Genomic DNA, 56,499 nt, shown 5'->3' on the forward strand with positions numbered 1-56,499 from the left:
CCCACCACCCCACCCACGCGTTGAGCCAAGCGGCAGCGCAACCGCACGGTGAGGACACAGCCGCCGCCCGCCCGGCAGCGGCCCGTCCGACAAGGGTGATCCCCATGATCGAATCGCTGCTCCCGGCCGAGGTCGCCGCCGTCGACACGACCGTCGACCGCACCGACGTCACCCTCTTCCCGGGCGAGGAGGCCCAGATCGCCCGGGCCGTCGAGACGCGGCGCCGGGAGTACACCACGGCCCGCTGGTGCGCCCGGCGCGCCATGGCGGCCCTCGGCCAGGAGGCCGTCCCGGTGCTGCCGGGCCTGCGCGGCGCGCCGCAGTGGGCGCCCGGGCTCGTCGGCTCCATCACCCACTGCGCCGGCTACCGGGGCGCCGCCCTGGCCCGCGCCGACGAGATCGCCGCGCTGGGCATCGACGCCGAGCCCAACCAGCCGCTGCCGGAGGGGATCCTGGAGTCGATCGCGCTGCCGCAGGAGCGGTCCTGGGTGCACCGGCTGCTGCGCACGCTGCCCCAGGTCCGCTGGGACCGGCTGCTGTTCTCCATGAAGGAGAGCGTCTACAAGTCGTACTTCCCGCTCACCGGGCACACCCTGGAGTTCGAGGACGCGCTGCTCACCGTGGATGCGGAGCGCGGCACGTTCCGCGCGGCGCTGCTCAACGACCCCGCGGCGCGGCCTGGTTCGGCGCGGCGCGTTCTCACCGGACGCTTCTCGGCCACGCACGGGGTGATCCTGAGCGCGATCGCGGTGCCCGCCGTGCGGCACGCGGAGCTCGCCCACACGACGGCAGGCGCCCCCCTGTCGGTCTGAACAGGGAAGGCGCCTGCCGGAGAACGGGCTGCGCAAGCGGGGTGTCCTAGCCCCAGCGGTCGTCACCCTCCACGACGTAGGTGGCGGCGGTCGAAACCGTTCCCAGGTGCGCATCGGCCCGGTTGGTGCCGTCGTGCTGCCCGAAGAGCACGGCTCCGGTAAACAACACACCAAGAGCACTACCCAAAGCTGCACTACGAGCGACGATGTTGATCATGCTAGTCATGACGTGCACGTTTCCCCCTGCAGGCTCGATGTCTCTGCGCTCCGAACGGGAAGGATCGTCATGAGCTGGAGCCTCTCGCTCACCGATGGCCTCTCCCGCCGCCAGGAACACCTTCTCGAATCTCTTGAGCGAAACCCAAGCGATATGCGATGGCTCAAAGCTGCACGGCAACAACTGCACTCAAGCACCTCGTGGTTCGGGTGCGCGGAATGAGTTCTTCCCATTCCGAATTCGCCGAGCTGGACGACATCAGTGCCGCGGCATACGGACACGCCGTTGAATTGGGCCGCTTCATACGCGCGGATATTGCCCAGCGACTGGCCCTCTCCCCGGCCGAGGTCGAGCACGCGGAGAAGGTGCTGACCCTGATGCGCCTGCTGCAGCCGATGCCGGGCGACCCGAACGTGCTCGTCCCCGTGGGTCCCGACGTCGCCACCGCCGATCTGGTGAGCTCGGCCGAGAAGCAGATCAGCGTCCTCCAGCAGGCGGTCACCGACGTCCGCAGCCGTCTGATGTCGCTGACTCCCGTCTACTTCGAGGGCCGCCGCCTGCGCAACCGGCTGGAGGCCATAGACGTCATCACCGACCCCGACACCGTGCAGTCCATGCTCGACCACTTCAGCACGCACTGCCGCCACGAGATGGCGTCCGTCGCCCCGGGCGGCGCCCGCCCCGGCGCGCTGCTGCAGGCGGCCCGTGCGTCGGCCCTGGGCATGCGCGAGCGCGGCGTCGCGATCCGCACCGTCTACCAGCACACCGCGCGCAGCGACCTCGCCACGCGCGCGTACGTGCGTGACGTGACCGCGGCCGGCGTGGAGGTGCGTACCGCCGACCAGGTCATCGACCGGATCCTCATCTACGACCGGGAGACGGTGTTCCTGCCCACGCACGGCCACCACGACGACGTGCACTACGCGAGCGGCGGCGCCATCGTCGTCCGGGAACCCACCCTGGTCGCGTTCGTCTACACCGTCTTCGAGCACCTGTGGGACAGCGCGACCCCGTTCGTCCCGGACACCTCGCGCACGCCCTCCACCGCCGACGACCTCAAGCAGTCGATCCTGCGCCTGATGGCCAAGGGCTACAAGGACGAGATGGTGGCACGGCGGCTCGGCATGTCGGTGCGCACCTGCCGCCGTCACATCTCGGAGATCACCGAGGAGCTGGAGGCCACCAGCCGCTTCCAGGCGGGCTACAACGTGGCGATCTCCGGCATGCTGGACCAGCACGCCCGGCAGGAGCCCGAGTCCGGCTGAGCCTCACCTCTCGCCCAGTGCGTCCTCGACGGCCTCCACGCAGTCCTCGTCGAGCATCGTGGTGATGTCCGTGTCGGCCGGCGGGCCGAACCCGGCGTCGTAGACGGCCGCGCTGACGCAGTAGCCGCTGGCCAGCGGGAAGGTACGGAAGGCCCATTCGTCCCCGGTGCCCGCGGTGCCGTCGGGACGCTGCACCCGTACCGGCTTGCCGTCGGGGCCGAAGCCGAACTCGGTGAACCGGAACTGCATGCCCTGCCCGATCGCCTTGCTGTACGCCTCCTTCAGTGTCCATAGCCGCACCAGGGACGGGTTGCGCTGCTCCTCCGGCAGCGCGGCGAGCGTCACCATCTCGTACGGGGTGCACACGTGCCGCCCGAGGCCGCTGCCGTACATCTGCCGGTCGGCGCGCTCGGCGTCCACGCCGATCAGACCCCGGGTGGTCAGGCCGACGAACAGCAGGTCGTCGGTGTGGCTGAGGCTGATGTCGACCTGGTCGCAGCCGCGCAGATACGGCCGTCCGGTGGGCCCGTACGCCAGTTCCAGGGCGTCCGGGTCGCCGCGCAGCACCACGGCCGCCGCGGACTTGAGCAGCACCCGGGAGGCGGCGTACCGGTCGCGCACATCGGTGTGGGCGAGGCCGAGGTAGCGCGACCAGTCGCGGCCCAGCAGTCTGCGCAGCCCGTCGCCGGCGGGCAACTGGGGCTGCAGGACGGGGCGGTGGGCGTACAGCAGCGCGGTGCCGCACGCCTTCAGATCCGCCCTCACCCGGTCCCACGCGGCGTCGTCGACACCCACCTCGACGGGAGCGCCGAGCGGCGGCCCGAGCGTGGAATTGCCGGGGACGGTCATGCCTGTGCCTCCACCCTGTTCTGTGCCTGGTTCTGTTCCTGCGGTCGTTCCTGGCTCCGGCCGCCGACCTGCTCCAGCACGACCGTATGGATCTCGGTGAGCGTGCGGGCCTGCAGAACGGGGCTCAGCGACAGCCGCCGGCCGGTCTCCTCCTCCATCAGCGTGACCAGCCTGAGGAGGTGGAGGGAGTCCCAGCGGGGCAGGTTCACCAGGCTCTCGCCGGCCTCCCGCGCCGTGACGTCCAGGCCGAGTTCCTCCCGGAGCAGGGCGAGAAACCCGTCGAGGGTGTCGATCGCGCTCATGTGTGCCTCCTGCCGTCGGGTCCGGTGGTCAGCGGCCCGGTGATCCGCACGTGCTCCGGCGGGGCGGGCAGCCGGCGCAGGTCGTGCCGGAACAGCAGCGCCCCGTCGCGCTCCCCGGCCGCGGTGAAGCCGAGCGCGGGGTAGAAGTCGCGGACCCGGGCGTTCTTCGCGGTGGGCCGGTACGCGGCGAGCACCGTGCGGTGCCCGGTGTCGTGGGCGTGCGTCAACACGGCGGCGAGCAGGGCCTGTTCGATGCCCCGGGCCAGGACGCGGCAGCTGAGCCACGCGTTGTCGAGGCGCAGCGCGTCGCCCTCGCGGGTGGCGAGGAGGGCGCCGGTCAGGCCGTTCTCGCCGAACCGGTCGGCGGTGCGCGCCGCCAGCAGTGTCCGGTCCGGGTCCGTGGCGGCCCGGGCCACCTCGGGTGGGGTGAGGCGGAGCCCGGTGAGGTTGAACTGGTTGGTGCGCTGGGTCAGTTGGGCGAGCCGCTCGTGCTCGTGGGCGCGCGGCGCGGAGAGGTCGACGTGGACGCCGAGGCCGCGCAGGAACTCCTCGTGCGAGCCGGACTCGGCGCGCAGCGCGGCGCGGGCGCCCGCGGCGCGGTAGTGGCCGGCCCGGGCCCGGTCCTCCTCGGTGACCGCGAGTGTGTCGAACCAGCCGTCGGCGAGCAGCCGTTGTACGTGCAGGGCGGGCTCGTCGTCGAGGGGGACCACGGCGGCGCGCACGCCCGAGTGGCGCACTTCGGCGCGCTCGGCGGGCGAGTCGTCGGCGAACACCAGCGCGTCGTCCCCGATGCGCAGCGCGTCGGCGACGGCGGCCAGGTGTCCGCTCTTGGGCTCCCAGTCGGCGTGCACGGAGGCGAAGTCCCCTTCCCGCAGCACGAGGTCGGGGTGGGTGCGCAGCGCCTCCAGGACGGCTCCGCGCTCGTTCTTGCTGCTGACGGCGAGCAGCACACCCTGGGCGGCGAGCTGTCGTACGGCCCGCTGGAACGCGCCGAACGCCTCGCCGCGCAGCGTCCCCGCGGCGGCGAGCGCCTCGGCCCCGTCGTCGGCGAGCACGCCGTCCCACAGGGTGTGGTCGAGGTCCAGGACCAGGCACTTGCGGGTCCGGCCCGTCAACGCGCGGGCCAGATGGCCGACTTCGCGGGCGTAGGCGTCGAGCAGCCCGGCGCCGATGCGGGCGCCGGCGTACTGGGCCAGGCGCGCGTCGGCGACCGGACCGCAGCCGGCGATCAGCGGGTCGAGGTCGAGCACGACGACGCCGTCGGCCTCGGCCCCCAGCCGCAGCAGCCGTGCGTTGAACTCCCGCCACACGACTCCCAGCCGGGCCCGGGAGCGGTGGTCGACGAGCTGGTGGGTGCGCTCGCGGGGCAGCGGCAGGGTGTTGAGCACGAGGGTGCCACCACCGGCGCGGCGCCGTACCAGGCCCTCGATGCGCGCCGCGACCTCGTCCGCGGCCCGTGCGACGTCCTCGGGCCCCCACACCGCGGGCACCTCGGCGAAGACGGTGGTGTCGTCCAGCAGGCACAGCGCCAGGTCGACGGCGATGCCGTGGAAGACCCCGGACGGGTCGGTGAGGTCCCGCAGATAGGCGCCGTGGTCACCGACGACGGCGTTCACCAGCAGCCCGTGCCGGGCCAGTTCGCCGATCAGTGGCTCGACGACGTCCGCGGCCGTGGACTGCCCGGTGACCGCCACGGTCACCGGGGACAGGTCAGGGTGCCGGGCCAGGACCGCGTCCCGGTCGGCCCGGGCGAGCAGCCGCCCGGCCCGCCGAGCCCAGTCCGGCCGGGCCCCGGGGTCGTCGGCCAGCTCGGCGAGGAGCGGCGCGACCTCGTCGTACGCCGTCTCCAGCCGTCCCTGCGCGGCGAGCTCCCGGAGTCGTTCCAGGGGCTCGCCGCGCGTCGTCGTGCGCACCGGCACCGCCATCGCCTACACCTTCTCCAGGCCGAGCCCGGTCTTGATCCACTTGCTCGACTCCACGGCGATCGCGAGCGCCCGGCCGCCGGTGGGCAGGTCCGGGAGCAGCCGGGCCAGCTGGAGCAGGACCAGGGCGTTGCCGGTGTTGCCGGTCTCGGCGACGCAGGACACCTCCTTGGCGCCGGGCACGTCGAGGTGCTCGGTGATCCGCTCGGTCATCCGGCCCGACAGCTGCGGCGGCAGCAGGAAGTCCAGGTCGTCGGGGGTCCACTCCAGCTGGTCGAGGAGTTCCCAGAGGATCTCGCGGGCCATGGTGGGCACGGACTCCTCGATGGCCTTGTAGTCCTCGACGAGCATGGGGCGTTCGCTGTGGCGGTCGCTGATCCCGTACCAGTCGACGGTCTGCCCCGGCGGACGGCCGAGGCCGGTGAAACGGTTGAGGACGCCCCTGACCGCGACGCGTTCGGCCACCGGTTCGGCGGTCAGCACCGCCGCGCCGGCGCCGTCGCCGAACAGCACGTAGTTGACGAGCTCCTCGGTGGGCACCCGGGCCACGTCGCGGTGCGGGTCGAGGTGGCGGTGCGTGACGTCGCCGCCGATCACCAGCCCGGCGCGGGCGCCGCCGGCGATCAGGGTGCGGCCCAGGTCGAGGGCCTGGACGGCGCCCGCACAGCCGGACTGGATCTGGAAGGCGGGCAGGTACATCAGGCCGAGCCGGTCGGCGACCTCGCTGGCCGTGGTGGGCAGCAGCGTGTCCGGGGTCGCGGTGGCGAGCAGCACGAACTCGATGTCGACCGGGTCGAGTCCGGCGGCGTCGATGGCCGCGCCGCCGGCCTGTGCGCACAGGTCGGCGAGGGTGTGCCGGACCTGTCCCGTCTCCAGGTCCCAGCCGAAGTGCCGGGTGCGGGTGCCGACGAAGATGTCGACCCACTCCTCGCTGACCCCGAGGGCCCTGCCGAGCGTCGCGTTGTCCACGGGCGGGCCGGGCAGCGCGCTTCCGGTCGCCGCGAGATAGGCCGTCGCGCTCACGCGCAGACTCCTTCCGGTTGCAGGCCGTTGAGCACGGCCTCATCGACATCAGCGCCGCGCGGGCCCCCGGGTGTCACCGCCGCGCGGATCGGGGTGACGCTCACGCCCGCACCCCTTCGGTGAGGTGCCCGCCGAGGAACTGGGCGAGGGTGCCCACCGAGCGCAGGGCGGGCAGGAGTTGCTGTACGGAGACCTCGCCGAGGTGCGGCAGGCGGGCCTCGATGCGGTCCTTGAGCTGCATGATCATGACGGAGTCGAAGCCGAGGTCCTCGTAGAAGCGTGCGGAGTGCACGACCTGTTCCAGGGGGTACGAGCCGACCTCCGCGACCGCGTCGATCACCGCGGCGAGCACGGGGTCACGGTCCCGGGACACCGGGTCGGTCGTGGCCGGTTCGGCGGGCTCGGCCAGCGGGGACGTGGGGCGTGGTGGCGTCGCCGCGGGCCGGGCCGCGGGGACCTGCTCGGTGCGCGGGGCCGGCGGGGCCGTCCAGTAGCGGTGCGCGGTGGAGAAGGAGTAGCCGCGCAGCTTCTCGCCGGAGCCGGCCGTGACCTCGGGGTCGTACAGCCGCTCCCAGTCGGGGTCGAGCCCGGTCCGGTACAACTGCGCGACGAGTTCGGCGAGTTCGCTGCCGCCGGCCTCCGGTCCGGGCGCCGGGTGCAGGAACTCCACGCTCGTGGCGAGTCCGGCGCGTCCGGCGAGCGGCAGCAGCTGGGGGCGCGGCCCGATCTCCACGAGGTGGGTGGGCGCGCAGACCGTCTCCAGGTCGGCGAGGGCGTCCGCGAACAGCACCGGCGACTCGGCCTGGGCCGCCCAGTAGTCGGCGTCCATGCGCTCGGTGTCCGCGAGGAGTCTGCCGTACCGGGTGGAGAAGACCGGGATCTCGGGCGTCCGGGGTTCGGTGCTGCCCGCCGCCGACCTGAGCCGGTCGAGCACCGGCCGCACCAGCGGCGAGTGGAAGGCGGCGGGCGCCTGGAGGTCACGGGCGCGTACCTGCGCCTCCTCCAGGGTCTCGGCGATCCGGGCGAGCGCCTCGGCGGTGCCGGACAGCACGGTGTCGCGCGGCCCGTTGAGCGCGGCGATGTGGGCCTGCGGCTCCTCGGCGAGCAGTTGCCGCAGCGCGTCGGGGCCGGCCTGCACGGAGAGCATCGCGCCGCCCTCCGGCAGCCCGTGCATCAGCCGGCCGCGCGCGGCCACCAGGTGCGCGGCCTCGTCGAGGGTGAGCACCCCGGCCGTGACGGCGGCCGCGAACTCGCCGACGCTGTGCCCGAGCACGGCGGCGGGCCGGATGCCGAACGCGGTGAGGGTGGCGGCGAGGGCGTATGCGACGGCGAACAGGGCGGGCTGGGTGAGGTCCCCGGCCACGCCGCGCTCGTCGCCGGCCAGCAGCAGGTCGCGCACGGAGGTGTCGACGTACGGCAGCAGCGCCGCGTCCGCCGCGTCGAGGTGCTGCCGGTAGGCGGCCGACTCGCGGTACAGGCCCGCGGTCATGCCGGCGTACTGGGCGCCCTGGCCGGTGAACAGGAAGGCCACGGACGGCCGGCTCCACGGCCGGTGCGCGACCTGCTCGGGCAGTCCGCCCGCGGCGGCCTCGCGCAGCGCGCCGGCCAGTTCCTCGGTGTCCCGGGCGGTGACCGCGAAGCGGTACGGCAGGCCGGTCTTGACCCGGTTGCTCTGCCGGCACAGCGCGGCGGCGGCCGTGCGCGGGCGCCGGGCGACGGCGTCGGCCTGCTCGGTGAGGTTGCGGATCAGGGCGCCCGGTGTGTCGGCGGTGAGCGTGAAGACGCCGGCGCCGGGCCGGGCGCGCTTGGCGGTGGTGCGCGGGGCGGGGCGCGGCGCGGAGCCGAGGACGGCATGCGCGTTGGTGCCGCCCATGCCGAAGCTGGAGAGCCCGGCGACGACGGGTCCGGGCGGCAGCCGAAGCGGTGACTTCAGCAGTCTGAGGCCCCGCTGGGCGAGCCTGAGCTGGGGGTTCTCGCGGTCCGCGAACCGGCTGGCGGGCACGATCCGGTGGTGCAGCGCGAGGGCGACCTTGATCAGCCCGGCGATCCCGGCGGCGCCCTCGGTGTGCCCGAGGTTTCCCTTGACGGAGCCGATCGCGCAGGGCTCGGCGCGGCCCTCGCCGTGCAGGCTGCCCAGGGCGGCGCACTCGATGGTGTCGCCGAGCGCGGTGCCGGTGCCGTGCGCCTCGACGAAGGTGACCTCGCGCGGCTCGACCCCGGCGCGCTTGCAGGCGGTGGCCACGACCTGTTCCTGGGACCAGCGGTTGGGCGCGGTGATGCCGTTGCTGCGGCCGTCCTGGTTGACGGCGGTGCCGCGGATGACGGCGTAGATCCGCTGTCCGTCGGCGACGGCGTCGGACAGCCGGCGCAGCACGACGAGGCCGACGCCCTCGCTGCGGCCGATCCCGTCGGCGAGCGCGCTGAACGGCTTGCAGCGCCCGTCGGCGGCGGCGAGCCCCAGCTGGTGGTAGACGAGCCCGAGCGCGGGCGACATGACGAGGTTGACGCCGCCGGCGAGTACGGTGTCGCACTCCCCCGACAGCAGCGCCCCGACCCCGAGGTGCACGGCGACGAGCGAGGACGAGCAGGCCGTGTCGACGGCCATGCTGGGCCCGGTGAAGCCGAGTTGGTAGGAGATCCGGTTCGCGGTCATGCCCGCGCTGCTGCCCGCGCCGAGCTGCGGCGTCACCCGGTCGTAGTCGCCCAGGTGCAGCCGCCCCCACTCGCCGCCCATCACGCCGACGTAGACGCCGGTGCCGCTGCCGGCCAGCGAGCCGGGCGCCACGCCCGAGTCCTCCACCGCCCGCCACGCGCTGTGCAGCAGCAGCCGCTGCTGCGGGTCCATGGCGGCGGCCTCGCGCGGCGGCACGGAGAAGAAGTCGTTGTCGAACACGTCGGCGCCGTCGAGGAACCCGCCGCGCGCCAGCCCGGCGCGGGCGGCCCCGTCGGCGGCCGGGAAGGCGGCCGGGTCCCATCGCTCGGTCGGTACGTCCCCGATCGCGTCGCCGCCGCGCAGCAGCAGCTCCCAGTACGCGTCGGTGTCCCGCGCGAGCGGAAAGGCGCAGTCGATCCCGACGATCGCGACGCCGTCGCCGTACGCCATCACCGCTCCTCGCGCGCGTCGGCCACCGCCAGCTCCGTCGCCAGGAAGCCCAGCAGGCTCTGCACGGTGGGGTGGTCCCACAGCAGGGTCGGCTCCACCACCAGGCCGAACTCGTCCTCCAGGTCACCGCACAGGCTCAGCGCGCACACCGAGTCCATGCCGTACTCGGCCAGCGGCACGGTGGGGTCGATGGTCTCCGCGTCCCGGCCCAGGTAGAGCGCGACCCGGTCGAGCAGCCAGCCGCGCGGCAGGACATGGTCGGGTACGGGGGACGGGGTCTGCCTGGTCGGTACGTTCATGGCCGAACGCCTTTCGGTGGGATTCGCCGGGCCGGGACGCGGGGCTTGGGCCGCGTTCATCCCGGCAGCGGGGTGTCGTAGAGGTCGTAGCTGCGGCGGTCGCTGAAGCGCAGTTGCACCTCGTGGCGGACCCGCAGTTCGCACTCGGCCGGCAGGTCGGGCGCGGGGGCGCCGAGGCGGCGGGCGATGCGGTGCAGCGCGGCCGCGGCCCAGGCCGGGTCGGCGAGGAACGGGTCGGAGCCGTCCTGGTTGTGCCGCCACACGCCGAGCACCGCGGAGGCGGCGAGCAGATGGGCGTAGCGGTCCATCAGCGGGAACGGCGCGGCACCCGGTTCCGGGCCGAGGGCGAGCACCCGGGCGCGCAGGTCGCGGAACTCGTCGACGAGGCCGAGCGCGAGGTCGCGCAGCGCGTGCTCGACGGCGCCGCGCCCCGGCGTCTCGGCGGCCACCGCGAGCAGGGTGGCGCTGAGGCTGTCCTGCCCGCAGGCCAGGCTGAGCCGCGCCAGGTCGTACGGGGGCAGCGGGTCGCGCGGCCGGAACAGGCCGGCCGGCGCCTCGTCCTCGACGAACCACGACCGCCGTGCCAGCCGCGGCAGTTGCGGGATCACGGTGCTCTGGCAGGCGACGGACCCGGCGTGCCCCAGGGTGACGACGGGCAGGTCCCGGACGTGCTTCTGGAAGATGCCGAGGGTGCCCTCGCGGGTGTAGAAGCCGGCGCCGAGGACGATCGACAGGTCGTACATCGTCTCGGTGAGGACGCGCGGCAGCAGGTACTTCACGGCCGCCGAGTAGACGCTGGTCTCCTCCGGCAGGATGTGGATGGCCCGGGTGGCGACGGTGGCGAGGGCGTCGTACAGCAGCAGGTTGACGAAGGCTCCGGTGATGGTGGCCGCGGTGCGCTGCGAGTCGGAGCCGCCGGTGGACCAGCCGCCGCCGCGGTGCTCGTGGTCGAAGGCGACGGCGGTGCGCAGGCTGGTGTCGACGGCGGCGAGCACCATCGACGAGATGACGGTGCGGGTGATCTGGAAGGAGCGCAGCGCGATCGGCACCCCGTCGCCGACGGGGCCGAGCAGGGCGCTCTCCGGGACCGGGCAGTCGTCGAAGTCGACCCCGCCGAACACACAGCCGCGCAGCCCGAGCGAGGTGTGCCGGCGCAGCAGTTCGGCCCGCCCCTCGGGGAACCGGGCCGGGTCGAGCAGCAGCGCGGTGTGGCTGCGGCGGCCGGGGGACGGGTCGGTCCGGGCGAACAGCACCAGCGCGTCGGCCCGGTCGAGGTTGTTGATGACGGGCTTGCGTCCGCTGAGCAGGAGTCCGCCGTCCGCGCCGCGCCGGGCGGAGACCTGGCTGCGGACGTAGTCGTTGCTGTGGGCGGTCTCCAGCTGCGCGATGGCGGCGCGCGAGCCCTGGAGCATCTGGCCCGCCAGCGCGCTCTGCTGATCCGGGGTCCCGGCCATCCACACGTCGGCGGCGGCCATGAAGGACATGGCGCCGTATCCCATGCCGAGGCCCACGTCCCGCCGGAAGACCGGGCGCATGACGCGGACCAGGGTGTCCATCGACTCCAGGCGCCCGCCCAGTTCCACGGGCACGTATTCGTGGTGCATGCCGAACCGGTCCAGCGCGTCCTCGCCGGCCTCGCTGCGCGCGGCGTCCCGGTCGGCCTCCAGCAGGGCCGCGTAGCCGCGCGGGTTGGCGCTGTCGCCGGGGTCGCCGAGCAGTTCCTCCACGGCGGCCACCCGGCGCTGCGCCTCGGCCTCGCGTACCGGCGCGGCGGTGACGGTCACCATGCGCCACCGCCGCCGGCCGACTGGAGCAACCCCTGCCCGAGCAGGACGTCCCCGGCCCGCACGAGCGCGCGGACGGCCGGGTCGAACACCTCGTACTCGCCGTGCACCTCGCCGGCCAGGAACTCCCGTCGCATGAGGGTGCGTTGCACCTTGCCGCTCGTCGTGCGGCGCACGGTGCCCGGCCGCACGAGCAGCACGTTGCCCGCGGGCACGTGGAACTCCTTGCCCACCAACGCCTGGATGCGCTGGGCGAGTTCACGCAGCTGTGCCTCCTCCAGCTGCTCGCCCCTGACCTCCTGCACGAGGACGAGCTGCTCGCGCCCCGCCTCCACGGAGAACGCGGCGCCGGTGCCGGCGGCGAGCGCCGGGTGCAGGCTCTTGACGGCGTACTCCACATCCTGCGGGTAAACGTTCCGCCCGTTCAGGATGACGACTTCCTTCAGCCGCCCGGTGACATACAGCTGCCCGTCGTCGAGGACCCCGAGGTCCCCGGTGCGCAGGAATCCGCCCTCACCGCCCTGCAGCACGGCCCGGAAGGCCGCCTCGCTCTCCTCCGGCTTGCCGTAGTACCCGGCGGCCACGCTCTCGCCGCGCAGCCAGATCTCACCGACGGCCCCCTCCGGCAGCTCCCGGTAGCCGACGGGGTCGACGATACGGACGTCGAAGTCGGTGACCCGCCCACTGCTGACCAGGGTCCTGCTCTCCGCGCCCGGCTCGGCGGGCGCGACGACGTCGCGGGCGAGCGCGGCGGCGTCGGCCTCGCGCCGCAGGTACGCCTCGCCGCGCACGCCGCCCGAGACCACGAGGGTGGCCTCGGCAAGTCCGTAGCAGGGGTACATCGCCTCGGCGCTCAGGCCCGCGGCGGCGAACCGGCGGGCGAACGCGTCGAGCGTGTCGGCGCGCACCGGCTCGGCGCCGTTGAGCGCCAGCCGCCAGCGGGACAGGTCGAGGCGGCCGATCTGCTCGTCCGTGACCCGGCGCAGCGCGAGGTCGTAGCAGAAGTTGGGACCGCCGCCGATGGTGACGCCGTACCGGTCGATGGCCTGCAGCCAGCGCACGGGGCGCTTGATGAACGCGGTCGGCGAGAGCATCACGGACGCGCTGCCCAGCCAGAGGGGGTGCAGCAGATGCGCGATGAGCCCCATGTCGTGGTACAGCGGCAGCCAGCCGCCGAAGCGGTCGTCGGCCGTGGTCCCCAACACCCGTTGCAGCGCGGCCTCGTTGGCCATCAGGTTCCGGTGGGTGACCATCACACCGCGCGGCTCGGACACGGAACCTGAGGTGTACTGCAGGAAGGCGAGGTCGTCGGGCCGGGTCGCGGGCGGCTGCCAAGCGTCCTCGCCGGTCTCCCCCAGGGCGTCGCTCGCCACGCACACGACGTCGTCGCGGCCCTCGGTCGCCAGCCACAGCGCGACGTCCGGCGCGCTCGCCCGGTCCGTGAGCACGACCGGCGCCTTGCAGTCGCGCAGCATCGCCGAGCTCCGCCCGAGGCGGCCCTTGACACCCCCGTCGGGCAGCGGCGCGGGTACGGCGACGGCACCGCTGTAGAGGCAGCCGACGAACGCCTTCAGGAACTCCAGGCTGCCCGGGTACATGAGCAGCACGGGCCGGCCCTCGACCCCGTGCGCCCGCAGCGCCCCGGCGACGCGGCGCGCCGCGCGGTCCAGTTCCCCGTACGTCAGCCGCTCGGCCTCCGGGCCGTCCTTCGCGTCGCGGAGTTGGATGTGTACGTCATCGCCCGCGAACTCGGCGCACCGCGCCCGGACGAGGTCGGTGAAAGTGGCGAAGCGTGACAACTGCATCCCCCTCGCATGTCCCGCATGGTTCGCGTATCCATGTCGGAGGGATCGTCCGGCGCCGGCCTAAAGGGGCGCTTGCATGCACATTCCAGGGAAATCGCGAAGCGTCCGCGCGGGCGGTGTCAGCCGCCGGGCCGGGGCGGTGCCGTCGTGCCGCGCACTTCGAGGAAGGGCACGACGAGGTCGACCTCGCGCGGGCGCCGAGGGTCCTCGATCCGCTCCAGCAGCCGCTGGGCCGCGCGGCGGCCGACGTCGTGGCTCGCGGTGTCCACGGTGGTCAGCCACAGATGCCGCAGCCGGGAGAGATAGGTGTTGTCGTAGCCGACGAGGGAGAGGTCGTCCGGGACCCGCAGCCCGCTCTCCTCGGCGGCCGACAGCGCGCCGACGCAGGCCACGTCGTTGACCGCGAAGACGGCGGTGGGCCGCTGCGCCCGCCCCAGGAGGCGGACCATGGCCCGGTAGCCGCCCTCCTCGGTGAGGTCGCCCTGTTCCACGACCGCGCCGCCGGTCAGGCCGTGCTCGCGCACAGTGGCCTCGAAGCTGCGGCGGCGCAGCTCGCCGACCGCGCCCCGGCCGGCGATGTGGGCGATGTGCCGGTGGCCGAGCCCGATGAGGTGCTCGGTGGCGAGGCGGGCGCCGTGCTCGTCGTCGTTGGTGACGACGTCCACGCCGGGCAGGTCCGGCTCGCGGGTGCCGGCGACGACGGTGGGGACCTGCGCGGCGGCGTTCCGCAGTGCCTGGGGGTCGCGCAGGGTGCCGACGGCGATCAGGCCGTCGACCCGCAGTTCGGTGAACGTGCGGGTGAGGTCCTCGCCGAGCCGCCGGTTCAGGTGCCCGTCCGCGAGCAGCATGTGCAGGCCGCTGTCGTACAGCCGCGCGTTCAGCCCTTCGAGGAGTTCCACGAACCACGGGTTGCGCATGTCGTTCAGCAGGACGCCGACGGTGCGGGTGCGCCGCTCGCTCAGGCTGCGCGCGGCGGCGTTCGGCCGGTAGCCGAGCTCCTCGACGGCGGCGAGGACGGCCGCGCGCTTCTCGGGGCGCACGCTCTCGGCGCCGCGCAGCACCAGCGAGACCAGGGACTTGGACACGCCCGCGCGCGCGGCGACGTCTCGTATGGTCGGAGTCCTCATGCCGTGGACCGTTCCACAAGCCTCCCCGCTTGTAAAGCCCTCCCCGACGTCTCCTGTGCCCCTTGACACCTGCCGGAATGAGGACTCATCGTGGGCCAGCAGGATTTTGGATCGGTCCAAAGAAGGGCTGTCATGGTGAATACGCTCGGCATCGCCGTCGTGGGATTCGGCTGGATGGGCCGGGTGCACACCCAGGCGTACGCGCGCCTGCCGCACCACTTCCCGGAGCTGACCGTGCGGCCGGAGCTGGTCGCCGTCGCCGACGAGGTGCCCGGCCGGGCCGAGGAGGCCGTACGGCAGTACGGCTTCGCCTCCGCCCTGCGCGACTGGCGCGAGGTGGCCGCCGACCCGCGCGTGCGGGCCGTCAGCATCACCGCGCCCAACTTCCTGCACCGCGAGATCGGCGTCGCGATGGCCGAGGCGGGCAAGCACATCTGGATCGAGAAGCCGGTCGGGCTGACGGCCGAGGACGCCCGCGCGGTCGCGGACGCGGTCGCCAAGGCCGGCGTCCACGGCGCGGTCGGCTTCAACTACCGCAACGCGCCCGCCGTGGAGACCGCCCGCGACCTGATCGCGGCCGGCGAGATCGGCACCGTCACCCACGTCCGCATCCGCCTCTTCAGCGACTACGCCGCCCACCCAGACGGCGCCCTGACCTGGCGGTACGAGCGGGCGCGCGGCGGCAGCGGGGTCCTCGGCGACCTCGCCTCGCACGGCGTCGACCTGGCGCGCTTCCTGCTCGGCGAGATCGAGGCGCTGACCGCCGACACCGCGGTGTTCGTCCCCGAGCGGGCCCGCCCGACCGGTGCCACCGCCGGGCACACCCGCGCCTCGGGCGGGGCGCTCGGCCCGGTCGAGAACGAGGACTACGTCAACTGCCTGCTCCGCTTCGCCTCCGGCGCCCGCGGCGTACTGGAGGCCTGCCGGGTGTCGGTCGGCGAGCAGAACAACTACGGCTTCGAGATCCACGGCACCGAGGGCGCCGTCTTCTGGGACTTCCGCCGCATGGGCGAGCTGGGCGTCAGCCGCGGCACGTCGTACCAGGACCAGCCGGTCAGCACGGTGTACGTCGGCCCCGGCCACGGCGAGTACGGCGCGTTCCAGCCGGGGTCGGCCACGAGCATGGGCTACGACGACCTCAAGGTCGTCGAGGCGCAGCGCTTCCTGCGCTCGATCGCCGAGGACACCCCGCACGGGGCGACCCTCGGCGACGCCGTGGCGAGCGCGGTCGCCCTGGACGCCATGAGCCGCTCCGCACAGAGGGGGTCGTGGGTGACGCTGGACTGAGCGCCGCGCCCCCTGTGCCCTGTGCCGCGGCCCGCCGTCAGCTCAGCGGCACCGAGGGCGTGGAACGGGCCACGTACGCCAGCCCGTCGTACTCACGGCCGAGCACCGTGGGGGTCAGCTGGAAGCGGTACGTCACGCGCGGCACCGAGGCGCCGAAGGACCGGACGAACTGCGGGCTGTGCAGCCACTGGGCCACGGCGGGCCGCGCCCGGCCGGACCGCAGGTCGATCAGATGGTCCTCGGGTGTGGCCGCGGCGAGTTGGCCCTCGACGGAGCGCGGGCCCGCCGAGCTGATCCGGTGGGGCCGGGGCGGGCGGGTCGCGGAGTTCCCGGGGCGGGCGTGGAAGGCACCCTCGCCGAACAGCAGCCCCAGGGCGTAGTACCGCTCACCGTAGTGACTCCGGAGATGCTGCCCCATCGCGGGCACATCCCCCGAGTAACAGCCGCTCAGGACATGGCCGTTGTGCGCCCAGACGGCCACCTTGCCGGGGAGCCGCTCCTCAAGGGCGACGACCTCCTGAGCCATCTGCCGGTCCCGGACCGCCAGCGCACCGGGCTCCTCCCCGTCACCGCGCAACGGCCGGCAGGCCAGGTCGGCCGCCGCCACGACCCTGCGCGCGTGCCCGAGCGCGTCCTCCACGGCGTCGGCCCCGACACGCGCGGTGAACTCACCCCGCCCCTCTTCGAGAAACCGCACGAGCTCGCGCGCCTCGGCGAGGACCTGCCCGCCCCGGCCCGCGAGGGACCCCGGCCTGGCGTCCGCCAGAGCCCCGAGCGGCCCGCCGCCGATGAGCTCCGCCCGTTCCGGAGCGAGCCGGCGCAGCGCGGCCTCCAGGGCGGTCAGTGCGGGCCCGGGGCGCTGAGGGTCGATGCCGACGAAACGTACGGCGCGCTCGCGCGGGACCGTCCGGTTGTGCTCCCGCATCCACTCGACGACGTCGAGCATCTCGCGGGTCCGCCAGGTCCAGAAGCCGAGCCCGGCGAGGGCGCCGACGGCATCACCGGTGCCGTCCACCACATAGTCGTCGACCGCCCGCGCGGCCGAGGCACTGGCTTCCATCGCCAGGCCGGTGAACCCCGACTCCCGGACGAGGAACCGCAGTAATCGGCCCTTGAGCCGGAAGAACTCGGCGGTCCCATGGGTCGCCTCGCCCATCCCCAGAACCCGCACGCCGTCCAAGACCTCGCGCAGCGGGGCGAGTTCGCCGTGCTCCGGTTCCGATGTCCCGGCGTGCGCGTCCTGCACCCGCACGGCGTTCTCCGTCAGCCACCGCCGCACTTCCTCGGTCATCGCCACTTCCCTTCGCCTGCCACGCGGTCAGGCGAGCCTAGGGGGTGTCGTTTGGATCATCCCGGCGTCGCCCGATCCGCACCGTTCGTCACGGCCGGCCTGATCCAAACGACACCCCCTAGCTTTCACGCGATCACGCCCGACCGGGCGAGGCGTATTCCGGCCGCGAGTTCCGTCAGGTCTTCCAGGGCGGCGCGCCACCCGTGGGTGAGCCCCACACCGGCCGGGTTGAGGACGACCTCGTCCACGCCCGCCCGGTCGTACGCGGCCAGTGCGGCCGCCACCTCCGGCGGGGTGCCGTAGACGAACGTTCCCGAGTCGACGAGGGCGCGCGCGTTGAGATAGGGCTGGGACGGGTGCACCCGCAGGCCGGCGCGTTTGAGCATGTCCGTGTAGTGCGGTGCGCCGAGGTGCGCGCGGGCGGCCGCGAAGGCGAGTTGGCGGGGGTCGCGCCCCGGGCGGGCGACGGCGACGTGTACGACGGTCACCAGGCGCGGCACCGGGCGGCCCGCCGCCCGGGCGCCGTGGTGGAGGGCGGGCACGAGGTCGCGCGCGAGGTAGCCGGGCGGTGTCATCCAGCTGATCGCCGCGTCGGCCACCTCACCCGCCAGCCGGGCGAGCGCGGGGCGCAGCACGCCCAGGCCGAGGTCCACCCCGGGATGGTCGAGACCGGGCATCCCGGACGCGGCCCGGCCGCTCTCGGACACATTCCCCCGCCGCTCGCCCCCGGCCCGCTCCTCGGCGCCCTCCCGCCGCGCGCCGTCGGCCGGCCGCTCACCGAGGAATCCGCGCACCTGCCGGAGGTAGTCGGCGCACGCGGCCCTCGGGCTCTCGTACGGGTCACCGCGCAGACTCGCCACGAAGTCGGGCGATCCGGGGCCGATTCCGAGGGTGACCCGCCTGCCGGTCAGCCGGGCGAGGGACCTGCCCTGCGCCGCGGCCTCCATCGGGTGGCGCAACGGCATCAGGGTCACGGCCGTGCCGAACGGGAGCCGGAACCCCATCCCCGCGAGGTAGGCGAACATCTGGTGGGTCTCGATGGTGAGGGACTGGCCCTGCCACAGGCGTGACAGGTCCCCCCGTGCGACGAGCTCCGCGAACGGAACCGCGTCGGCGGGGTCCGCGGGCATGACGGGGAAGATGACCGACGTTTCCATGAACTGGCCTTCACTGAGGGGCGGGTTCGCCGAGGTATCCCGCTGCTTGCAGATTGAACAGATGGGCGTACACGCCGCCGGAGCCCAGCAGCTCCTCGTGGGTTCCCTCCTCGATGACCGCGCCCCGGTCCAGGACCACGATCCGGTCGGCGATGCGGACCGTGGAGAAGCGGTGGGCGATGATCAGGGAGGTGGCCTCGCCCGCGATGTCGCGCAGGCGGCCGAAGATCTCGGTCTCGGCCTCGGCGTCGATCGCCGACGTCGGCTCGTCGAGCACGACCACGGGAGCCTTCCTCATGAAGGCCCGGCTCAGGGCCACCTTCTGCCACTGACCGCCCGACAGCTGCCGGCCTTCCTCGAAGTGCCTGCCGAGCATGGTGTCGTAGCGGTCGGGGAGGTCCGACACGATCGTGTCGGCTCCGCCGGCCAGGGCGGCGGCCCGTACCCGCTCGTCGTCGTCCATCGCCTCGACCCGGCCGAAGCCGATGTTTTCGCGGACGGACATCTCGTAGCGGATGAAGTCCTGGAAGATGACGCCGATGTGGCGTTGCAGGTCGTCGAGGTCGTACTCCTCGATCGGCACGTCGTCGATCAGGATCTGCCCGCCCGTCGGCTCGTAGAGCCGGGTGAGCAGTTTGACGACGCTCGTCTTCCCGGCGCCGTTCTGCCCGACGAGCGCCACGCACTCGCCCGCCGGCAGGAGGAAGTCGACGCCGTCCAGGACGAGCCGGTCGGTGCCGGGATAGACGAAACTGACGTTCCGGAACTCGATGCCCTTGCGCAGCTTCGCCGGGAACGGCCGCGTTCCGCCGGTGATCCGGCGCTCCGGAAGGTCCAGGAAGGCGAAGAGGTTGCCGAGGAAGAGGGTGTCCTTGTAGAGCGCGGCGATCCCCAGGAGCATGCCGTGGGCGGAGGCCTGGATGGCTCCCATGGACTGCAGGTATCCGGCGAGACGGCCGACCTGTCCGTCGTCCGCGGCCGAGGCGATGGCCCACAGCAGCGCGCCGGAGGAGGCTAGGACACTCAGCGCGCCCAGCGCGCCGACGATGGCCGACTGGCTGCGCGCCAGCTTGCGGTCGACACGGAAGAACTCCCGGGCCAGCCGCCGGTACCGCTCCACGAAGTGCGGGCCGAGCTGGAACAGGAACGCTTCCCCGATCTCACCAACTCACTGCTGACGATGGGCGGGCTCCTGCTGCGGGTCCTCGGACCGAACGCCTCTCGCAGCTCTCCGACCGGGAGCCGCTGGGCGACGCAGAGTCCGGCTGGCGCCTGCTGATCGTGGCAGAGCCGGCGAACCGCTGGGCCGTCGCCGCGCGATGGGCGCGCCGGGGAAGACCATGTAGGCCGATGCCGCCCGCCTCCCGCGAACTGCGCCTGGCGCGAGACGCACACGGCCCGGCCATCGTCGACCGGTTTCACGCCAACGACCGGTACGGCAAACCTTGGTGGGCGTCCGGTGTCAGTGCCGGGCACTAGTCTCGTTCGCCCGGCAGGGAGCCGATGAATCCAGGGGGAGTACCAGACCGCCATGCCCGATAGCCACACCGGATACCTGATCTCCGTCGTCGACGAGGACCCGCTGCGCACCCGCAAGGAGGCACGCGAACTGCTCGCCACGCTCGGCGAGGTGGACCCCACGGTCAGGCTGGATCTGCCCGAGCCGAGCAGCCTGGCGGGGGTCGGCGACAAAGGCGGCCCGTCCGCCGAGACCGTCGGGCTGCTGCTGAGCGCCGGTTCGTTCGTCGCGGGGCTGGTGCAGGTATGGCTGGCGCGGATCCCGCAGCGCACCATCGTGGTCAAGCGGCCCGACGGTGCGACCCTGCACATCACCGGCAAGGAGGCCCGCGAGGACGACACGCTGATCGAGCGGTTCCTCGCTGACGACGGCGACGATGACGTGGTGGCGGGCTGAGCGACATGACCGACAACGACCGGCACGCGTTACTCGTCGGCGTCTCCACGTACGACAGCGAGACGTACGCCGACCTCCCGGCCGTACGCGCCGATCTGCACTACATGCGGGCGGTGCTGGAGAACACCGAGATCGGCATGTACAACGGGTGCGCGGTGGCCGCCGAGCCGACACGCGCGGAGATGCTGCACGCCGTCGAGACGTTCCTGGAGGCACGCCAGCCCAGTGAGACCGCGCTGCTCTACTTCAGCGGGCACGGTGAGTACTGCGAGCAGGACGGCCAGTTGTACTTCCTGACCCGGGACACCGACTCGGCCGACCTGCCGGGCACGGCCGTACCGGCGGAGTTCCTGGAGCGGATGCTCCAGTCCTGCCGGGCCGCCTCCAAACTGGTCCTGTTGGACTGCTGCTCCAGCGGGTCCGTCGTCCAGGGCTGGACCGCCAAGGGCCCGTCGGGGGAACCGGACCGGCCCGCGCCGAGCACCCTGCTGCGACCGACCGGCGTGTACTTCATCACCGCGTCCGACGCCCTCCAGGCGGCCTCCGCGATGGCGCCGCCCGGGTCGGGCCTCGGCACCTCCCGGTTCACCGGGGAGATCGTCGAGGGCCTGCGCAACGGCCGGATCAAGGAGGGCGGCTGGATCACCCCGGACGACCTCTTCGACTACCTGACCGCGCAGATGACCCGCGACGGCGTACCGGAGGAGCAGCGGCCCACCAAGTCCACGATCAGGGCCACCCGGAGTCTTCCCTTCGCCCGGTCGGTGGCACGACCGGTGCGGCTCCCCGCGCTCCCTCACGACGCCACCGGAACCGTTCGGCGCTCCCCCGCGCTGCTGAAGGCCCGTGAGCTGGCGGAGGCGGACGAGCGGGACGGCGTCGACAGGCAGGGACTGCTGCGGTACTACGCGGACTGCCTCACAGCGCAGGCGGCGGCCGGAATGCGGCCGGACCGAGACGGCGGCCGGGACAAGAAGTACTTCCTGCTGACCCTGGGCGAGGAGACCATCCAGTCGGGGCGCGGCCCGCACATCGCCGCGCCCGGAGCGTTGCCCCGGCCGCAGGAGGGGCGGAGCGGCTCGGACACCGGGGCGGGCTCGCGACAGGAGTACTGGTACGGCTATCCGGCGATCACGCTGCCCGCGCGGGACGCCGGCCGGGGCCGGCGCGCGACGGTGGAGCTGGCGCCGTTGCTCATCCAGCAGATGGAGCTGGCGCCGGACGAGGAGGGCCGGGACGTGCTCCGGCCCAGCGGGGTGCCGTCCCTGCACAGCGGCGTCGTCTCGGAACTCCTTGACCCCGGCGACGCGGCCGATCTGGTCGCGCGCTGGCAGCCGGCCTGGCAGGAGGGCAACGACGCCCAGATGCTGCGTGCCATAAGGGAGTTGCTGGACGAGCTGGGGCTGCCTGAACTCGAACCGCTGGACCCGTCCGCGCTGAGCGACCGCACGGTGATGCAGGCGCTGCGGCCCGGCGCGCACAACGCGGCTGTGCTGCTGGTGCCTTCAGGCGCGGAGGCCATGGCCACCCAGGCGCTGGTGGACAACCTGCTCCAGATCTCCACGCGGACCGCGCGGATCGCGGGCACCGCCCTGGACGCGCTGCTGAACGGCGGGGCCCGGCAGATGCCGGCCACGACCGCCGTCGTGGCGAGCCCGGTGACGCCAGTCGCTCCGGGGCCGTGCAACGAGAGCCAGGAGCGGGTGATTTCGTCGGCGATGACCCAGCCCCTGACGGTGGCGACCGGACCGCCCGGCACGGGGAAGAGCGAGGTCGTCACGGCGGTCGTCACCACCTGTGTCGCCGCGGGGCAGTCGGTGCTGGTCGCCTCCACGAACAACGAGGCCGTTAACGTCGTCGCCCAGCGCTGCGACGACATCGCGCCCGGGCTGCTGATGCGGACGGGCAACGCGGAGGCGTTGGAGCGGGAGGCGGCCAAACTGGAACGGCTCCTCGCCGCACCGGCCGGGGCGTCGCGGCGCGGGTCGGCCACCGTGGGCGGCGAGCTGCGCAATACCCGGGGAACGGCCGACCGACTGCGGGCACAGGCGGCACACCGCGTCGGCGAGGAAGGACAGTTGCTGGAACTACTCCGCGACCGGGAGCAGCGGGCCGCGACCCTGGAGCTGCCCCTGTCCCTGCTTGAAGGGGCCTGGGCTGCGGACGTCGACGGCGTGGCATCGCTGGGCCGGTGGGCGGAGCGGGCGCGGAAGACGGCCGGGGCCCGCTGGTGGCAGCTGGGGGCATGGCGGCGCGGGCGGGCGCTCGCCGCTCTGGTGGCGGCGGGGGAGGAGCGTACGGACGATGCCGGACCGGCATGGCCGGAGTGGGCGACGGGACGCCCCGTGCCACCCGAACTGCTGGCGTCCCTGGCCGGGATCGTGTCTGTGGAGCGGGAGGTACGGGAACTCGTCCACCGGCACGGGGAATGGGACGAGGAAGAGCTCAAGCAAACCCGGCTCGCGACGGCGGAAGCGCTGTCCGGGCTGTCGGCGGAACTGTCCCGTGCGCTGTCCGCCGAGGCCCTGAACCGGGCCACCGGGCTCATGAACCAGCGGCTCCAGGCGCTCCGCCGCCGCTCCGGCTACCAGCGCAGCCAGAAGAACCTGATGACGCACATCAGGGGCTGGGCCGTCAGCACCCACTCGGTGCGACAACTGGAACTCGCCCCGAAGCTGTTCGATCTCGTGGTCATCGACGAGGCCAGCCAGTGCTCCATCCCGTCGGTGCTGCCGCTGCTGTTCCGGGCCCGCCGGGCACTGATCATCGGTGACCCCATGCAGCTCGGGCACATCCCCGGCGTGTCACCGCAGCAGGAGCGCCAGGCACGGGTACGGGCCGGGCTGAGCGCCGCGCAGTTGGAGCACCATCGCCTCACTTACCACGTGCACTCCTCGTACCACGCGGCCGAACAGCACGGCGACAGCGCGCTGCTCCTCGACGAGCACTACCGCTGCCACCCGCGCATCGCGGACGTCGTCAACGGCCACTGCTACGGCGGCCGGTTGCGGGTGCTGACCGACGTGCGGCGGCAGGTGCCGGCGCACGACCCGGTGGAAGCGGCCGACCCGGCACCGGTGCTCGGCTGGGTCGACGTACCGTCCGGGGAATCGGCACGCGGCGGCGACGGGCAGTCCTGGCGGAACGCGGAGGAGGCGAAGGCCGTCCGGCGCGTGGTCGACGGACTGCTGGCGGGGCTTCCGCCGGACGCGACGGTGGGAGTGGTCACGCCGTTCCGGGCGCAGAAGGAGACATTGGCACGGATGTGGCGGGACGACGACCGCGTCCGGGTCGGCACCGTCCACACCTTCCAGGGCGGACAGCGGGACGTGATGGTGCTCAGCCCGGTGGCGGCGCACAACACACCGCCCCGGACGACGCACTGGGTCGCGAGCCAGGTCAACCTGTGGAACGTGGCGGTCACCCGGGCCAAGTCGCAGCTGATCACGGTGGGGGGCCGCGCCTTCTGGCAGGATCAGAGCGGCCTGCCCACCCTCCTCGCCGCGCGTTCGGCGCCGCTGGGAGCAGGCGACGACGGCATGACGGCCGAGGCCGGCACACCCGGCCCGGTGGCCGAGGCCTCCGAGGACCTCGCCGACCACCTGCAGCGGTACCTGGCCGGACGGGGCATCACCGATCTGGAGCGGGCCGTGCTGGTGGGCGGCCACCCAGTGGACCTGCTGTTCACCGACGCCGGCGAGAACACGGCGGTGCTGATCGACCCCGGCCCGGGGCCCGGAGCGGACCCCGCGCGGCACCTTCGGCTGACCCACGCGCGAGGCGACCTGCTCACCGGGCTGCCCTCCGGTGGTCACGGGGCCAAACCCTGCCCCGTGAGCCGGACGGTGCGGGTGCCCGCCTGGCGGATCCTCGCGGGCGAGACCGCGCTGGTACCGCTGTTCGGCTGAGCGCCGGACAAGGCGGCCGGGCCAGGACGGCCAGGCCCGGCGGCCCGCTCAACCGCCGGGCAGACTCCGCACGATGTACGTCATGTGCTGGAGGTTTCCCGCCCGCAGCCACTCCGCCGGCCCGCCCACACCCTCGCTGGTCGAGAGCGGGCCGTGCGCGCAGTCGCTCAGCCATTCCTCGCCCTGTCCGGCCCGCGCTCCCCGGAACTCGGGCAGTTCGACGATCCGGCGGGCCGCGCTGCGATTGACGGCGATCCGGTCGGGCCCCCGGGCCAGCATCTTGAACAGCAGATACGAACTGTCGGTGGTGTAGCGGAGCACGCCCCAGGACGGGCCGCCCTTCCTCCCGGGTGCCGGAGCCTGCGAGAGGGCACTCGGGGGCTGCACCCCGTAGTCGCCGTAACCGAGCAGCAGAGCATGGGCACTGCCCGTGGCGCGCACCTCGTGCCACATCCGCCACTCCGCCCGTGGCTCCTCGCGCGATCCTTCCTCCAGCATGTCGGCGGTGACCCGAGGAAAGCCCCCTCCGAGCAGAGCGGCGCTCCGCCAGACCACCAAGGGCATCAGCGCGTCGAGGGCGCGCAGCGCCTCCTTGCCCGCGTCGGGCCGGTCGCCGAGGACCGCGCCCATGTCGAGCAGCAGATCCACGGGCACCTCAGGACCGGTTCGCGCCAGCAGGCCCCGGACGTACTCCCCGAGGCCGTCGTCCCACTCCTCCGTGACCCGCACCCGGACACCCAGTCCACGCAGGCAGCGCCGGGCCGTCTCCACAGCCGCCGTCTGCTGATCGTCGGTCCGCTCCGGTCCGGTGACCGGGCGGAGCCGCCCCAACTCGCAGTAGACGGACAACGCTTCGGCAAGGTCGGCGATCCGGGCCTCCTCGCCGAAGGGAGCGTCGATCCATCCGCCGTGACGGCTCACGGCACTCACCGGATCGACGTACTTGCCGACCAGTGTGGCCAGCGTCTCCGGTGCGGCTCCGGGCAACGGCGGCAGATTCCACAGCGGCCTGATCGCGGCGCGAACGTCAGGCCACAGTCGCTTGCAGGCCCCGGCGGCGTGCGGCCGCGTCGGCAGAACGGGAACATAGAGCGGTCCGGACATCGCGGCTCCCCCTCGACACCGTCCGTGCGCATCCCTTTCCACCAGGGTCCGTTCGCCTCGAAGTACTTGAAAAGAGAGCGATTTCGGCCCGCTTGGCCGATGTGTTCAAGTACCTGGTGACGGTGCGCCGCAAGTTGCACGCTTCGCGATGCTCGAGCACGTGCCACTCGACCCGCTGGCCGTCCTTGTCCGGCCCGAATGCGGTCGGCAGAACGAGCGTCACGACCAGCCAGAGCAGCGGCCGGCCGAACGGGCGCTCTCAGCGAGGATCCGCAGCGGCGTGGCTCGGGACCGTAAGGCTCTGCCAGTCGGCGGCCTGCTCGCTGGTCTGGCAGACCGCCATCAGAACGAGCGTCAAATGAGCGGTACTTCAGCGTCGAGATATCGCCCCCAACGCCCACACCGCACCTCATGCGCACGCACAAAACCGCAGGTCAGGACCCCTTCCCCACCGGCTCCAGAATCGCCACGCACTCCACATGATGCGTCATCGGAAACAGATCGAACGCCCGCAGCATCCGCACCCGGTACCCGCCCTCCCGGAAGTAGGCCAAGTCGCGGGCCAGAGCCGCCGGGTCACAGGCCACGTACGCGATGCGGCGGGCGCCGAGGGCGGAGAGGTGGGTGACCGTCTGGCGGCCCGCGCCGGCCCGGGGCGGGTCCAGGACGATGAGGTCGACCTCGGTGATGCCGGTGCGCGGCAGGACCGACTCGACCTTGCCCTGCTCGATGCGGACCCGGGGGAAGTCGGCGAGGTTGTGCCGCGCGTCCTCCACCGCGCGCTTGCCGGACTCGATGCCGAGCACCGCGCCCTTCTCGCCGAGGCGGTCGGCGAGGGCGCCGGCGAAGAGGCCGACGCCGCAGTAGAGGTCGAGGGCCATCTCGCCCTTGCGCGGGAGCAGGCCCTGCATGACCGCCGTCACCAGGGTGTCCGCCGCCTTCGGGTGGACCTGCCAGAAGCCGCCGCTGCCGACGCGGTGGGTGCGGCCGTCGGCGCGCTCGCGCACGAACGCGCGGCCGTGGACGCGGTGGATGCCGCCGTCCTTCTCGTCGACGCGCATGACGGAGACGGGCCGGTCGAGCTCGACGAGCGGCAGCCGGGCGCCGGGCCGTGGCTCCAGGATCACCATGCGGTCCTGGGATCCCGTCGCGGCGATCGCCTCCACGGACGCCATGCCGGCCCAGTCCCGGTCCTCGATGCCGAGCTCGCTGACACCGGGCGCGGCGATCATGCAGTGCTCGATCGGTTCGACCTCGTGCGAGCGGTGGCGGCGCAGTCCGGCGTTGCCGTCGGCGTCCACCGCGTACTGCACCCGCGTCCGCCACTGGGGCACCTCGCCCGCCGGCAGCTTGTCGCCCTCGGCCGGCATCACCGTGCCGTCCCAGCCCGCCTCCTCGGGCGTGAGGCCCGCGAGCCGCTGCAGCTGCTCGGCGATCACCTCGCCCTTGAAGCGGCGCTGGGCGCCGGGCTTGGCGTGCTGCCAGTCGCAGCCGCCGCAGCGCCCGGGGCCCGCGTAGGGGCAGGGCGCCTCGACGCGGTCCTTGGACGCGGACAGGATCTCGACCGCGTCCGCGCGCAGGAAGCGGGCCCCCTCCTCGCCCTCGGTCACCCGGGCCACGACCCGCTCGCCCGGCAGCGTGTGCCGGACGAACAGGACCTGTCCCTCGGACGTACGGGCGATGCAGTGGCCGCCGTGGGCGACGGGGCCGACCTCGACCTCGTACTCCTCCCCCACCAGCGACTTCTTCGGTTCTGCCTGCATGGCGGGGTGACTCCACAACTGATGAGAGGGACGGCCGGCCGACAAGTCGGCCGGACAACAGCCCACCAGTCTAGTTCCTGGTGGTCGGCTCCTTCGCCCGCTCCCCCTGCGCCGGTCCGCGCCGCACCGCACCCGGCGCGTTCCACTCCTGCCGCTTGCGGGCCCGGACCTTGGCCGCCTCAGAGGACTCCAGCTGGTACGGCACCGAGGTGACCATGACGCCCGCGGTGAACAGCAGACGGCCCTTGAGCCGCAGGGCGCTCTGGTTGTGCAGCAGGTGCTCGTACCAGTGGCCGACCACGTACTCGGGAATGATCACCGAGACCGCGTCACGCGGGGACTCGGCGCGCAGGCCCTTGACGTACTCGATGATCGGGCGCGTGATCTCGCGGTACGGCGAGTCCAGCACCTTCAGCGGTACGTCGATGCCGCGCCGCTCCCACTCGTCGCGCAGCGCCTTCGTCTCCGCCGGGTCGACGTTGACCGTGAGCGCCTCCAGGGTGTCGGAGCGCATCAGCTTGGCGTAGGCGAGGGCACGCAGGGTGGGGCGGTGGATCTTGGAGATGAGGACGACGGAGTGCACCCGGGAGGGCCGCACGCTGTCGTCGCTCGGGCCCTCGGGGGCGGCGATCTCCTCGGAGACCCGGTCGTAGTGGCGGCGGATCGCGGTCATCGTCGCGTAGAAGATGACCATGCCCAGCAGGGCCACCCAGGCACCGTGCGTGAACTTGGTGACCAGGACGACGACCAGGACCAGGCCGGTGAAGAAGGCGCCGAACGCGTTGATCGCCCGGGAGCGGACCATGTGGCGGCGCTTGGCCTGGTCCTTCTCGGTGGCGAGGTGGCGGTTCCAGTGCCGGACCATGCCGGTCTGGCTGAGCGTGAAGGACACGAACACGCCGACGATGTACAGCTGGATCAGCCGGGTCGAGTCGGCGCCGTAGATCACGACCAGCAGGGCCGCCGCGCCCGCGAGCAGCACGATGCCGTTGGAGAACGCGAGGCGGTCGCCACGGGTGTGCAGCTGGCGCGGGAGGTAGCGGTCCTGGGCGAGGATCGAGCCGAGCAGCGGGAAGCCGTTGTACGCGGTGTTCGCGGCCAGGAACAGGACCAGGGCGGTGGCGGCGGCGAGCAGGATGAACAGGAAGCTTCCCTTGCCGAAGACCGCCTCGGCGACCTGGGAGATCACCGGGTTCTGGACGTAGCCGGAGCCGACCGGGCTGCCGTTGTGGATCAGGTCGGTGGCCGGGTTCTCGGCCATGCGGACCTTGGTCGACATGGCGAGGGCGATGATGCCGCAGAACATGGTCACGGCCAGCAGGCCCATCATCGCGAGCGTGGTCGCCGCGTTCTTGGACTTGGGCTTGCGGAAGGCCGGAACGCCGTTGGAGATCGCCTCGACACCGGTCAGGGCCGCACAGCCGGAGGAGAAGGCGCGCAGCAGCAGGAAGACGAGGGCGAAGCCCGCGAGGCCCTGGTGTTCCGCCTTGATGTGGAAGTCGGCGGTCGGCGCGTGCATGGTCTCGCCGAGGATCAGGCCGCGGCAGGCGCCCCACGCGATCATGATGAAGACGCCGCCGACGAACACGTACGTCGGGATCGCGAAGAGCTTGCCCGACTCCTTCACGCCGCGCAGGTTCATCAGCGTCAGCAGCACGATCACCGCGCTCGCGCAGAGCACCTTGTGCTCGACGACGAAGGGCACCGCGGAGCCGAGGTTCTCGATGCCGGAGGCGATGGAGACGGCGACGGTCAGGACGTAGTCGACGAGCAGCGCGCTGGCGACGGTGAGGCCCGCCTTGGGCCCGAGGTTGGTGGTGGCCACCTCGTAGTCGCCGCCGCCGCTCGGGTAGGCGTGCACGTTCTGGCGGTAGGAGGCGACCACCGTGAACATCAGCACGACGACCGCGACCGCGATCCACGGGCTGAAGTGGTACGCCGACACGCCCGCGATGGACAGGACCAGCAGCACCTCTCCCGGGGCGTAGGCCACGGAGGACAGCGGGTCGGAGGCGAAGACGGGGAGTGCGATGCGCTTCGGCAGGAGCGTTTCGCCCAGCCGGTCACTGCGCAGCGCCCGCCCGATCAGAATCCGTTTGGGCACGTCGGTCAGTTTGGACACGACTGAGCATGGTAGGCCGTCGAACAGGCAATCGCCCACCCGCGTCTCACGATCTGCCTCACGAGTGAAATCGGACGCGACTGGAACTGCGGATTCCGTGGTCCGCCCGCTCGCCGTGCCTAGATGGCAGACCCCGCCTGTCGCCGCCCCCAGGAGGTCCCATGCCCGCGACGGCAGAGCTGATCGGTGCCGCGGTCGCCCTCATCGGCCTCGGAATCCTGACCGTGTACAGCGTGCGCAGTATCACCAGACGCTGATCGTCGGCGCGCGTCTGCCGCGATCGCCGGAGGCTGATCACGCAATCTCGGCACAGGGGTGCCCGCCCAGGACGGTGCGTGTGTAGCTTGGGCCTCGGTCTGAGACCCTGATGGGGCTGAGCAGTAAATTCTGGACACCGGAAGGACGGTCGTGCACATCGTCATCATGGGCTGCGGGAGAGTGGGTTCCGCTCTCGCCCAGACCCTGGAGCAACAGGGGCACACGGTCGCCGTGATCGACCAGGACCCCACCGCCTTCCGCCGGCTGGGCCCGGGATTCGGCGGTCGCCGCGTCACCGGCGTCGGCTTCGACCAGGACACCCTGCGCGAGGCGGGCATCGAGGAGGCCGGTGCCTTCGCCGCCGTCTCCAGCGGTGACAACTCGAACATCATCTCCGCGCGGGTGGCCCGCGAGATGTTCGGCGTGGAGAACGTCGCGGCCCGCATCTACGACCCCCGCCGCGCCGAGGTCTACCAGCGCCTGGGGATCCCCACCGTGGCCACGGTCCGCTGGACCGCCGACCAGATGCTGCGCCGTCTGCTCCCCTCCGGTGCCGAGCCGCTGTGGCGCGACCCCACCGGGGGCGTCCAGCTCGCCGAGGTGCACGCCTCGGCCCACTGGGTGGGCCACAAGATCAGCAAGCTGCAGGAGGAGACGGGCGTCCGGGTGGCGTTCCTGACCCGGCTCGGGGAGGCGATCCTGCCCACCTCGCAGACGGTGCTGCAGGAGGGCGACCTGGTGCACGTGATGATGCGGCCGGACGAGGTCGAGAAGGTCGAGGCGGCGTTCGCCGGGGGACCCGAAGAGGAGGGCGGTCACTGATGAGGGTCGCCATTGCCGGTGCCGGTGCGGTCGGCCGTTCGATCGCCGGCGAACTGCTGGAGAACGGCCACGAGGTCCTGCTGATCGACAAGGCCCCGACGGCCATCTCGGTCGAGCGCGTGCCGCAGGCCGAGTGGCTACTGGCCGACGCCTGCGAGATCACCTCCCTGGACGAGGCCGCGCTCCAGCGCTGCAACGTCGTGATCGCCGCGACGGGCGACGACAAGGTCAACCTGGTGGTCTCGCTGCTCGCCAAGACGGAGTACGGCGTCCCGCGCGTCGTGGCCCGCGTGAACAACCCCAAGAACGAGTGGCTGTTCAACGAGTCCTGGGGCGTCGACGTGGCCGTCTCCACGCCGCGCCTGATGTCCGCCCTGGTCGAGGAGGCGGTGAGCGTCGGCGACCTGGTCCGGCTGCTGCGCTTCAGCCACGGCGACGCCAACCTCGTCGAGCTGACCCTCCCCGAGGAGTCGGCCCTGGCCGGCACCCAGGTCGGCGACGTCGAGTGGCCCGAGGACACCTCGCTGGTCACCATCATTCGCGGTACCCGCGTCCTGACCCCCTCCAAGGACGACTCCCTGGAGGCGGGCGACGAACTCCTCTTCGTGGCCGCGCAGGCCCGCGAGGAGCAGCTGGAGGACCTGCTGTCGGTGCGCCGGGAAACCAGCTGATCTTTTGCAGCGCTACGTGGAGGGGGCGCCCGGAATTTCCGGGCGCCCCCTCCACGTGCAGCGCCTGAGTCGGCCGACTCGGCCGAGCCTCGGCTAGCCGTCCCGGCGGTGACGTCCGCCGGTGCTCTCGCCGTGCTCCCCGGCCGCGGCGGCCGCCGCGGCCTTCCGCTCCTGCTCGGCCTTCTCCTCCGCCTCCATCTCGGCGAAGACGTCGATCGGCGCGGGCGCCTTCGCGAGGAAGACCCAGGTCAGCCAGACCGCGAGCAGGAAGGGCGGGATCTTCAGGGTGACCAGGACCCAGCCGAGCTGGGCGGTGTCCGCCCACCAGTAGAGCGGGAAGAGGATCGCGCACTTGGCGAGCAGGATCAGGCCCCAGGCCCAACTGGCCTTGGCGTAGGCCTTCTTGCGGCCGGGATTGCGGGTGCGCCAGGAGAGGTTCTCCTTGAAGACCGGGCCCAGGATGAGACCGATCAGGGGCACCCCGGCGAGGGTCGTGACGATGTACGCGATGGCCAGGCCCAGCGTGTAGAGCATGCCGGGGAGATAGAAGTCCTTGGCGTTGCCCGTGAACATCGCGAACACGACACCGAACGCCACGCCGAAGACACCGCTGAAGGCGTGCTTGACGGTGTCCTTCATCGCCAGCCGGACCACGACCAGCACCAGCGAGACGGCCAGTGCCGCGATCGCCGACCAGTGCAGGTCCTTGTTGATCGTGAAGATCGTGACGAAGAGCAGTCCCGGCACGACCGTCTCGACCATGCCCCGCACACCGCCGAACGCCTCGAACAGCGCGGCCTCGGTCACCGCCCGGGCGTCCTGCTGCTGAGTGGTGTCTTCGGTCGGCTTGTCGAGTGACGTCACCGGCTACTCCCGTCCGAGGGGTCTCAGTTCGTACTTCGGATTGAACAGCACCCGGCGGCCCCGGCTCATGGAGATCCGGCCCGATGCGATCAAGCGGCGCCCCGGTTCTATGCCCACGATGGAGCGCCTGCCGAGCCACACCACGTCCAGCGCGGCGGAGCCGTCGAACAGCTCGGCCTCCAGGGCCGGCACTCCGGCCCGCGGCCGCAGGGTGACCGTGCGCAAGGTACCAGTAACCGTGACGATCTGGCGGTCCTGACAGTCACCGATGCGCGTACATCCCGCGTTCTCGGTGTCCTCGCGCAGTTCCTCGGACTCCAGGTCCTCCTGCGACGAGGAGAGCCGGTCGAGCATGCGCCGGAACCGGCCGGCCGGCTTTTCGGAACGAGGAACAGCACTCATATCTGAAGCGTACCGGGGAGCACCGACGGCGACGTACCGGTGGGGCCACCGCTCGAAGTACCGCCGGGGCTACCGCTCGAACCGGTACCCCATCCCCGGCTCCGTGATGCCGCATCCCCCGGGGGGCAACCCCCGGACCCCCGGCCGCCCTGCAGCTCACTTCTCGAACCGGTACCCCATCCCCGGCTCCGTCATGAAGTGCTTCGGGTGCGAGGGGTCCGCCTCCAGCTTGCGGCGGAGCTGGGCCATGTAGACGCGCAGGTAGTTCGTCTCGGTCCCGTACGAGGGCCCCCACACCTCCTGCAGCAGCTGCTTCTGGCTGACCAGGCGGCCGGTGTTGCGCACCAGCACCTCCAGCAGATGCCACTCGGTCGGGGTGAGCCGTACGTCCCGTCCGGCGCGGTTGACCTTCTTCGCGGCCAGGTCGACGGTGAACCCGTCGGTCTCCACGAGGACGTCGTCCTCGCCGCCCCCGGTGGGCTCGGCGCGGCGCACGGCGGCCCTCAGCCGGGCCAGCAGCTCGTCCATGCCGAAGGGCTTGGTGACGTAGTCGTCGGCGCCCGCGTCGAGCGCCTCGACCTTCTCGTCGGAGGAGTGCCGGGCCGACAGGACCAGGATCGGCACCCGGGTCCAGCCGCGCAGACCCTTGATCACCTCCACGCCGTCCATGTCGGGCAGACCCAGGTCGAGCACGATCACGTCGGGGTGGCGGGAGGCGGCGAGTTCGAGCGCGGTACGGCCGTCCGCGGCCGCGTCCACCTCGTACTTGCGAGCCTTGAGGTTGATCACGAGGGCGCGCACGATCTGCGGCTCGTCGTCGACCACGAGCACCCGGGTCATGGGGCCTGCCTTTCCGGTTGTGCGGGGGTGAGCTGTACGGGACGCGATCCTGCCGCGCGCAGGCTGAGGACCATCGTGAGGCCGCCGCCGGGCGTGTCCTCGGCGTTGAGGGTGCCGCCCATGGCCTCGGCGAAGCCCCGGGCGACCGCGAGGCCGAGGCCGACGCCGGCGCCGCGCGGGGAGTCGCCGTAGCGCTGGAAGGGCTCGAAGATGCGGTCCTTGGCGTCGTCCGGGACGCCCGGCCCCTGGTCCACGACGCGCACCTCGACCCGGTCGGCGATGGCGCTGCCGGCGACCAGCACGCGCCGGTGCTCCGGGCTGTACTTGACCGCGTTCTCCACCAGGTTGGCCACCGACCGCTCCAGCAGGCCGGGGTCGACGGCGACCATCGGCAGGCTCTCGGGGATGTCCAGGTCCACGCTGTCCTCGGGCACCCCGCCCAGGGCCATGGGGACCACCTCGTCGACGTCGATCTCCCGGATGAGCGGGGTGACGGTGCCGGTCTGCAGGCGGGACATGTCGAGCAGGTTGCCGACCAGGTGGTCGAGGCGGTCGGCGCCCTCCTCGATGCCCTCCAGGAGCTCGGCCCGGTCCTCCTCGGACCATTCGACGTCGTCGGAGCGCAGCGAGGTGACCGCCGCCTTGATCCCGGCGAGCGGGGTGCGCAGGTCGTGGCTGACGGCGGCCAGCAGCGCGGTACGGATGCGGTTGCCCTCGGCGAGCTCCTTGGCCTGGTCGGCCTCCTCCTGGAGGCGCCTGCGGTCCAGGACGACGGCGGCCTGGGCGGCGAAGGCGGCCAGCACCCGGCGGTCCTCGGCGGGCAGCACCCGGCCCGTCAGCGCGAGCGCCAGGTGGTCCCCGACCGGCACGTCGACGTCGGCGGCCTCGGGCCGGTCCAGCGGAGGCCCGAACCCGGCGCGACCGACGCAGGTCCACGGCTCGACCTCGCCGGCCCGTTCCAGCATGGCCGCCGACTCCATGCCGAAGGTCTCCCGGACCCGCTCGAGCAGCTCCTCCAGGCTGGTCTCGCCGCGCAGGACGTTGCCGGCGAGGAACGAGAGGATCTCCGACTCGGCGCGCAGCCGGGCGGCCTGGTGGGTGCGCCGGGCCGCGAGGTCCACCACGGAGGCCACGGACACCGCGACCCCGACGAAGATCACGATGGCGACGATGTTCTTGGGGTCGGCGATCGTCAGCCGGTGCAGTGGCGGGGTGTAGAAGTAGTTCAGCAGCAGCGATCCGAAGGCCGCCGAGGCCAGCGCCGGGAAGAGCCCGCCGAGCAGGGCCGCCGCGACCGTGACGGCCAGGAACAGCAGCATGTCGTTGGCGAGGCCGAGGTCGACGGTGTTCAGCAGCAGCGCCAGGACCACCGGGCCGGCCAGGCCGACCAGCCAGCCCCAGATGATCCGGGCGCGGCCGAGCCGCGCGCCCCGCCCCACGGGCAGTCCGCGCCCCTTGGCGACCTCTTCGTGGGTGACGATGTGCACGTCGAGGTCGGGCCCCGACTCCCGGGCGACGGTGGCGCCGACGCCGGGCCCGAAGACGTACTGCCACGCCTTGCGCCGCGAGGAGCCGAGGACGATCTGGGTGGCGTTGACGCCGCGCGCGAAGTCGAGGAGGGCGGCGGGTATGTCGTCGCCGACGACGTGGTGGAAGGTGCCGCCCAGATCCTCGACGAGGGTGCGCTGGACGGCGAGTTCCTTCGGGGAGGCGGAGGTCAGGCCGTCGGTGCGGGCTATGTAGACGGCGAGCACCTCGCCGCCGGCGCCCTTCTCGGCGAGGCGGGCGGCCCGCCGTATCAGCGTCCGGCCCTCCGGGCCGCCGGTCAGACCGACCACGATCCGCTCGCGCGAACCCCAGATGGCCGAGACCCGGTGCTCACTGCGGTAGGCCTTCAGGTACTCGTCGACGCGGTCGGCCACCCACAGCAGCGCCAGCTCGCGCAGGGCGGTGAGGTTGCCGGGCCGGAAGTAGTTGGAGAGAGCGGCGTCGACCTTGTCGGGCTTGTAGATGTTGCCGTGGGCCATGCGCCGGCGCAGCGCCTGTGGCGACATGTCGACCAGCTCTATCTGGTCCGCACGGCGTACGACCTCGTCCGGGACGGTCTCCTGCTGGCGCACCCCGGTGATCGACTCGACGACGTCACCCAGCGACTCCAGGTGCTGGATGTTGACGGTCGAGATCACGTCGATCCCGGCCGCCAGCAGCTCCTCCACGTCCTGCCAGCGCTTGGCGTTGCGGGAACCGGGGATGTTCGTGTGGGCGAGTTCGTCCACGAGGGCGACGGCCGGGGCCCGGAGCAGTACGGCGTCCACGTCCATCTCGGTGAAGACGGCGCCGCGGTACTCCAGGTCCTTGCGCGCGATCCGCTCCAGGCCGTGCAGCATCACCTCGGTGCGCGGCCGGTCGTGGTGCTCCACGAAGGCCACCACGCAGTCGGTGCCCCGCTCCACTCGGCGGTGCGCCTCGGACAGCATCGCGTAGGTCTTGCCCACACCCGGTGCCGCACCGACGTAGATCCGAAGCTTGCCGCGTGCCATGGCCCCATTGTCTTCCCGTAACTGCTGCGTACGCAGCGTCGACCTTACGGCCAACAATCTCGGCAAATGGGGCGCGGGGTCCGGCAGCGGGCATCTTTGACACAACCCTGATGGGGCGCCCGGCGGCGTGCCGGGGCTCAGTGCTCGGCGATCTCCCCGTCGCTCAGCTCCAGCACCCGGTCGGCCAGGTCGAGCAGGGTCGCGTCGTGCGTGGCGACCAGCGCGGTGACCTGTTCGCTGTGGACGACGGCGCGCAGCAGCTCCATCACGGCGTGCCCGGTCTCCGCGTCGAGCTGGCCGGTCGGTTCGTCGGCGATGAGCAGCGCGGGGCGGTTGGCGAGGGCGCGGGCGATGGCGACGCGCTGCTGCTGGCCGCCGGACAGCTCGCCCGGCCGCTGGGCCGTGTGGTCGGCGAGGCCCACCAGGGAGAGCAGCAGCTCGACGCGCTCCTCGCGCTCGCGCGGGTCGGCCCGGCGCAGCCGCAGCGGTACGCCGACGTTCTCGGCGGCCGTGAGGATCGGGATGAGCCCGAAGGACTGGAAGACGAAGCCGATCCGGTCCCGGCGCAGCTCCAGCAGGCCGTTCTCGCCGAGCTCCGCGAGCTCCCTGCCCTCGACGGCGACCTTCCCCCGATCGGGTCTGTCGAGTCCGCCGACGATGTTCAGGAGCGTGGTCTTGCCGGATCCCGAGCGCCCCTTGAGGGCGACGAGCTCGCCGCGCGGGACCTCGAAGGACACTCCGCGCAGCGCGTGCACGGCGGCGGCTCCGTGGCCGTACGACTTGTGGACGTTCTCGACGCGCACCATGGTCTCGGTGACCACTCGACTCATGACGCCTCCCCCGTGGACCGGGCGCCAGTATCGCGAGCGGCGCCCGGTCGGGCAACGGGTCAGCCCGGGTTGTCGCCGTGGGTGAGGGTCTCCCAGGCGACGAAGAGGTTGTTGCTGCCGGCGGGGCGGTTGTTCCGGGTCAGCGTCTGGGTGTTGCTCATGGCGATGCCCAGGCGGTTGTGCAGGGCGTTGTAGCCGACCTCCGTGACCGGTCCGAGGCCGAGCTTGAGCGAGCCGCCGCACAGCCAGCTCGGGACGGCGGTGCCGAGCTGGTACTTCGACTGGAAGCCGAGGGCCTGCCGCAGCCGTTCCCCGACGTCCGTGCCGTACAGATCCTGCCCCTGGATCCGGCTGGTCTCGGCGACGTGCGAGATCGCGGAGATGCCGTACCCCGTGTGCGTGAAGTCCCGGCAGGTCTCCTGGGTGAGCCCGGTGACGAAGGTCGACTGGCCCTGCCAGTAGGAGACGATCTTGGCGGTGGTGTCCAGGTGCTGGCTGGGCACGGTCTTCGGCACGGAGCCGTCGGAGGCGAGGTAGACGTAGGCGGCCGCGCGGGTGCGGAACTTCGCCATGGCCGTGTCGTACGACGCCTTGTCCTCCAGGAAGACGGAGATGCCGACGGCGGCCTCCATCATCGACAACTCCCAGTTGCCGTTGGAATTGGAGCCCTTGATGACCACCGGCAGGTAGACGTTGCGGAGCATGGTCGCGAAGCGGCCGGAGTTGGCCCAGCTCCCGGTGTACGTGTACTTGATGATCTCGGCGGCCCGGGGCCAGGAGGAGCCCGCCCAGCCGGTCTGCAGGGGCGCGTTGGAGTTGGTGTGGCTGGTGATCGTGGCCGACCAGGCGTCCATGAGCTGGATGGCCTTCTGCGCGTAGCGCGCGTCCCGGGTGACGTACCAGGCGAGGGCGTCGGTGTAGGCGGCGATCGCGTCCTCGCGCTCGTCGGTGCAGCCATAGTCGGGATTCGAGTACGAGCCGCACTCGACCGTCGCCCTGGGCTTCGGGGTGCGGTTCAGATCGGCGTACCTGCTCGCCATCATCTGGTCGTAGGCGCCCTTCCAGGGCTGCGCGCCGGCCAGGACCTTGCCGCGGGCGAAGTCCAGCTGCCCCTTGGAGACGGTGACTCCGGGGTGGACGAAGGCGGTGGGTGCGGCCTCGGAGCGGTCGGCGGCCGGCCAGGCGAGCAGGCCGGCCACGAGGGCGCCGACGGCGGCGAGGAAGAGGGCGGGACGTGCTCGGTGGCGGTGTCGGGTGGGGGCGTCTGACATGGCAGTCCGTTCCTGTATGTGAACGACGCTTGGGTTTCTGAACGCGCACGCTGGTCCGGACCATAGGTATGGACCAGACTTCCGTCAAGAGGTGAACAAAGACGGCGCACTCAGCCCCGGCACAACAGGGCACAAGGCACGACAAAGGGCCGCACCGGCGAGGGTGCGGCCCTTCTCGTGTATGCCTGTGCCGTTACCGGACCTCGGTGATCTCCGGTCCGCGCTGCAGCTGACCCATGCCGCCGGAGAAGCGGGAACCGCCCTCCTCCTGCTGTACGCCCTCGGGGACCATCTGGGCGTCGTTCGGCAGCTTCAGGACGATCGGGTCGCGGGGCGCCATCGGGCCCTCACCGCGCACGACGACCGTGTCCCGGAAGATCTGCTCCAGAAGCCCGGCCGCCTGCGGCTGCACCGCGCCCTGGCCCGAGATCACACCGCGCAGGAACCAGCGCGGGCCGTCCACACCGACGAACCGCACGACCTGGAAGCCGCCCGTGCCGTCCGGCAGCTGTACCGGCACCTGGGCGCGCAGCTCCCAGCCCAGCGGACCCTCGACCTCGTCGATGATGCCGCCCTGCTGGGTGATGCCGCTCCCGATCTCCTCGCGCACCTCGCCCCAGATGCCCTCGCGCTTGGGCGCGGCGAAGGCCTGCAGCTGGATGGCGCTGTCGCGCAGCACGACGGTCGCCGCGACGATCGCGTCGCCCGCGACCTCGACCCGCAGCTCCATGCCGTCGACGCCCGGCACGAACAGACCGCCGAGATCGACGCGACCCTCGGCCGGATCGCGCACCTCGGTGCTGTCCCAGGGCCCGTCGGGCCGCGGCTCGGGCTCCAGCCGGACGCGCTCGCGCTCGGCCTCTTCCACTTCCTCGTCCGCCTCGGTGTCGACGCTGTCGACGACCTGCTCGGCCTCGCCGGCCGCGTCCTCGGCGGCACCCTTCTTGTTGCGACGTCCGAACACGTCACTGTCCTTCCCGGTCGGATACGACCGAAGCGTATCGATTCCCACCCGTCTGGCCGCCCTCGGCGACCTGACCGCTTGTGCCGCTCTCGTCGCCCACCGCGGCGTGGCCACCGGTGGACCCGAAGCCCCCCTCGGCCCGCGCCGAGTCGGGAAGTTCCGCCACCTCCTGGAAGCGGACCCTCTCGACCTGCTGGACGACCAGTTGGGCAATCCGGTCGAAGCGCTCGAACCGCACGGCCTCGCGCGGATCGAGATTCACCACGATCACCTTGATCTCCCCACGGTACCCGGCATCAACCGTCCCTGGGGCATTCACCAGGGCGACACCACAGCGGGCGGCGAGACCGGATCGAGGGTGCACGAAGGCCGCGTACCCCTCCGGGAGGGCGATCGACACTCCCGTGGGCAGAACGGCCCGCTCACCGGGCTTGAGCTCGCACGCCTGGGTCGTCCGCAGATCGGCCCCCGCATCGCCGGGGTGCTCGTACGCAGGAAGCGGTACGTCGGGGTCGACACGTCGCATCAGCACGTTCAGGGGCTCGCGCCGGGCGAAGGGCGGGTACGGCACGGGGGTCGCCGGATTCTCGGGGCTCACGGGGGACTCGGGGATCACGGGTTCACCTCGAAGGCGCGGGCGCGGCGGATCTGGTCCGGGTCGCTCATCGCTGCCTGGATCTCCTCGTCGCGGCCGTTGTTGACGAAGTGGTCGACCTTGACCTCGATGAAGAGGGCGTCGGCGCGGACGGCGACGGGCCCGTCCGGACCGCCGATCCGGCCGGTGGCCGTGGAGTAGATCTTCCGCCCGGCGACCGCGGTCACCTCGGCCTCCAGGTGCAGGGTGGTCCCCACCGGTACGGGCCGCAGGTAGTCGGTCTCCAGCCGCCCGGTGACGGCGACGGTCCGCAGCAGCCAGTTCAGCGAGCCGACGGTCTCGTCGAGCGCGGTGGCCAGCACCCCGCCGTGCGCGAGGCCCGGAGCGCCCTGGTGGGCGGGCTGCACGGTGAACTCGGCCGTGAGGGAGACCCCCTCGCCGGCCCGCGCCTCCAGAAGCAGCCCGTGCGCCTGCTCGCGACCGCACCCGAAACAGTGCGCGTAGTGCGAGCCGAGGAGCTCACCGGGCGCGGGAGCGTCGGGGTGCCGCACCGGTGTCACGGCGTCGGCGGGAGGCTGAAGAGCTGCGGAACTACGACTCACAGGCGCAGACCTTACCCGCGCGTCGGCGGTATCCCGACACCGTGCCAAGCTTGGCCGCATGCAGCTCTCCGCCACCCCGTACGAAGAACGCCTCACCGCCCCTCGCTCCTGGTGGCTGATCAGCTTCCTGATCGGGGTCTCCCTGGCCCTGATCCTGCTGCCGTTCGGCACGCTCCCCATGCTGGGCGGCCTGGTCGGCGGCACGGCGGCCGCGGCGGTGGTCGGCAGCTCGTACGGCTCCCCGCGCATCCGCGTCGTGGGCGACTCCCTGATCGCGGGCGAGGCGAAGATCCCGGTGTCGGCCCTGGGCGAGTGGGAGATCCTGGACGCCGAGGAGGCGCGCGCCTGGCGCACCTACAAGGCCGACACCCGCGCCTTCCTGCTCCTGCGCTCGTACATCCCGACGGCCCTGCGGGTCGAGGTCACCGACCCGGCCGACCCGACGCCGTACCTGTACCTGTCGACGCGGGACCCCCAGGGTCTGGCCGCGGCGATCGACGCGGCACGGGGCACCGCGGCGGAGCGGGACGAGCAGTAGGCACGGTCCGACCGGCAAGGGCGGCTCGACCGGTCGGAGCGGGCCCGGCCGACAGAGGCGTGGCTCGGCGGCGGGGCGTCAGTGGCCGAGGTCCTTGGTGATCTCGCCCAACGTCAGCGGATCCGCCGGCGGCTCCAGCGGGGGCAGCTCGGGCAGCTCGTCCCAGGGCACCTGGATCTTGCGGAGGTCCGCGCGGATGCGGGCCGCGAGCTTCTTGGTGTCGCGGCGGTTCATGACCGCGCCGACCGCGGCGCCGACCATGAACGGCATCAGGTTGGGCAGGTCGCGCACCGTGCGTTTCATGACCTGCTGGCGCAGTTCGTGGTGCATCCGGCCGCCGAAGGCGGTGATCGTCGACGGCTTGCGCACGTCGATCCCGCGCTCCCCCGACCAGGAGGACAGATACGCGGTGCTGCGGTCCTTGAGGGCGCCCGGCGGTCGTACGCCGTAGACCTCGTGGAGTTCGGCGATGAGCTTCAGCTCGATCGCCGCGACGCCGGTGATCTCCGCGGCCAGCTCGGTCGGCATCGCGGGCGGCACGGGCAGCATCGCCGCCGCGCCGATCCCGGCACCGACCGTCGAGGTGGCGTTCGCGGCGCCCGCCACGAGCTTGTCGGCGAGTTCCTCGGGCCCGAGGCCCGGGAACTGCCTGCGCAGCGTGGCGAGGTCACGTACGGCGATACGCGGGGCGATATCGATGATCCGGTCCGCGAGGTGGGCGAGAGCCGCCCGAGCGCGGCTACCGCCCTTGCGCAGGCCGTCCCGGGCCAAGTCCCGGGCCTTGCCCCCGATGACCACGGCCCTGTCCCGCGCCCGCGACTCCGGTCGAGCGGCGGGTGGCCCCTCGCCGCCGGCGACGGGCACGGGCAGCTCCGCCGACGCCGGGAGGTCAGCCCGGTCGGCCGGTTCGAGCGGGGCTCCCCTGCCGGATGAGCCCCGCTCGACCTCGCGCGCGCCGCGCGGGCCGTCGGACGGCCCCTGGTCCGCTCCCCGCAGGGGGAAGCGGCGCTTCCGGGGAGGGGTCGAGCCAGTCACGGCCGACCCGTCCTCAGTCGCAGTCGCGGCAGATCGGCTGACCGTTCTTCTCGCGGGCCAGCTGGCTGCGGTGGTGGACCAGGAAGCAGCTCATGCAGGTGAACTCGTCCTGCTGCTTCGGCAGCACCCGGACGGCCAGCTCCTCGTTCGAGAGGTCCGCACCGGGCAGTTCGAGTCCCTCGGCGGCCTCGAACTCGTCGACGTCCACCGCCGAGGTGGACTTGTCGTTGCGCCGGGCCTTCAGCTCTTCAAGGCTGTCCGAGTCGACGTCGTCATCGGTCTTGCGTGGAGTGTCGTAATCGGTTGCCATGTCGCTCTCCCCCTCTGGGTGTCTGCGGTGTCTCCAGCGCACGTAACGCGTGAGAGGCCGGACTTGTGCCCGACCCGAGGCGGAGATTTTGCCTCACATCAAGGTCTGTTACTCAATCGACACCCAACCGGACTCCTCAAGAGTGATCGGCTTGGATGGCGATGGGGACCGTACACGGTCCGAATGCCGCACCTCAAAGGCGTCTCCACGAGTACTTCCCGTGATCAGGACCCCCGAAAACCCGGATTTTCCCGGCTTTCTACCAGGTCGCATGATCACGGAGAGTAGATGGCCGGAAAACCGCTCATGTGATCGATCACACACGGAGAGGCCCGCCGCGCCTCCTGAAAATTCAGCGCAAAGCGAACATCCCCGCGTGTGTCGCCGAATCGCCTGATTGCGGCTCTCACCCGATTCACACCGGCAGAGTGACCCGCATCACGAGCCCGCCCCCTTCACGCGGCTCCGCCGAGATGTGCCCGCCGTGGGCGCGGGCCACGGACCGCGCGATCGACAGGCCGAGGCCCACACCCTTGTCGCTGCCCGTACGCTCCGTACGGAGCCGGGTGAAGGGCTCGAAGAGGTTGTCGATCTCATACGCGGGAACGATCGGGCCGGTGTTCGACACGGTCAGCACCGCCTGTCCGTGCTGGACCTCGGTGGTGACCCGGACCCAGCCGTCCTCCGCGACGTTGTAGCGCACGGCGTTCTGCACCAGGTTCAGCGCGATGCGCTCCAGCAGGACGCCATTGCCCTGGACGACCGCCGGCCCCCGCTCGCCCTCGATCCGCACGCCCTTGGCCTCCGCCTCGGCGTGCACCTGGTCGACCGCCTGCGAGGCGACCTCGGCGAGATCGACGGGCTTGCGCTCGACGATCTCGTTCTCGCTGCGGGCGAGCAGCAGCAGGCCCTCCACGAGCTGCTCACTGCGCTCGTTGGTGGCCAGCAGCGTCTTGCCGAGCTGCTGGAGCTCCGGCGGTGCGCCCGGGTCGGACAGATGCACTTCGAGGAGCGTGCGGTTGATCGCGAGCGGGGTGCGCAGCTCGTGCGAGGCGTTCCCGACGAAGCGCTGCTGGGCGGTGAAGGCGCGCTGCAGCCGGTCCAGCATGTCGTCGAGGGTGTCGGCGAGCTCCTTGAGCTCGTCGTCCGGGCCGTCCAGCTCGATCCGGCGGGACAGGTCCGAGCCCGCCACCGCGCGGGCGGTGCGGGTGATCCGGCCGAGCGGGGTCAGCACCCGGCCCGCCATCGCGTAGCCGAACGCGAAGGCGATGACGGCGAGGCCCAGCAGGGCCAGCAGCGAGCGGCTGAGCAGGTTGTCCAGCGCGACCTGGCGCTGGTGCTCGATGCACGCGCTGATCGCCTGGTTGAAGTCGTCCAGCTGCAGGCTGTTCTTGATCGTCGGGCAGTCGGCGCTGCTCACCTGGAGCTTGCTGAAGTCGATGATCTTGAACGGCGGCTGGTTGCCGGTGCTGATCGCCTGCGCGGCCAGCAGGTAGATGATCGACAGCAGCAGGATGCCGGCGATCAGGAACATGCCGCCGTACAGCAGCGTGAGCCGTATCCGGATGGTCGGGCGCAGCCACGGGTACGGGGGCTGCGGCCTCCTGGGGTCCCAGGTGGGTTTCGGTGGCGCCTGGGGCGGCGCGGGAGCGGCGGCCACGGCGGATCAGATCCGGTAGCCGGAGCCGGGCACGGTGACGATGACGGGCGGCTCGCCCAGCTTGCGGCGCAGGGTCATGACCGTCACGCGTACGACGTTGGTGAAAGGGTCGGTGTTCTCGTCCCAGGCCTTCTCCAGCAGCTGCTCGGCCGAGACGACGGCGCCCTCGCTGCGCATCAGCACCTCCAGGACCGCGAACTCCTTGGGCGCGAGCTGGACCTCCTTGCCGTCGCGGAAGACCTCGCGGCGGTTGGGGTCGAGCTTGATGCCGGCACGCTCCAGGACCGGCGGCAGCGGCACGCTGGTGCGCCGGCCGAGGGCGCGCACGCGCGCGATGAGCTCACTGAACGCGAACGGCTTGGGAAGATAGTCGTCGGCGCCGATCTCCAGGCCCTCGACGCGGTCGCTCACGTCGCCGGCGGCGGTGAGCATCAGCACGCGCGTGGGCATGCCGAGCTCGACGATCTTGCGACAGACGTCGTCGCCGTGCACGAGCGGGAGGTCGCGGTCGAGGACGACCACGTCGTAGTCGTTGACGCCGATGCGCTCAAGGGCGGCCGCACCGTCGTACACGACGTCGACGGCCATGGCCTCCCGGCGCAGTCCGGTGGCCACCGCATCGGCGAGCAGTTGCTCGTCCTCGACGACGAGTACGCGCACGTCTTGTCCTTCCTGTGTCCACCCGCGTAGCGCGCCGTGGGCGCGCGCGGGCAGGGGCCATCGTGGGGTGTGACTCCATCCTGCCCTTTTCCGCCATAAGTCGGCTGTAAGACGGGGGCACGGCCGCAGAGACCGGGGCGGTGGCGCGGGAATGCGAGATTTTCTCCTCCGGTTGAGGTTTCCGTGGAAGGGAGCGGGGGGAGGACGGCTTTACACCCCGCGATCACGCTCTGCATGTGCCGCACTCCAAGCGGTACACCGCGATCCGCTTCTGCAGAGTGGGCGTGGGTGTCCGGCACCGTCGCCGCCCGGCTCGGGCAGCGCTGGGCACCCGCAAGAGACGTGATCGCCCCTTCCCAATGGCACACCCCGGTGCCACCGACCCACGACCCAGGACGAGGGGGCGCAGCATGGACGCATTCACCGCAGGACTTCTGCAGCGCATAAGGGCGACCGAGTCCGACCTCACGCGGGCTCGCGACGAGGGCGACGACTTCCTCGTCGAGGTGGAGCAGGCAGAGCTCGACGACCTGCGCCGCCTCGCCGCCGAACACGGTGTGGAGGTCAGCGCCTAGCGTCTGATCGCGCATAAGCAGACAACGAGCCCCCGGCGAATCCAGCGCCGGGGGCTCGGTGTTTTTGCTCGGTCGCCTGCGGGGGCGCCCAAGCCGGTGTCGAGGGGCCGATCGTGCTCAGCCCTTCGGGCCTCCGCGCGTTCGACCCCTCGACACCGGCGCGCCCCCTTCGGCTCCCTCGGGCCGACGCGTGGGGACAGCGGGGGTTGGTGGGCTCGTACCGTTGGGTGATCTTGTGAGGCCTGGCGAGGTCAGCCGGGGACTGCTGATTTTGCTGCCTTAGACACTGTCGTCAGACGCTGTCGTCGAAACGAACGCCCGCCAACGCGCATGGCTGATCACCGGTGCGGGCCCACCAAGGCCCACTGCTCCCACGCGTCGGCCGCGAGAGAGCCGTAGGGGGCGCGCCGGTGTCGGGACGGTGAACGCGCGGAGGCCCGAAGGGCCGAGCACGATCGCCGTCCCGACACCGGCTCAGGCGCCCCCGTAGGCGAACGAGCAATCTAGTCGTGCCAGGCGCCCAAGTCCTCCAGGAGGCGCTGGAGGGGCTCGAAGACTCCCGGGGTGCCCGCGACCGTCAGGGCGGGTGAGGGGCGGTCTCCGGGGCGTCCTCCGGTCAGGGCGCCCGCCTCCCGGGCGATCAGGTCGCCCGCGCCGTAGTCCCAGGCGTTCAGGCCGCGCTCGTAGTAGCCGTCGAGCCGGCCCGCGGCCACGTCGCACAGGTCGACCGCGGCGGAGCCCCCGCGCCGGATGTCGCGCAGCAGCGGGATCATCCGCGCGGCCACCGCGGCCTGGTGGGCGCGGACCTCGGAGACGTAGTTGAAGCCGGTGGAGACCAGCGCCTGGTCCAGGGGCGGCGCGGGCCGGCAGGACAGGCGGCGCTCGCCGTCCCAGGCGCCGGTGGCCCACGCCCCGCCGCCGCGCACCGCGCGGTACGTCTCGCCGCGCATCGGGGCGGCGACGACCCCGACGACGGTCTCCCCGTCCTGCTCGGCGGCGATGGACACCGCCCAGGTGGGCAGCCCGTACAGGTAGTTGACCGTGCCGTCGAGCGGGTCGATCACCCAGCGGATGCCGCTCGTGCCCTCGATGGAGGCGCCCTCCTCGCCGAGGAAGCCGTCGCCCGGGCGCCGGTCCGCGATCAGGTCGGTGATCAGCTTCTCGGCCGCGATGTCCATCTCGGTGACGACGTCGATCGGGCTGGACTTGGTGGCGGCGACCGCCAGGTCGGCCGGGCGGCCGTCGCGCAGCAGCTCGCCCGCGCGGCGGGCGGCGTCCTGGGCCAGGGCGAGCAGTTCCGTGTGCAGGGGGTCGGTCACGGGGGTCCTCACGCGTAGGGGCTGTCGGCGCCCGCGGCGGCCGGGCGGGGGGCGCGGGCCGGGCAGCAGCCGACCGGGCACACGTCGTGGCTCGCGCCGAGTGTGCCCAGCGCGCACGGCGTGATGTCCCGTCCGCTCTCCACGGCGGCGCGCTCCAGGACGAGTTCGCGGACCGCGGCGGCGAACCTGGGGTCGTCGCCGACGGTGGCGGAGCGCCGCACCGGCAGGCCCAGCTCCTCGGCCTTGGCCTTCGCCTCGGTGTCGAGGTCGTAGAGGACCTCCATGTGGTCGGAGACGAAGCCGATGGGGGCCATGACGACGGCCGGGACCCCGGCGCCGTGCAGCTTCTCCAGGTGGTCGCAGATGTCGGGCTCCAGCCACGGGATGTGCGGGGCGCCGGAGCGGGACTGGTAGACGAGCCGCCAGGGGTGGTCGACGCCGGTGCGCTCGCGGACGGCGTCGGCGATCAGCTCGGCCACGTCCAGGTGCTGCTCGACGTACGCGCCGCCCTCCCCGTGGGCCTCGACCGGGCCGGAGGTGTCCGCGGCGGAGTCCGGGACGGAGTGGGTCGTGAAGGCGATGTGGGCGCCGCCCCGGACCTCCTCGGGCAGATCGGCGAGGGAGGCGACCACCCCGTCGATCATGGGCTCCACGAAGCCGGGGTGGTTGAAGTAGTGCCGCAGCTTGTCGATCCTGGGCGATTCCAGGCCCTCGGCGTGCAGGGCGGCCAGCGAGTCGGCGAGGTTCTCGCGGTACTGGCGGCAACCCGAGTAGGAGGCGTACGCGCTGGTGGCCAGGACCAGGATGCGGCGGCGGCCGTCGGCGACCATCTCGCGCAGGGTGTCCGTCAGGTACGGGGCCCAGTTGCGGTTGCCCCAGTAGACCGGCAGGTCCAGGCCGTGCTCGGCGAAGTCCTTGCGGAGGGCGTCCAGCAGGGCGCGGTTCTGGTCGTTGATCGGGCTGACCCCGCCGAACAGGAAGTAGTGCTGCCCGACTTCCTTGAGGCGTTCCTTGGGGATGCCGCGCCCGCGCGTCACGTTCTCCAGGAACGGAACCACGTCGTCCGGGCCTTCCGGGCCGCCGAAGGAGAGCAGGAGCAGGGCGTCGTAGGGGGTGGCATCGAGCGCGTCTGGCATGGGTCCGATCCTGCCACCCGCCACTGACGGCCGGGAAACAGCGGGGTGACGAGTCCGGTTCCGGCCGGAATTCCCAGGTGCGTTAGGGTTGCCTAACCCGTAAGCTGTAACGACTCTCTTCACACCTTACGGAGCCCTGCGTGCCCAGCCCCTATCGCGCCCTGTTCGACGCCCCCGGCACCAAGGGCTTCTCCGCCGCGGGCTTCCTCGGCCGGATGCCGCTGTCGATGATGGGCATCGGCGTGGTCACGATGATCTCCCAGCTCACCGGGCGGTACGGGCTCGCGGGCGCGCTGTCGGCCACCATCGCGCTGGCCGCCGCCGCGATCGGGCCGCAGATCTCCCGGCTGGTGGACCAGCACGGGCAGAGCCGCGTGCTGCGTCCCGCCACGCTGGTGGCGCTCGCGGCGGCGGCCGGACTGCTGCTCGCCGCGCACTTCGGGTGGCCGGACTGGACCCTGTTCGTCTGCGCGGCCGGGATCGGCTCCGTGCCGAGCCTCGGCGCGATGATCCGGGCCCGCTGGGCGGCCATCTACCGGGGCACCCCGAAGCTGCACACCGCCTACTCGTTCGAATCGGTGGTCGACGAGGTCTGCTTCATCTTCGGACCGATCATCTCCATCGGACTGTCCACGGCCTGGTTCCCGGAGGCGGGGCCGCTGCTCGCGGCCTGCTTCCTGGCCGCCGGCGTCTTCTGGCTGACCGCCCAGCGGGCCACCGAGCCTGCGCCGCACCCGCGCGAGCACCACGGCAGCGGCAGCGCGCTGCGCTCCGGTGGCCTCCAGGTGCTGGTGGGCACCTTCGTGGCGACCGGGGCGATCTTCGGGGCCGTCGACGTGGTCACCGTCGCGTTCGCCGACGAGCGGGGCCACAAGGGCGCCGCGAGCGTCGTCCTGGCGCTGTACGCGGCGGGCTCCTGCCTCGCCGGCCTGGTGTTCGGACTGCTGCGCTTCGCGGGGGCACCGGAACGCCGGTGGTTGCTGGGCATATGCGCGATGGCCGTGAGTATGATCCCCCTCCTACTGGTCGGAAACTTGCCGCTTCTGGCCGTGGCGCTGTTCGTTGCGGGCCTGACCATCGCACCGACGATGATCACGACGATGTCCCTCATCGAAGAGCACGTACCTCGCGCACAGCTCACCGAGGGCATGTCCTGGGTGAGCACCGGCCTCGCGGTCGGCGTCGCGCTCGGCTCCTCCGTGGCCGGCTGGGTGATCGACGCAGCCGGCGCGCGGGCCGGGTACGGGGTTCCGGTGGTGTCCGGAGCCGTCGCGGTCGCGGTCGGTTTCCTCGGGTACCGCCGGCTCAACAGGCCGGCCGCGGGTCGGGGAGGCACCGTTGAGCACCACAGCGAGCGGGAAGAGCGGCACGTGGCGTAACTGGGGAGGCAACGTCGCCGCACGCCCCGTCCGGGAGGTCGCGCCGGCCTCCGTGGAGGAGCTGTCCGCGGCCGTGCGCAAGGCCGCCGAGGACGGGCTGACGGTGAAGGCCGTCGGCAGCGGGCACTCCTTCACCTCCATCGCCGCCACCGGCGGCGTCCTGATCCGCCCTCAGCTGCTGACGGGCATCCGCTCCATCGACCGCGACGCCATGACCGTCACGGTCGAGGCCGGCACCCCGCTCAAGCGGCTCAACTTGGCCCTGGCCCGCGAGGGCCTCTCGCTCACCAATATGGGCGACATCATGGAGCAGACGGTCTCCGGGGCCACCAGCACCGGCACGCACGGCACCGGCCGCGAATCCGCCTCCATAGCCGCCCAGATCAAGGGCCTCGAACTCGTGACGGGCGACGGCTCGCTGCTGACCTGCTCCGAGAAGGAGAACCCGGAGGTCTTCGCGGCCGCCCGCATCGGGCTGGGCGCCCTGGGCGTCATCACCGCGATCACCTTCGCGGTGGAGCCGGTATTCCTGCTCACCGCCCGCGAGGAGCCGATGCCGTTCGACCGGGTGCTGGCCGAGTTCGACCAACTGTGGGCCGAGAACGAGCACTTCGAGTTCTACTGGTTCCCGCACACCGGGAACACCAACACCAAGCGCAACAACCGCAGCGCCGGACCGGAGCAGCCGGTGGGGCGGCTGGCCGGCTGGTTCGAGGACGAGTTCCTCTCCAACGGCGTCTTCCAGGCGGCCAACTGGGTCGGCCGCACGGCGCCCGCCGCCATCCCCACGATCGCCAAGGTCTCCAGCCGGGCACTGTCCGCGCGGACGTACACGGACATCCCCTACAAGGTCTTCACATCGCCGCGCCGGGTGCGCTTCGTGGAGATGGAGTACGCCGTCCCGCGCGAGGCGCTGGCGGACACGCTGCGCGAAATCAGGGCCATGGTGGACCGTTCGCGGTTCAGGATCAGCTTCCCGGTCGAGGTCCGCACCGCCCCGGCCGACGACATCACCCTCTCCACCGCCTCCGCCCGGGACAGCGCCTACATCGCCGTCCACATGTTCAAGGGGACGCCCTATCAGGCGTACTTCACCGCCGCCGAACGCATCTTCACGGCGCACGAGGGACGGCCGCACTGGGGCAAGGTGCACACCCGCGACGCGGCGTACTTCGCCGAGGTCTACCCGCGCTTCGGGGAGTTCACCGCCCTGCGGGACCGGCTCGACCCCGACCGGCTCTTCCAGAACGACTACCTGCGCAGAGTGCTGGGCGAATAGCGCGCGGACGCACGCCGAGAACCCCCGGTTCCATATCCGGTGATTTCGTGAACTACACCACGCCCATGATCGCGAAAACCGCTTACGGACGGCCAAGTCGCGTTCCTTGCCAGAAGTTGGGCGGCGCGCCAATCCACGCACGTGGTCCAAATGGAGTACTGTTGCGAGCCCTGGGTCAGGCCTCCCGCCAGGGTGTCCGTGGCCTCGCAGGACCGCCGGGAGGGGGCTAGTTGCACAGGGTGACGGAGTTGGTCACTTAGCGTTGCGAATAGGTAACCGTGCCATAACGGCGGCCCAGGGCCCATGCCCGACACGCCGGGCAACTCGGCAAGGTTGTGGCAGGCTGCACCCGGGCAGGCCACACTCGACTAGCGGAAGCAGCGACGCACGTGACGTCGGCAGGCACCACCCGGGAGGTCCCCATGCCCGAACTGCGTGTCGTGGCCGTCTCGAATGACGGCACACGGCTGGTGCTGAAGGCTGCCGACGCAACGGAGTACACGCTTCCGATCGACGAACGGCTGCGTGCCGCCGTCCGGGGCGACCGCCCCCGCCTCGGCCAGATCGAGATCGAGGTGGAGAGCCATCTCCGCCCCCGTGACATCCAGGCGCGGATACGTGCGGGCGCGACCGCGGAAGAGGTCGCACAGCTCGCCGGCATCCCCGTCGACCGCGTACGCCGGTTCGAGGGCCCGGTCCTCGCCGAGCGTGCCTTCATGGCCGAGCGGGCCCGCAAGACCCCGGTCCGCAGACCCGGCGAGAACTCCGGTCCGCTGCTCGGCGAGGCCGTCCAGGAGCGACTGCTGCTGCGCGGCGCGGAGAAGGACACCGTGCAGTGGGACTCCTGGCGCCGCGACGACGGCACCTGGGAGGTCCTGCTGGTCTACCGGGTCGCGGGCGAACCGCACTCGGCGAGCTGGACGTACGACCCGCCACGGCGGCTCGTCCAGGCCGTCGACGACGAGGCGCGCTCGCTGATCGGCGAGTCCGACGACCTCGCCGCGCCGGAGCCGAGCTTCCCGTTCGTGCCGCGCATCGCCCGGCTGCCCCGCGACCGCCCGCTGGACCGTTCCCCCGACCGCGAGCGGCCCGCCCTGCCGGCGCAGGCGAGCGAGCCCGCCGAGGAGAGCACCGGCGAACGCGACTCGCTGACCAGCCTGTTGGAGGCGGTACCGAGCTTCCGCGGCGACATGGTGGTGCCCGAGCGTCCCGCGGAGACGCCGGAGGAGCCCCCGGCCGAACCCGTGGCGGAGGAGCCTCCCGCCCCGGCGGCCTCGGCCGGTTCCGCCTACGCGGACGTCCTCATGCCCCGCTCCGTGGGCAGCCACCGCGACCGGCTGGTCGGCGCCACCGACCGGCAGGCCGAGGCGGACGGCGTCCGTCCGGGCCGCCGGGCGGCCGTCCCGAGCTGGGACGAGATCGTCTTCGGCACGCGACGCAAGAAGCAGGAATAATCAGCCGTACGGCCGTGTCGAGGAGGGGGTCCGCCCGCGGGCGGACCCCCTCCTCGCGGCTGCTACTGCGGGTCCGGGCCCACGGCCACCGGCCGGGACGGATCCGCGGACCACTCCGACCACGAACCGGCGTACAGCGCCGCCTCGATGCCCGCCACCGCGAGCGCCAGGACCTCGTGGGCTCCCGACACGCCCGAGCCGCAGTACACGCCGACCTCCGCGTCCTGTGCGACGCCGAGCGACTTGAACCGCGTCCTCAGCTCCTGAGCCGGCAGGAACCGCCCGTCCGGCCCCACGTTCTCCGTCGTCGGCGCGGACAGGGCGCCCGGGATGTGCCCGCCCACCGGGTCGATCGGTTCCACGTCACCCCGGTAGCGCTCCCCCGCCCGCGCGTCGAGCAGCACGCCGGAGCGGGCCAGCGCGGCGGCCCCGTCGGCGTCGAGGAGCCCCAGGGCGCCCGGCACCGGCACGAAGTCGCCCTCGGCCGGGGCGGGCACCTCCGTCGACAGGGGTCCGTCCCAGGACGGCAACCCGCCGTCCAGGACCCGCACGTCCGGGTGACCCGTCCAGCGCAACAGCCACCAGGCGCGGGCCGCCGCCCAGCCCTGGCCGCCGTCGTACACGACCACGGGGCGATCTGCGGACACGCCCGCGCGGCGCATCGCGGCGCCGAACTCCGCCGTGTCCGGCAATGGGTGGCGACCGCGCGCGCCGGGGGGCGAGGCCAGTTCTCGGTCCAGGTCGACGAAGACGGCGCCCGGGATGTGCCCGGCCTCGTACTCGGCTCGCCCGTCGAAGGCCGGGGCGCCGGCCGCCTTCGCCAGACTCAACTGCCAGCGGACGTCGAGCAGCACCGGCGGGTCGCCCCCGGTCGAGTCGTGCGCGAGTTGGGCTGCGGTGATGATGGCTTTCATGGCCTCCACTCATACGCCAGGGGTGGCCGCATCGTCCAGGTCCGACTAATCTGCTCCGCCGGACAGCCCCGATCACCAGGCGTACGGGATCGGGCACATGCTGTGCAGCTGATGGACACCCGGCGGCAAACACCCGGAAACAGGTGCGAAACGGCGGACCGGGCATCCTCGCGGCGGTGCCGCGAGGCAGCGGCGCGGTCGCGAGGAAGCAGTGCCACCGAGGTGCGAGCATCGGCACGGGGCGTACCCGCTGCCGCGGCGCACCGGGTCCGGAGAGCGGAAGCGACACGGCCACCGCGAGGGGCCGGGGAGAGAGTGACGATGACCGAGGCACGGGGGTCGGCCGGCCCGAACAGCGGCACGCACGTTCGGCGCGCGCCCGGCACGCCCTGCTGGGTGAGTCTGATGGTGCACGCGCTGGGTGCGACCGAGGAGTTCTACGGAGCGCTGTTCGGCTGGGAGTTCCAGCCCGGGCCCCGACAACTCGGCCCGTACGTGCGGGCGCTGCTCGACGGGCAGGAGGTGGCGGGCATCGGTCAGCTGCCGCCGGACCGCCATCTGCCGATCGCCTGGACGCCCTACCTCGCCTCGGACGACGTGGACCGCACGGCCGACCGGATCCGGGGCTGCGGGGGCACGGTGGGCGTGGGCCCGCTGGACGCGGCCGAGGCCGGGCGGATGGCGATCGCCTCGGACCCCTCGGGGGCGGTGTTCGGCATCTGGCAGCCCGCACCGCACCTGGGTACGGTCGTCACCGGCCTGCCCGGCACGGCCGCCTGGAACGAGCTGCGCACCTTCGAGACGGCGAGCGTGGCCAAGTTCTACGAGTCGGTCTTCGGCTACGAGGAGGAGCCGGTGGTCTCCGCCGATTTCGACTACGTGACCCTGCACGTCGAGGGCCGCCCCGTCGCCGGTATCCACGGCGTCGGCCACTCGCTGCCCCGTGACCGGGGACCGCACTGGCTGACGTACTTCGAGGTCGCCGACACCGACGAGGCGCTGCTGCACGTGGCCGAGCTGGGCGGCCATGTGCTCAAGCCGGCCCACGACAGCGCGCACGGCAGGGCGGCGACGGTGGCGGATCCGGAGGGCGCGGTCTTCTCGGTGATCCAGAGCCCGCACTGATCCCCAGGGCCCCGAGGCCGGTCGTCAGGCCGTCGACACCGGCAGGACGTCGGGCGACAGGGCCGCGGCGCGGGCCGACGCGGCCGTCATACGGCGCCGGTGGTGGCGCCGGCACAGCACCTCGTAGCCGATCTCGTCGGCGGACTGGTTGACGTCGCCGACGACCACCTGGGCGCCCTCGACGACCATGTGGCCGCCGACCGTGCGCGCGTTGTGGGTCGCGCGGGCGCCGCACCAGCACAGGGCCTCGACCTGGAGCACCTCGACCCGGTCGGCGAGCTCCACCAGCCGCTGGGAGCCGGGGAACAGCTTGGAGCGGAAGTCGGTCGTGATGCCGAAGGCGTAGACGTCGATGTCCAGGTCGTCGACCACGCGCGCGAGCTGGTCGATCTGCTCCGGGGCGAGGAACTGCGCCTCGTCGGCGATCACGTAGTCTGCGCGGCCGCCCCGGGAGAGATGTTCGACGAGGTACGCGTACAGGTCCCGGCCGTCCTCGACCTCCACCGCGTCGGTGACCAGGCCGAGGCGGGAGGACAGCTTGCCCTCGCCCGCCCGGTCGTCGCGGGTGAAGATCATGCCGGCCAGACCGCGCGCGGACCGGTTGTGCTCGATCTGCAGAGCCAGCGTCGACTTCCCGCAGTCCATCGTTCCGGAGAAGAACACCAGCTCAGGCATGGGAGGTTGAGCACCTTTCGGCGATACGGGGACGGGCGGCGGGGAGGGGTGCGGTACTTCAGGAGCGTACTTCGAGCAGCGGCACCAGCTGCTCGGCAGGGGTCAGCGAGCCGTGGTTGCCGACCATCGCCGACTCCTTGGGCTCCCGCTCCGAGGCGATGATCAGGACGTCGTCGTGCGCGGCCGCCACCACGTCGCCGATCCGGGCGTACACCCGCTCGTCGATGTGCGGGCCGAACCAGCTCGCCTCGATCGCCTCGTCCCGCGAGGCCACCCAGAACTGCTCGCCGAGCACCTCGCGCCAGCAGGTCAGGACGTCATTCTCGGCGCCCGGCACCGCGTAGACATGGCGGGCGCGGCCCTCGCCGCCCAGTAGGGCGACCCCGGCGCGCAGCTCCCAGTCCTCGTCGAAGTCGATGCGGTGCTGCTCGTCGAAGGGCACGTCGACCATGCCGTGGTCGGCGGTGACGTAGAGCGCGGTGCGCGGCGGGAGCTGCTCGGCCAGCCGCTGGACGAGCCGGTCGACGCACATGAGCTGGCCGCGCCAGGTGTCGGAGGCGACGCCGTAGCGGTGCCCGGCGCTGTCCAGCTCGGCATAGTACGTGTACACCAAGGAGCGATCCCCGGCGGCCAGTTGCTCGGCCGCGAAGTCCATGCGCTCCTCGCCGGTCAGCCGTCCGTGGAACGTGCCGCCGCTGAGCGCGACCTTGGTCAGCGGGGTGTTCGCGAAGGTCGGCGAGGACACCTGGGCGGCGTGCACGCCCGCCTTGGCGGCCAGCTGGAAGACGGTGGGGTAGGGCTGCCAGGGGCCCGGCTCGGTGTACGGGTGCCAGCGGAGCTGGTTCATCAGCTGGCCGGTCTCGGGGTTGCGGACCGTGTAGCCGGGCAGGCCGTGCGCGCCGGGCGGCAGGCCGGTGCCGACCGAGGCGAGGGAGGTCGCGGTGGTCGCCGGGTAGCCGGCCGTGATCGGGCGTCCGGTGCCGCCACGCGAGCCGGCGAGGAGCGAGGCCATGAACGGGGCCTCGTCCGGGTGCGCCTTCAGCTGCTCCCAGCCGAGGCCGTCGATCAGGAAGACGCAGTTGCGGTCGGCCGCGGTCAGTTCCGTGATCGCGGAGGTCATGCCCGGTACGCCCATGCCGGCGGCCAGGGTGGGCAGCAGGTCGGCGAGCGAGCCGCTGCCGTACTCGGGGAGCGGCGCGCTGCCGAGGGCGAGGGGTTCGGGGTGGTCCCAGTGGGCGGGATCAGGGGGTGTGAGCGCGGAGCGCTCTCGACCATGGGCGGTGGAGGGAGACGGGTGGGACATCAGCGCGTGACGTCCGCGGTCGCTTCGGAGACGGCCTGCGCGAAGGCGAGCGTCTGGCGCACCGTCTCCGGGCCGTCCCCGGCCTCGCTGACGCGCAGGCTGAGGTCGTCCGCCGTGGAACTGCCCGTGTAGCCGTGGTCGGCCTCGCAGTTGGGGTCGCCGCAGGCGGCGGGCTCCAGGTCGAGGCGGGAGACCGCGCCCCAGCCGATGGTGAGCACGACCTCGCGCGGCAGCGTGCCCGGCGTGTACTGCTCCGGGTTGGCGACCACACGGCTGACCACGACGGAGGAGATCCGGCCGAGCTTCACGGACTCCGTGGACGTGGTGGCGTACGGCGTCGGGGAGGTGGTGTCGGCGGCCTGCTCGTCGGTGTGGCTGACGATGAAGCGGTTGCCGGTGAGGACGAGCACGGTCACATGCCGCCGCACCTCGTTCTGGTCGAACGTGGTCTCCTGGTGGACCAGGTACGACCGGATGGGCTCGCCGCCCACAGCGGCCTCCACCGCCTCGGCCACGAGGGCCGGGTAGTAGCCGCTGCGCTCGATCGCCGCGCGCAGCCCCTGGGTCGTCGTACTGGTCTTGGCCATGACGTCCATCCTAATCCGTGGGCAAGGGGGGTCCGGGCCAGTCGCGGGCGGCCGGGGCGGTGTGGGCACCCGCGCGCGGGTGCCGCGGGACGAGCCCGGGCAGGATGTCCAGCCGCCGCGCGGCGATCGGACAGGAGACGGGTTCGCTGCCGCCCGCGTCCCCTTCGAACGCGGCCACGAGGGGCGGTGTTTCCCCCGGGCGGAGCTGCCCCGCGTCCCGGATGAGCGCGTCCCGGTCCCACCGGCTGCCGTCGGGCGGCTCCCGTCCGGCGATCTCCATGCGCTCCCCCTCCCCTGCTCGCTCAGTAGGCCGGCAACGTGCGTGGCCCGAGGTCGTCACGGGCGGGCGGCGGCGCGAGCCGCAGGGTGGCGCCGAGGACGCTCACGCCGTGCGGGGCGACGACGACCGGCTCCAGGGTCACGGCGACCACCTCGGGATGGTCGTCGACCAGCCGGGACACGCGCAGCAGCAGTTCCTCCAGCGCCGGTGTGTCGACCGGCTTGGACCCGCGCCAGCCGAACAGCAGGGGCGCCGTCCTGATCGACCGCACGAGCGAGGTCGCCTCCCGGTCGGTGACCGGGACCAGCCGGTGCGCCGTGTCGTCGAGCAGCTGGGAGGCGGCTCCGGCGAGCCCGAAGGACAGCACGGCCCCGGCCGCCGGGTCGATCACGGCCCGTACGACCGTGTCGACGCCCCGGGGGGCCATCGCCTGCACCACCGGCCTCAGCTGTTCCGGCTGCCCGAACAGCTCCGTCAACTCGGCGTACGCCCTGAGCAGTTGGTCCTCGTCCGCCAGGTCCAGCCGGACGCCCCCCAGGTCGGCGCGGTGGCGCAG

General features: G+C 72.3%; 50 protein-coding genes (1 of these 50 only partly in view). 13 read left to right on the forward strand and 37 right to left on the reverse strand.

What is annotated here, in order from left to right:
• Positions 1-104 precede the first annotated feature (104 nt).
• Positions 105-812 carry a 4'-phosphopantetheinyl transferase family protein gene (locus IPZ69_RS16815; protein ID WP_235454940.1) on the forward strand — a complete coding sequence of 236 codons (708 nt, stop codon included), beginning with the start codon at positions 105-107 and terminating at the stop codon, positions 810-812.
• Positions 813-858: 46 nt separating this feature from the next.
• Here IPZ69_RS16815 and IPZ69_RS16820 read toward each other — a convergent pair whose 3' ends face one another.
• Positions 859-1,218, reverse strand: a complete 360-nt coding sequence (locus tag IPZ69_RS16820) for a hypothetical protein (protein ID WP_235454941.1) — start codon at positions 1,216-1,218, stop codon at positions 859-861.
• A gap of 29 nt (positions 1,219-1,247) precedes the next feature.
• Between IPZ69_RS16820 and IPZ69_RS16825 the strand changes: the two genes are divergently transcribed.
• Positions 1,248-2,294: a helix-turn-helix transcriptional regulator gene (locus IPZ69_RS16825; RefSeq protein ID WP_235454942.1), complete on the forward strand. Its 1,047-nt coding sequence runs from the start codon at positions 1,248-1,250 to the stop codon at positions 2,292-2,294.
• 3 nt (positions 2,295-2,297) lie between these two features.
• Here IPZ69_RS16825 and IPZ69_RS16830 read toward each other — a convergent pair whose 3' ends face one another.
• From IPZ69_RS16830 to IPZ69_RS16870, 9 genes are all read right to left on the reverse strand, one after another.
• Positions 2,298-3,143 carry a 4'-phosphopantetheinyl transferase family protein gene (locus tag IPZ69_RS16830; RefSeq protein WP_235454943.1) on the reverse strand — a complete coding sequence of 282 codons (846 nt, stop codon included), beginning with the start codon at positions 3,141-3,143 and terminating at the stop codon, positions 2,298-2,300.
• The gene (locus IPZ69_RS16835) at positions 3,140-3,445 is read right to left on the reverse strand and encodes an acyl carrier protein (protein ID WP_235454944.1); all 306 of its coding nucleotides are present in this window, start codon (positions 3,443-3,445) and stop codon (positions 3,140-3,142) included. The genes IPZ69_RS16830 and IPZ69_RS16835 overlap by 4 nt, the downstream gene beginning before the upstream one ends.
• On the reverse strand, positions 3,442-5,370 hold the full coding sequence (locus IPZ69_RS16840) for an HAD-IIIC family phosphatase (protein WP_235454945.1): 1,929 nt from the start codon (positions 5,368-5,370) through the stop codon (positions 3,442-3,444). Before IPZ69_RS16840 ends, IPZ69_RS16835 begins: the two co-directional genes overlap by 4 nt.
• Before the next feature lie 3 nt (positions 5,371-5,373).
• Positions 5,374-6,390: a 3-oxoacyl-ACP synthase III family protein gene (locus IPZ69_RS16845; RefSeq protein ID WP_235454946.1), complete on the reverse strand. Its 1,017-nt coding sequence runs from the start codon at positions 6,388-6,390 to the stop codon at positions 5,374-5,376.
• Positions 6,391-6,490: 100 nt separating this feature from the next.
• Positions 6,491-9,493 (reverse strand): type I polyketide synthase, encoded by a 3,003-nt coding sequence (locus IPZ69_RS16850; protein ID WP_235454947.1) that lies wholly within the window; start codon positions 9,491-9,493, stop codon positions 6,491-6,493.
• Positions 9,493-9,792 carry an acyl carrier protein gene (locus tag IPZ69_RS16855; protein ID WP_235454948.1) on the reverse strand — a complete coding sequence of 100 codons (300 nt, stop codon included), beginning with the start codon at positions 9,790-9,792 and terminating at the stop codon, positions 9,493-9,495. The genes IPZ69_RS16850 and IPZ69_RS16855 overlap by 1 nt, the downstream gene beginning before the upstream one ends.
• A gap of 56 nt (positions 9,793-9,848) precedes the next feature.
• Complete coding sequence (locus IPZ69_RS16860) at positions 9,849-11,579, reverse strand: acyl-CoA dehydrogenase (RefSeq protein WP_235454949.1); 1,731 nt, start codon at positions 11,577-11,579, stop codon at positions 9,849-9,851.
• On the reverse strand, positions 11,573-13,381 hold the full coding sequence (locus IPZ69_RS16865) for a fatty acyl-AMP ligase (protein ID WP_235454950.1): 1,809 nt from the start codon (positions 13,379-13,381) through the stop codon (positions 11,573-11,575). The genes IPZ69_RS16860 and IPZ69_RS16865 overlap by 7 nt, the downstream gene beginning before the upstream one ends.
• 119 nt (positions 13,382-13,500) lie before the next feature.
• The gene (locus tag IPZ69_RS16870; RefSeq protein WP_235454951.1) at positions 13,501-14,508 is read right to left on the reverse strand and encodes a LacI family DNA-binding transcriptional regulator; all 1,008 of its coding nucleotides are present in this window, start codon (positions 14,506-14,508) and stop codon (positions 13,501-13,503) included.
• A gap of 132 nt (positions 14,509-14,640) precedes the next feature.
• Between IPZ69_RS16870 and IPZ69_RS16875 the strand changes: the two genes are divergently transcribed.
• Entirely contained in the window at positions 14,641-15,795 is a 1,155-nt protein-coding gene (locus IPZ69_RS16875) for a Gfo/Idh/MocA family protein (protein ID WP_235454952.1), read from the forward strand.
• A 37-nt stretch (positions 15,796-15,832) separates the two neighbouring features.
• Here IPZ69_RS16875 and IPZ69_RS16880 read toward each other — a convergent pair whose 3' ends face one another.
• The 3 genes from IPZ69_RS16880 to IPZ69_RS16890 all read right to left on the reverse strand — a co-directional run bounded on the left by IPZ69_RS16880 (position 15,833) and on the right by IPZ69_RS16890 (position 19,363).
• A complete protein-coding gene (locus IPZ69_RS16880; RefSeq protein ID WP_235454953.1) occupies positions 15,833-17,086 on the reverse strand; it encodes an erythromycin esterase family protein in 1,254 nt (417 codons plus the stop codon).
• A gap of 125 nt (positions 17,087-17,211) precedes the next feature.
• A complete protein-coding gene (locus tag IPZ69_RS16885) occupies positions 17,212-18,216 on the reverse strand; it encodes an LLM class flavin-dependent oxidoreductase (protein ID WP_235454954.1) in 1,005 nt (334 codons plus the stop codon).
• 37 nt (positions 18,217-18,253) lie between these two features.
• Entirely contained in the window at positions 18,254-19,363 is a 1,110-nt protein-coding gene (locus IPZ69_RS16890; RefSeq protein ID WP_235454955.1) for an ABC transporter ATP-binding protein, read from the reverse strand.
• Positions 19,364-19,774: 411 nt separating this feature from the next.
• Between IPZ69_RS16890 and IPZ69_RS16895 the strand changes: the two genes are divergently transcribed.
• Both IPZ69_RS16895 and IPZ69_RS16900 read left to right on the forward strand, forming a co-directional pair.
• Positions 19,775-20,158, forward strand: a complete 384-nt coding sequence (locus tag IPZ69_RS16895) for an effector-associated constant component EACC1 (protein ID WP_235454956.1) — start codon at positions 19,775-19,777, stop codon at positions 20,156-20,158.
• 5 nt (positions 20,159-20,163) lie between these two features.
• Entirely contained in the window at positions 20,164-24,066 is a 3,903-nt protein-coding gene (locus IPZ69_RS16900; protein WP_235454957.1) for a caspase, EACC1-associated type, read from the forward strand.
• 48 nt (positions 24,067-24,114) lie between these two features.
• On the opposite strand, the gene IPZ69_RS16905 is transcribed toward IPZ69_RS16900, so the two are convergent.
• From IPZ69_RS16905 to IPZ69_RS16915, 3 genes are all read right to left on the reverse strand, one after another.
• Entirely contained in the window at positions 24,115-25,170 is a 1,056-nt protein-coding gene (locus tag IPZ69_RS16905) for a beta family protein (protein WP_235454958.1), read from the reverse strand.
• A gap of 434 nt (positions 25,171-25,604) precedes the next feature.
• Complete coding sequence (locus IPZ69_RS16910) at positions 25,605-26,933, reverse strand: class I SAM-dependent RNA methyltransferase (protein ID WP_235454959.1); 1,329 nt, start codon at positions 26,931-26,933, stop codon at positions 25,605-25,607.
• Between the two features lie 70 nt (positions 26,934-27,003).
• A complete protein-coding gene (locus tag IPZ69_RS16915; RefSeq protein WP_235454960.1) occupies positions 27,004-29,055 on the reverse strand; it encodes an APC family permease in 2,052 nt (683 codons plus the stop codon).
• A gap of 408 nt (positions 29,056-29,463) precedes the next feature.
• On the opposite strand from IPZ69_RS16915, the gene IPZ69_RS16920 reads away from it, so the two are divergent.
• Together IPZ69_RS16920 and IPZ69_RS16925 are read left to right on the forward strand one after the other, a co-directional pair.
• Positions 29,464-30,135: a potassium channel family protein gene (locus IPZ69_RS16920; protein WP_235454961.1), complete on the forward strand. Its 672-nt coding sequence runs from the start codon at positions 29,464-29,466 to the stop codon at positions 30,133-30,135.
• The gene (locus IPZ69_RS16925) at positions 30,135-30,806 is read left to right on the forward strand and encodes a potassium channel family protein (RefSeq protein WP_235454962.1); all 672 of its coding nucleotides are present in this window, start codon (positions 30,135-30,137) and stop codon (positions 30,804-30,806) included. Before IPZ69_RS16920 ends, IPZ69_RS16925 begins: the two co-directional genes overlap by 1 nt.
• Positions 30,807-30,899: 93 nt before the next feature.
• On the opposite strand, the gene IPZ69_RS16930 is transcribed toward IPZ69_RS16925, so the two are convergent.
• From IPZ69_RS16930 to IPZ69_RS16970, 9 genes are all read right to left on the reverse strand, one after another.
• Positions 30,900-31,670 carry a DUF3159 domain-containing protein gene (locus tag IPZ69_RS16930; protein WP_235454963.1) on the reverse strand — a complete coding sequence of 257 codons (771 nt, stop codon included), beginning with the start codon at positions 31,668-31,670 and terminating at the stop codon, positions 30,900-30,902.
• 3 nt (positions 31,671-31,673) lie between these two features.
• Positions 31,674-32,072 (reverse strand): OB-fold nucleic acid binding domain-containing protein, encoded by a 399-nt coding sequence (locus IPZ69_RS16935; protein WP_235454964.1) that lies wholly within the window; start codon positions 32,070-32,072, stop codon positions 31,674-31,676.
• 156 nt (positions 32,073-32,228) lie between these two features.
• Complete coding sequence (locus IPZ69_RS16940; RefSeq protein WP_235454965.1) at positions 32,229-32,912, reverse strand: response regulator; 684 nt, start codon at positions 32,910-32,912, stop codon at positions 32,229-32,231.
• The gene (locus tag IPZ69_RS16945; RefSeq protein ID WP_235454966.1) at positions 32,909-35,452 is read right to left on the reverse strand and encodes a sensor histidine kinase; all 2,544 of its coding nucleotides are present in this window, start codon (positions 35,450-35,452) and stop codon (positions 32,909-32,911) included. The genes IPZ69_RS16940 and IPZ69_RS16945 overlap by 4 nt, the downstream gene beginning before the upstream one ends.
• 137 nt (positions 35,453-35,589) lie before the next feature.
• Positions 35,590-36,282, reverse strand: a complete 693-nt coding sequence (locus IPZ69_RS16950; protein ID WP_235454967.1) for an ABC transporter ATP-binding protein — start codon at positions 36,280-36,282, stop codon at positions 35,590-35,592.
• Between the two features lie 59 nt (positions 36,283-36,341).
• A complete protein-coding gene (locus tag IPZ69_RS16955) occupies positions 36,342-37,553 on the reverse strand; it encodes an alginate lyase family protein (protein WP_235454968.1) in 1,212 nt (403 codons plus the stop codon).
• Between the two features lie 193 nt (positions 37,554-37,746).
• Positions 37,747-38,517: a DUF3710 domain-containing protein gene (locus IPZ69_RS16960; protein ID WP_235454969.1), complete on the reverse strand. Its 771-nt coding sequence runs from the start codon at positions 38,515-38,517 to the stop codon at positions 37,747-37,749.
• Position 38,518: 1 nt separating this feature from the next.
• Entirely contained in the window at positions 38,519-39,088 is a 570-nt protein-coding gene (gene dut, locus IPZ69_RS16965) for a dUTP diphosphatase (RefSeq protein WP_308407487.1), read from the reverse strand.
• A 41-nt stretch (positions 39,089-39,129) separates the two neighbouring features.
• On the reverse strand, positions 39,130-39,714 hold the full coding sequence (locus IPZ69_RS16970) for a PaaI family thioesterase (protein ID WP_235454970.1): 585 nt from the start codon (positions 39,712-39,714) through the stop codon (positions 39,130-39,132).
• A 58-nt stretch (positions 39,715-39,772) separates the two neighbouring features.
• Between IPZ69_RS16970 and IPZ69_RS16975 the strand changes: the two genes are divergently transcribed.
• Positions 39,773-40,252 carry a DUF3093 domain-containing protein gene (locus IPZ69_RS16975; protein WP_235454971.1) on the forward strand — a complete coding sequence of 160 codons (480 nt, stop codon included), beginning with the start codon at positions 39,773-39,775 and terminating at the stop codon, positions 40,250-40,252.
• Positions 40,253-40,330: 78 nt separating this feature from the next.
• On the opposite strand, the gene IPZ69_RS16980 is transcribed toward IPZ69_RS16975, so the two are convergent.
• From IPZ69_RS16980 to IPZ69_RS16995, 4 genes are all read right to left on the reverse strand, one after another.
• Complete coding sequence (locus tag IPZ69_RS16980; protein ID WP_235454972.1) at positions 40,331-41,287, reverse strand: hypothetical protein; 957 nt, start codon at positions 41,285-41,287, stop codon at positions 40,331-40,333.
• 13 nt (positions 41,288-41,300) lie between these two features.
• Positions 41,301-41,597: a DUF4193 domain-containing protein gene (locus IPZ69_RS16985; RefSeq protein WP_005481602.1), complete on the reverse strand. Its 297-nt coding sequence runs from the start codon at positions 41,595-41,597 to the stop codon at positions 41,301-41,303.
• 415 nt (positions 41,598-42,012) lie between these two features.
• The gene (locus IPZ69_RS16990; RefSeq protein ID WP_235454973.1) at positions 42,013-43,257 is read right to left on the reverse strand and encodes a sensor histidine kinase; all 1,245 of its coding nucleotides are present in this window, start codon (positions 43,255-43,257) and stop codon (positions 42,013-42,015) included.
• Between the two features lie 6 nt (positions 43,258-43,263).
• A complete protein-coding gene (locus IPZ69_RS16995) occupies positions 43,264-43,917 on the reverse strand; it encodes a response regulator transcription factor (RefSeq protein WP_235454974.1) in 654 nt (217 codons plus the stop codon).
• Positions 43,918-44,327: 410 nt separating this feature from the next.
• Between IPZ69_RS16995 and IPZ69_RS17000 the strand changes: the two genes are divergently transcribed.
• Entirely contained in the window at positions 44,328-44,492 is a 165-nt protein-coding gene (locus IPZ69_RS17000) for a hypothetical protein (RefSeq protein ID WP_235454975.1), read from the forward strand.
• Positions 44,493-44,995: 503 nt separating this feature from the next.
• Here the strand turns inward: IPZ69_RS17000 and IPZ69_RS17005 are convergent.
• Positions 44,996-45,811 (reverse strand): inositol monophosphatase family protein, encoded by an 816-nt coding sequence (locus IPZ69_RS17005; protein ID WP_235454976.1) that lies wholly within the window; start codon positions 45,809-45,811, stop codon positions 44,996-44,998.
• Positions 45,812-45,819: 8 nt separating this feature from the next.
• The gene (locus IPZ69_RS17010; RefSeq protein WP_235454977.1) at positions 45,820-46,947 is read right to left on the reverse strand and encodes a ferrochelatase; all 1,128 of its coding nucleotides are present in this window, start codon (positions 46,945-46,947) and stop codon (positions 45,820-45,822) included.
• 140 nt (positions 46,948-47,087) lie between these two features.
• On the opposite strand from IPZ69_RS17010, the gene IPZ69_RS17015 reads away from it, so the two are divergent.
• From IPZ69_RS17015 to sepH, 3 genes are all read left to right on the forward strand, one after another.
• Positions 47,088-48,326 carry an MFS transporter gene (locus IPZ69_RS17015; RefSeq protein ID WP_235454978.1) on the forward strand — a complete coding sequence of 413 codons (1,239 nt, stop codon included), beginning with the start codon at positions 47,088-47,090 and terminating at the stop codon, positions 48,324-48,326.
• Positions 48,286-49,605: a D-arabinono-1,4-lactone oxidase gene (locus IPZ69_RS17020; RefSeq protein ID WP_235454979.1), complete on the forward strand. Its 1,320-nt coding sequence runs from the start codon at positions 48,286-48,288 to the stop codon at positions 49,603-49,605. The genes IPZ69_RS17015 and IPZ69_RS17020 overlap by 41 nt, the downstream gene beginning before the upstream one ends.
• A gap of 422 nt (positions 49,606-50,027) precedes the next feature.
• Complete coding sequence (sepH, locus tag IPZ69_RS17025; RefSeq protein WP_235454980.1) at positions 50,028-51,059, forward strand: septation protein SepH; 1,032 nt, start codon at positions 50,028-50,030, stop codon at positions 51,057-51,059.
• Between the two features lie 62 nt (positions 51,060-51,121).
• Here the strand turns inward: sepH and IPZ69_RS17030 are convergent, their stop codons facing one another.
• Positions 51,122-51,973: a sulfurtransferase gene (locus IPZ69_RS17030; protein ID WP_235454981.1), complete on the reverse strand. Its 852-nt coding sequence runs from the start codon at positions 51,971-51,973 to the stop codon at positions 51,122-51,124.
• Between the two features lie 321 nt (positions 51,974-52,294).
• Here IPZ69_RS17030 and IPZ69_RS17035 point away from each other — a divergent pair, with 321 nt between their 5' ends.
• Positions 52,295-53,098 (forward strand): VOC family protein, encoded by an 804-nt coding sequence (locus IPZ69_RS17035; RefSeq protein WP_235454982.1) that lies wholly within the window; start codon positions 52,295-52,297, stop codon positions 53,096-53,098.
• 24 nt (positions 53,099-53,122) lie between these two features.
• Here IPZ69_RS17035 and IPZ69_RS17040 read toward each other — a convergent pair whose 3' ends face one another.
• The 5 genes in view from IPZ69_RS17040 to IPZ69_RS17060 are tightly spaced (at most 58 nt apart) and all read right to left on the reverse strand, a layout consistent with a single transcriptional unit that may run on beyond the window.
• Positions 53,123-53,773 carry a thymidine kinase gene (locus IPZ69_RS17040; RefSeq protein ID WP_235454983.1) on the reverse strand — a complete coding sequence of 217 codons (651 nt, stop codon included), beginning with the start codon at positions 53,771-53,773 and terminating at the stop codon, positions 53,123-53,125.
• A 58-nt stretch (positions 53,774-53,831) separates the two neighbouring features.
• The gene (locus IPZ69_RS17045) at positions 53,832-55,076 is read right to left on the reverse strand and encodes an alkaline phosphatase family protein (RefSeq protein ID WP_235454984.1); all 1,245 of its coding nucleotides are present in this window, start codon (positions 55,074-55,076) and stop codon (positions 53,832-53,834) included.
• Positions 55,076-55,663, reverse strand: a complete 588-nt coding sequence (locus IPZ69_RS17050) for a DUF5998 family protein (protein ID WP_235454985.1) — start codon at positions 55,661-55,663, stop codon at positions 55,076-55,078. The genes IPZ69_RS17045 and IPZ69_RS17050 overlap by 1 nt, the downstream gene beginning before the upstream one ends.
• Before the next feature lie 10 nt (positions 55,664-55,673).
• A complete protein-coding gene (locus IPZ69_RS17055; protein ID WP_235454986.1) occupies positions 55,674-55,943 on the reverse strand; it encodes a hypothetical protein in 270 nt (89 codons plus the stop codon).
• 22 nt (positions 55,944-55,965) lie between these two features.
• Positions 55,966-56,499 carry the 3' end of a bifunctional acetate--CoA ligase family protein/GNAT family N-acetyltransferase gene (locus IPZ69_RS17060; protein ID WP_235454987.1) on the reverse strand. 2,271 nt of this gene lie beyond the right edge of the window, so the window shows 534 of its 2,805 coding nt (coding positions 2,272-2,805); its start codon lies beyond the right edge, outside the window; it ends in the stop codon at positions 55,966-55,968.

The sequence above is a fragment of the Streptomyces olivochromogenes genome, from assembly GCF_021538895.1.
GTDB lineage: Bacteria > Actinomycetota > Actinomycetes > Streptomycetales > Streptomycetaceae > Streptomyces > Streptomyces olivochromogenes_A.

Bases quoted from the DNA above. Each gene is read 5' to 3' on its own strand.
- IPZ69_RS16815 (WP_235454940.1), top strand. From the start codon at position 105: ATGATCGAATCGCTGCTCCCGGCCGAGGTCGCCGCCGTCGACACGACC.
- IPZ69_RS16825 (WP_235454942.1), top strand. From the start codon at position 1,248: ATGAGTTCTTCCCATTCCGAATTCGCCGAGCTGGACGACATCAGTGCC.
- IPZ69_RS16830 (WP_235454943.1), bottom strand. From the start codon at position 3,143: ATGACCGTCCCCGGCAATTCCACGCTCGGGCCGCCGCTCGGCGCTCCC.
- IPZ69_RS16835 (WP_235454944.1), bottom strand. From the start codon at position 3,445: ATGAGCGCGATCGACACCCTCGACGGGTTTCTCGCCCTGCTCCGGGAG.
- IPZ69_RS16840 (WP_235454945.1), bottom strand. From the start codon at position 5,370: ATGGCGGTGCCGGTGCGCACGACGACGCGCGGCGAGCCCCTGGAACGA.
- IPZ69_RS16850 (WP_235454947.1), bottom strand. From the start codon at position 9,493: ATGGCGTACGGCGACGGCGTCGCGATCGTCGGGATCGACTGCGCCTTT.
- IPZ69_RS16855 (WP_235454948.1), bottom strand. From the start codon at position 9,792: ATGAACGTACCGACCAGGCAGACCCCGTCCCCCGTACCCGACCATGTC.
- IPZ69_RS16860 (WP_235454949.1), bottom strand. From the start codon at position 11,579: ATGGTGACCGTCACCGCCGCGCCGGTACGCGAGGCCGAGGCGCAGCGC.
- IPZ69_RS16865 (WP_235454950.1), bottom strand. From the start codon at position 13,381: ATGCAGTTGTCACGCTTCGCCACTTTCACCGACCTCGTCCGGGCGCGG.
- IPZ69_RS16870 (WP_235454951.1), bottom strand. From the start codon at position 14,508: ATGAGGACTCCGACCATACGAGACGTCGCCGCGCGCGCGGGCGTGTCC.
- IPZ69_RS16875 (WP_235454952.1), top strand. From the start codon at position 14,641: ATGGTGAATACGCTCGGCATCGCCGTCGTGGGATTCGGCTGGATGGGC.
- IPZ69_RS16880 (WP_235454953.1), bottom strand. From the start codon at position 17,086: ATGACCGAGGAAGTGCGGCGGTGGCTGACGGAGAACGCCGTGCGGGTG.
- IPZ69_RS16885 (WP_235454954.1), bottom strand. From the start codon at position 18,216: ATGCCCGCGGACCCCGCCGACGCGGTTCCGTTCGCGGAGCTCGTCGCA.
- IPZ69_RS16895 (WP_235454956.1), top strand. From the start codon at position 19,775: ATGCCCGATAGCCACACCGGATACCTGATCTCCGTCGTCGACGAGGAC.
- IPZ69_RS16900 (WP_235454957.1), top strand. From the start codon at position 20,164: ATGACCGACAACGACCGGCACGCGTTACTCGTCGGCGTCTCCACGTAC.
- IPZ69_RS16905 (WP_235454958.1), bottom strand. From the start codon at position 25,170: ATGTCCGGACCGCTCTATGTTCCCGTTCTGCCGACGCGGCCGCACGCC.
- IPZ69_RS16910 (WP_235454959.1), bottom strand. From the start codon at position 26,933: ATGCAGGCAGAACCGAAGAAGTCGCTGGTGGGGGAGGAGTACGAGGTC.
- IPZ69_RS16925 (WP_235454962.1), top strand. From the start codon at position 30,135: ATGAGGGTCGCCATTGCCGGTGCCGGTGCGGTCGGCCGTTCGATCGCC.
- IPZ69_RS16935 (WP_235454964.1), bottom strand. From the start codon at position 32,072: ATGAGTGCTGTTCCTCGTTCCGAAAAGCCGGCCGGCCGGTTCCGGCGC.
- IPZ69_RS16940 (WP_235454965.1), bottom strand. From the start codon at position 32,912: ATGACCCGGGTGCTCGTGGTCGACGACGAGCCGCAGATCGTGCGCGCC.
- IPZ69_RS16945 (WP_235454966.1), bottom strand. From the start codon at position 35,452: ATGGCACGCGGCAAGCTTCGGATCTACGTCGGTGCGGCACCGGGTGTG.
- IPZ69_RS16950 (WP_235454967.1), bottom strand. From the start codon at position 36,282: ATGAGTCGAGTGGTCACCGAGACCATGGTGCGCGTCGAGAACGTCCAC.
- IPZ69_RS16955 (WP_235454968.1), bottom strand. From the start codon at position 37,553: ATGTCAGACGCCCCCACCCGACACCGCCACCGAGCACGTCCCGCCCTC.
- IPZ69_RS16975 (WP_235454971.1), top strand. From the start codon at position 39,773: ATGCAGCTCTCCGCCACCCCGTACGAAGAACGCCTCACCGCCCCTCGC.
- IPZ69_RS16985 (WP_005481602.1), bottom strand. From the start codon at position 41,597: ATGGCAACCGATTACGACACTCCACGCAAGACCGATGACGACGTCGAC.
- IPZ69_RS17000 (WP_235454975.1), top strand. From the start codon at position 44,328: ATGGACGCATTCACCGCAGGACTTCTGCAGCGCATAAGGGCGACCGAG.
- IPZ69_RS17010 (WP_235454977.1), bottom strand. From the start codon at position 46,947: ATGCCAGACGCGCTCGATGCCACCCCCTACGACGCCCTGCTCCTGCTC.
- sepH (WP_235454980.1), top strand. From the start codon at position 50,028: ATGCCCGAACTGCGTGTCGTGGCCGTCTCGAATGACGGCACACGGCTG.
- IPZ69_RS17030 (WP_235454981.1), bottom strand. From the start codon at position 51,973: ATGAAAGCCATCATCACCGCAGCCCAACTCGCGCACGACTCGACCGGG.
- IPZ69_RS17035 (WP_235454982.1), top strand. From the start codon at position 52,295: ATGACCGAGGCACGGGGGTCGGCCGGCCCGAACAGCGGCACGCACGTT.
- IPZ69_RS17040 (WP_235454983.1), bottom strand. From the start codon at position 53,773: ATGCCTGAGCTGGTGTTCTTCTCCGGAACGATGGACTGCGGGAAGTCG.
- IPZ69_RS17045 (WP_235454984.1), bottom strand. From the start codon at position 55,076: ATGTCCCACCCGTCTCCCTCCACCGCCCATGGTCGAGAGCGCTCCGCG.
- IPZ69_RS17050 (WP_235454985.1), bottom strand. From the start codon at position 55,663: ATGGCCAAGACCAGTACGACGACCCAGGGGCTGCGCGCGGCGATCGAG.
- IPZ69_RS17055 (WP_235454986.1), bottom strand. From the start codon at position 55,943: ATGGAGATCGCCGGACGGGAGCCGCCCGACGGCAGCCGGTGGGACCGG.